The 57,671-nt window shown below is 70.0% G+C and carries 47 protein-coding genes (2 of these 47 running past the window's edge); 29 read left to right on the top strand and 18 right to left on the bottom strand.

Annotation, left to right across the window (positions count from 1 at the left end; translation table 11 throughout):
- Positions 1–783: the 3' portion of a hypothetical protein gene (locus tag OG390_RS13785; RefSeq protein WP_406167872.1), read on the top strand. Its footprint begins 189 nt before the window's first position; only the last 783 of its 972 coding nucleotides appear in the window; its start codon lies beyond the left edge, outside the window; it ends in the stop codon at positions 781–783.
- Between the two features lie 70 nt (positions 784–853).
- Here OG390_RS13785 and OG390_RS13780 read toward each other — a convergent pair whose 3' ends face one another.
- The 5 genes from OG390_RS13780 to OG390_RS13760 form a co-directional block, all read right to left on the bottom strand.
- Positions 854–2,374: a phytoene desaturase family protein gene (locus OG390_RS13780; protein WP_406167870.1), complete on the bottom strand. Its 1,521-nt coding sequence runs from the start codon at positions 2,372–2,374 to the stop codon at positions 854–856.
- 45 nt (positions 2,375–2,419) lie between these two features.
- Entirely contained in the window at positions 2,420–3,034 is a 615-nt protein-coding gene (locus OG390_RS13775; RefSeq protein ID WP_406167869.1) for a DUF4126 domain-containing protein, read from the bottom strand.
- 380 nt (positions 3,035–3,414) lie between these two features.
- Positions 3,415–4,044, bottom strand: coding sequence for a TetR/AcrR family transcriptional regulator (locus OG390_RS13770; RefSeq protein ID WP_399078195.1), 630 nt, complete (start codon positions 4,042–4,044; stop codon positions 3,415–3,417).
- Positions 4,045–4,079: 35 nt separating this feature from the next.
- On the bottom strand, positions 4,080–6,164 hold the full coding sequence (locus OG390_RS13765) for a YhgE/Pip family protein (protein ID WP_406167867.1): 2,085 nt from the start codon (positions 6,162–6,164) through the stop codon (positions 4,080–4,082).
- Positions 6,136–6,891, bottom strand: a complete 756-nt coding sequence (locus OG390_RS13760) for an ATP-binding cassette domain-containing protein (protein ID WP_406167865.1) — start codon at positions 6,889–6,891, stop codon at positions 6,136–6,138. The genes OG390_RS13765 and OG390_RS13760 overlap by 29 nt, the downstream gene beginning before the upstream one ends.
- A 194-nt stretch (positions 6,892–7,085) precedes the next feature.
- Here OG390_RS13760 and OG390_RS13755 point away from each other — a divergent pair, with 194 nt between their 5' ends.
- From OG390_RS13755 to OG390_RS13745, 3 genes are all read left to right on the top strand, one after another.
- Positions 7,086–7,625 carry an SAV_6107 family HEPN domain-containing protein gene (locus tag OG390_RS13755; protein WP_399078189.1) on the top strand — a complete coding sequence of 180 codons (540 nt, stop codon included), beginning with the start codon at positions 7,086–7,088 and terminating at the stop codon, positions 7,623–7,625.
- A 188-nt stretch (positions 7,626–7,813) separates the two neighbouring features.
- Positions 7,814–8,584 (top strand): methyltransferase, encoded by a 771-nt coding sequence (locus OG390_RS13750; RefSeq protein WP_406167863.1) that lies wholly within the window; start codon positions 7,814–7,816, stop codon positions 8,582–8,584.
- Positions 8,585–8,859: 275 nt separating this feature from the next.
- Positions 8,860–9,255, top strand: a complete 396-nt coding sequence (locus OG390_RS13745) for a DUF3040 domain-containing protein (RefSeq protein ID WP_406167861.1) — start codon at positions 8,860–8,862, stop codon at positions 9,253–9,255.
- A 480-nt stretch (positions 9,256–9,735) separates the two neighbouring features.
- Here OG390_RS13745 and OG390_RS13740 read toward each other — a convergent pair whose 3' ends face one another.
- From OG390_RS13740 to OG390_RS13725, 4 genes are all read right to left on the bottom strand, one after another.
- Positions 9,736–12,126 carry a DUF3488 and DUF4129 domain-containing transglutaminase family protein gene (locus OG390_RS13740; RefSeq protein WP_406167859.1) on the bottom strand — a complete coding sequence of 797 codons (2,391 nt, stop codon included), beginning with the start codon at positions 12,124–12,126 and terminating at the stop codon, positions 9,736–9,738.
- The gene (locus OG390_RS13735; protein WP_406167858.1) at positions 12,123–13,487 is read right to left on the bottom strand and encodes a DUF58 domain-containing protein; all 1,365 of its coding nucleotides are present in this window, start codon (positions 13,485–13,487) and stop codon (positions 12,123–12,125) included. The genes OG390_RS13740 and OG390_RS13735 overlap by 4 nt, the downstream gene beginning before the upstream one ends.
- The gene (locus tag OG390_RS13730; protein ID WP_406167856.1) at positions 13,487–14,524 is read right to left on the bottom strand and encodes an AAA family ATPase; all 1,038 of its coding nucleotides are present in this window, start codon (positions 14,522–14,524) and stop codon (positions 13,487–13,489) included. Before OG390_RS13730 ends, OG390_RS13735 begins: the two co-directional genes overlap by 1 nt.
- A gap of 263 nt (positions 14,525–14,787) precedes the next feature.
- Complete coding sequence (locus OG390_RS13725; protein WP_399078176.1) at positions 14,788–15,399, bottom strand: beta-class carbonic anhydrase; 612 nt, start codon at positions 15,397–15,399, stop codon at positions 14,788–14,790.
- A 359-nt stretch (positions 15,400–15,758) separates the two neighbouring features.
- Here OG390_RS13725 and rsmH point away from each other — a divergent pair, with 359 nt between their 5' ends.
- From rsmH to OG390_RS13645, 16 genes are all read left to right on the top strand, one after another.
- Positions 15,759–16,715, top strand: a complete 957-nt coding sequence (gene rsmH, locus OG390_RS13720) for a 16S rRNA (cytosine(1402)-N(4))-methyltransferase RsmH (RefSeq protein WP_406167854.1) — start codon at positions 15,759–15,761, stop codon at positions 16,713–16,715.
- Positions 16,716–17,030: 315 nt separating this feature from the next.
- Complete coding sequence (locus OG390_RS13715) at positions 17,031–17,552, top strand: septum formation initiator family protein (protein WP_406167852.1); 522 nt, start codon at positions 17,031–17,033, stop codon at positions 17,550–17,552.
- Between the two features lie 5 nt (positions 17,553–17,557).
- On the top strand, positions 17,558–19,510 hold the full coding sequence (locus OG390_RS13710) for a peptidoglycan D,D-transpeptidase FtsI family protein (protein ID WP_406167850.1): 1,953 nt from the start codon (positions 17,558–17,560) through the stop codon (positions 19,508–19,510).
- Positions 19,511–19,702: 192 nt separating this feature from the next.
- On the top strand, positions 19,703–21,223 hold the full coding sequence (locus OG390_RS13705) for a UDP-N-acetylmuramoyl-L-alanyl-D-glutamate--2,6-diaminopimelate ligase (protein WP_406177648.1): 1,521 nt from the start codon (positions 19,703–19,705) through the stop codon (positions 21,221–21,223).
- A gap of 4 nt (positions 21,224–21,227) precedes the next feature.
- Positions 21,228–22,634: a UDP-N-acetylmuramoyl-tripeptide--D-alanyl-D-alanine ligase gene (gene murF / locus OG390_RS13700; RefSeq protein ID WP_406167848.1), complete on the top strand. Its 1,407-nt coding sequence runs from the start codon at positions 21,228–21,230 to the stop codon at positions 22,632–22,634.
- Complete coding sequence (gene mraY, locus OG390_RS13695) at positions 22,631–23,704, top strand: phospho-N-acetylmuramoyl-pentapeptide-transferase (RefSeq protein ID WP_399078166.1); 1,074 nt, start codon at positions 22,631–22,633, stop codon at positions 23,702–23,704. Before murF ends, mraY begins: the two co-directional genes overlap by 4 nt.
- A complete protein-coding gene (gene murD, locus OG390_RS13690) occupies positions 23,686–25,113 on the top strand; it encodes a UDP-N-acetylmuramoyl-L-alanine--D-glutamate ligase (RefSeq protein WP_406167845.1) in 1,428 nt (475 codons plus the stop codon). Before mraY ends, murD begins: the two co-directional genes overlap by 19 nt.
- Before the next feature lie 190 nt (positions 25,114–25,303).
- Positions 25,304–26,668, top strand: a complete 1,365-nt coding sequence (ftsW, locus tag OG390_RS13685) for a putative lipid II flippase FtsW (protein ID WP_406167844.1) — start codon at positions 25,304–25,306, stop codon at positions 26,666–26,668.
- A 6-nt stretch (positions 26,669–26,674) separates the two neighbouring features.
- Entirely contained in the window at positions 26,675–27,766 is a 1,092-nt protein-coding gene (gene murG / locus OG390_RS13680; RefSeq protein WP_406167842.1) for an undecaprenyldiphospho-muramoylpentapeptide beta-N-acetylglucosaminyltransferase, read from the top strand.
- 25 nt (positions 27,767–27,791) lie between these two features.
- On the top strand, positions 27,792–28,577 hold the full coding sequence (locus tag OG390_RS13675; protein WP_406167840.1) for a cell division protein FtsQ/DivIB: 786 nt from the start codon (positions 27,792–27,794) through the stop codon (positions 28,575–28,577).
- Between the two features lie 275 nt (positions 28,578–28,852).
- Positions 28,853–30,043 carry a cell division protein FtsZ gene (gene ftsZ / locus OG390_RS13670; RefSeq protein ID WP_406167838.1) on the top strand — a complete coding sequence of 397 codons (1,191 nt, stop codon included), beginning with the start codon at positions 28,853–28,855 and terminating at the stop codon, positions 30,041–30,043.
- Complete coding sequence (pgeF, locus tag OG390_RS13665) at positions 30,040–30,777, top strand: peptidoglycan editing factor PgeF (RefSeq protein WP_406167836.1); 738 nt, start codon at positions 30,040–30,042, stop codon at positions 30,775–30,777. Before ftsZ ends, pgeF begins: the two co-directional genes overlap by 4 nt.
- Positions 30,778–30,783: 6 nt before the next feature.
- The gene (locus OG390_RS13660; protein WP_406167834.1) at positions 30,784–31,503 is read left to right on the top strand and encodes a YggS family pyridoxal phosphate-dependent enzyme; all 720 of its coding nucleotides are present in this window, start codon (positions 30,784–30,786) and stop codon (positions 31,501–31,503) included.
- Between the two features lie 129 nt (positions 31,504–31,632).
- Positions 31,633–32,274 carry a cell division protein SepF gene (locus OG390_RS13655; protein WP_406167832.1) on the top strand — a complete coding sequence of 214 codons (642 nt, stop codon included), beginning with the start codon at positions 31,633–31,635 and terminating at the stop codon, positions 32,272–32,274.
- A 51-nt stretch (positions 32,275–32,325) separates the two neighbouring features.
- Positions 32,326–32,610: a YggT family protein gene (locus OG390_RS13650; protein WP_261706878.1), complete on the top strand. Its 285-nt coding sequence runs from the start codon at positions 32,326–32,328 to the stop codon at positions 32,608–32,610.
- A gap of 46 nt (positions 32,611–32,656) precedes the next feature.
- Positions 32,657–33,811, top strand: a complete 1,155-nt coding sequence (locus tag OG390_RS13645) for a DivIVA domain-containing protein (protein ID WP_189187743.1) — start codon at positions 32,657–32,659, stop codon at positions 33,809–33,811.
- A gap of 352 nt (positions 33,812–34,163) precedes the next feature.
- Here the strand turns inward: OG390_RS13645 and ileS are convergent, their stop codons facing one another.
- Positions 34,164–37,301, bottom strand: coding sequence for an isoleucine--tRNA ligase (gene ileS, locus OG390_RS13640; protein WP_406167831.1), 3,138 nt, complete (start codon positions 37,299–37,301; stop codon positions 34,164–34,166).
- 594 nt (positions 37,302–37,895) lie between these two features.
- Between ileS and OG390_RS13635 the strand changes: the two genes are divergently transcribed.
- The 6 genes from OG390_RS13635 (at position 37,896) to OG390_RS13610 (ending at position 44,012) form a co-directional block, all read left to right on the top strand.
- Entirely contained in the window at positions 37,896–39,029 is a 1,134-nt protein-coding gene (locus OG390_RS13635; protein ID WP_406167829.1) for a TraR/DksA family transcriptional regulator, read from the top strand.
- Positions 39,030–39,158: 129 nt separating this feature from the next.
- Positions 39,159–39,842: a signal peptidase II gene (gene lspA, locus OG390_RS13630; protein ID WP_406167827.1), complete on the top strand. Its 684-nt coding sequence runs from the start codon at positions 39,159–39,161 to the stop codon at positions 39,840–39,842.
- A gap of 80 nt (positions 39,843–39,922) precedes the next feature.
- On the top strand, positions 39,923–40,867 hold the full coding sequence (locus tag OG390_RS13625; RefSeq protein ID WP_399078138.1) for an RluA family pseudouridine synthase: 945 nt from the start codon (positions 39,923–39,925) through the stop codon (positions 40,865–40,867).
- A complete protein-coding gene (locus OG390_RS13620) occupies positions 40,864–41,352 on the top strand; it encodes a GNAT family N-acetyltransferase (protein ID WP_406167825.1) in 489 nt (162 codons plus the stop codon). The genes OG390_RS13625 and OG390_RS13620 overlap by 4 nt, the downstream gene beginning before the upstream one ends.
- Positions 41,353–41,531: 179 nt before the next feature.
- Positions 41,532–43,118: a Na+/H+ antiporter gene (locus OG390_RS13615; RefSeq protein ID WP_406167823.1), complete on the top strand. Its 1,587-nt coding sequence runs from the start codon at positions 41,532–41,534 to the stop codon at positions 43,116–43,118.
- Positions 43,119–43,271: 153 nt separating this feature from the next.
- A complete protein-coding gene (locus OG390_RS13610; RefSeq protein WP_406167821.1) occupies positions 43,272–44,012 on the top strand; it encodes an SDR family NAD(P)-dependent oxidoreductase in 741 nt (246 codons plus the stop codon).
- Positions 44,013–44,241: 229 nt separating this feature from the next.
- On the opposite strand, the gene OG390_RS13605 is transcribed toward OG390_RS13610, so the two are convergent.
- Positions 44,242–45,396, bottom strand: a complete 1,155-nt coding sequence (locus OG390_RS13605; protein WP_406167819.1) for a mechanosensitive ion channel family protein — start codon at positions 45,394–45,396, stop codon at positions 44,242–44,244.
- 108 nt (positions 45,397–45,504) lie between these two features.
- On the opposite strand from OG390_RS13605, the gene OG390_RS13600 reads away from it, so the two are divergent.
- The gene (locus OG390_RS13600) at positions 45,505–46,074 is read left to right on the top strand and encodes a dienelactone hydrolase family protein (RefSeq protein WP_406167817.1); all 570 of its coding nucleotides are present in this window, start codon (positions 45,505–45,507) and stop codon (positions 46,072–46,074) included.
- A 39-nt stretch (positions 46,075–46,113) separates the two neighbouring features.
- On the opposite strand, the gene OG390_RS13595 is transcribed toward OG390_RS13600, so the two are convergent.
- From OG390_RS13595 to OG390_RS13570, 6 genes are all read right to left on the bottom strand, one after another.
- A complete protein-coding gene (locus OG390_RS13595) occupies positions 46,114–47,781 on the bottom strand; it encodes an alkaline phosphatase D family protein (RefSeq protein WP_406167815.1) in 1,668 nt (555 codons plus the stop codon).
- A 164-nt stretch (positions 47,782–47,945) separates the two neighbouring features.
- Positions 47,946–48,485: a group II intron reverse transcriptase/maturase gene (locus OG390_RS13590; RefSeq protein WP_406167813.1), complete on the bottom strand. Its 540-nt coding sequence runs from the start codon at positions 48,483–48,485 to the stop codon at positions 47,946–47,948.
- A gap of 219 nt (positions 48,486–48,704) precedes the next feature.
- Positions 48,705–49,055, bottom strand: a complete 351-nt coding sequence (locus OG390_RS13585; protein WP_406167811.1) for a hypothetical protein — start codon at positions 49,053–49,055, stop codon at positions 48,705–48,707.
- 522 nt (positions 49,056–49,577) lie between these two features.
- Positions 49,578–50,417, bottom strand: coding sequence for a thioredoxin domain-containing protein (locus OG390_RS13580; protein ID WP_406167809.1), 840 nt, complete (start codon positions 50,415–50,417; stop codon positions 49,578–49,580).
- A 61-nt stretch (positions 50,418–50,478) separates the two neighbouring features.
- Positions 50,479–51,225: a hypothetical protein gene (locus OG390_RS13575; RefSeq protein ID WP_406167807.1), complete on the bottom strand. Its 747-nt coding sequence runs from the start codon at positions 51,223–51,225 to the stop codon at positions 50,479–50,481.
- Positions 51,226–51,295: 70 nt separating this feature from the next.
- Positions 51,296–52,621: a DUF2252 domain-containing protein gene (locus tag OG390_RS13570; RefSeq protein ID WP_406167805.1), complete on the bottom strand. Its 1,326-nt coding sequence runs from the start codon at positions 52,619–52,621 to the stop codon at positions 51,296–51,298.
- A gap of 319 nt (positions 52,622–52,940) precedes the next feature.
- Between OG390_RS13570 and dnaE the strand changes: the two genes are divergently transcribed.
- Positions 52,941–56,480, top strand: coding sequence for a DNA polymerase III subunit alpha (gene dnaE / locus OG390_RS13565; RefSeq protein ID WP_406167803.1), 3,540 nt, complete (start codon positions 52,941–52,943; stop codon positions 56,478–56,480).
- Positions 56,481–56,593: 113 nt separating this feature from the next.
- Here the strand turns inward: dnaE and OG390_RS13560 are convergent, their stop codons facing one another.
- Entirely contained in the window at positions 56,594–56,773 is a 180-nt protein-coding gene (locus OG390_RS13560; protein WP_406167801.1) for a hypothetical protein, read from the bottom strand.
- Positions 56,774–57,004: 231 nt separating this feature from the next.
- Here OG390_RS13560 and OG390_RS13555 point away from each other — a divergent pair, with 231 nt between their 5' ends.
- On the top strand, positions 57,005–57,671 hold the 5' portion of the coding sequence (locus OG390_RS13555; RefSeq protein WP_406167799.1) for an NYN domain-containing protein. It continues 551 nt past the right edge of the window; the window shows 667 of its 1,218 coding nt (coding positions 1–667); the start codon lies at positions 57,005–57,007; its stop codon lies beyond the right edge, outside the window.

Here is a 57,671-nt window from a genome sequence, read left to right as displayed (position 1 = left end):
GGCCAGACGTACGTCACCCTGTCGTTCCGCCGTGGTTTTGCCCAGGGTTGGGCCCTCAACGGCCGCTCCGCGCCCGGCAAACCCAGCAAGCGCCGCCGCGGCGAACCGGAGTACCAGGACCCCACGCTGGAGGTCTCCGACCTCGAGGCGACCGACGGCGCCGCCCATCAGCAGGACGAGTACGCCGGAGAGGACGACGTCTTCTCGCCCGCGTCGTCCGACCGGTTCATGCCGCAGGGTTCCGGCCAGCCCGCGGCCGCCGAGACCACCGCCGTGTACGAGCCGCAGCCGCTGCCCGACGACACCGGCTCGTACGGCATCTACAGCGGCACCTCGTACGCGGGCGCCGCCGACCAGTCCTACGCCGGCGCCGCCCAGTCCCAGGACCAGCAGGCCTACGCGACGGCCGGGCACAACCAGGACCAGCAGGCCTACGCGTACGACAGCTACGCCGGCTACGACCAGCAGCAGTACGCCTACGACAACGGCCAGCAGCAGTACGCCGCCTACTCCGACCCGTACAACGGCGCCCAGACCTACACCGGTGCCTCGTACGACACCCTGTACGGCGGCGACCAGCAGCAGTACACGCAGCAGCAAGGCTACGGCCAGGACCAGTACGCCACCGGCACCTACGGCGGCGAGACCCCGGCCGGCGGTGTCTGGGTGCCGCAGCAGCGCACCACCGACGACCCGTACGGCGGCGAACTCCCGCCCGAGCAGCCCTATCCGTACCAGGGGAACGGCAACGGCACGGGGTACGACGAGCAGTACCGCTACTGAGGCCCGCCGCCTGGACCGCTGAGAGCCTCGGCGCCCGGGCGACCGCCGCTCCGTCAGCGCACCGGCATGCTCACTGCGAGCCCCGGAACTCCGGTCCCTCCACGATCAGCCCGGCCACCAGCGCGCCCGACATGCCCGCGTGCGGGAGCCCGCCGCCGGGATGCGCCCAGCCGCCCGCCGCGAACAGCCCCGGCATACGGGTGCCGTTCGACGGGTGCAGCAGACGACCCTCCGCCGCGGCGAGCGCCGGGGCGGGGACCGCGCCGCCGTCCGCGCCGGTGGTCTCCGCGATGTCGGCCGGGGTGCGGACCTCGTGCCACAGCAGGCGGTCGCGGAGCCCGGGTATGGCGCGCTCGGCGGCGTCCAGGACCCGCTCCACCTCCGACTCGGACACCGCAAGGCCCGAGGGCACGGTGACGGTCAGCGTGGCCGCTTCGTGCTCGGCGTCCGGTACCAGCGCGGGGTCGTCGGGGCGCGACACCATGACGGTGGGCACGGCCGGGAGTCCCGGGTGCTCACCGAAGAGCCGGCCCAACTCGTCCTCGCGGTCGGCCGTGTGGACCACCGTCCGATGCGCCACGCCCTCGGGCCGGCCACCGCGCAGCGCCAGCAGTACGGTCAGTCGGCTCGGCGCCCCGTGCTGCGGCGCGACCTCGCCGGCCCCGCGCAGCGCCGTCCCCGGGACGAGGCTGTCCAGCACGCCGGGCGCCACGCCCGCGACCACGAAGTCGGCGTCCTCGACCGTGCCACCCCCACTGACCGCCTGGGAGGTGCCCCCAGCGAGCTCCACGCCCGCCGCCCGGCCTTCCTTCTCGACGATCCGCTCGACCGAGGCATCGAAGCGGAACTCGACTCTGCGGGCGAGGCACCGCTCGTACACCGCGCGCGCCAACTCTCCTATGCCCCCGCGCACATACCAGGTGCCGAAGGCGTGCTCCATGTAGGGCAGCACGGCTGCGGCGGCCGGGGTGGTGCGCGGATCGAGCCCGTACGCGAGGGCGTGGCTCTCCAGGAGGGCCGTGAGGCGTGGATCGCGCAGCTCCCGGGCGGCGACCTCCGCGAGGGTGGTGGCCCTGCGGGTGCGCAGCAGCTTCTTGTGCGGGACCGAGGGGTAGGGCTCGCGGTCGGCGAGCACCGGCCAGTTGGGCCACAGCGGCTCCTCCAGGAGCGGCCGGCGCGTGCGGTCCCAGGCTTCGCGGGCCCGCACCAGGAAGTCGCCCCACCGCTTGCCCGCGCCCGTCCCGAGGGCTTCGTCCAGCGCGGTGACGACTCCGGCGCGCGAGGCGTTCGGCAGGGACACCTGCGTGCTGTCGGCGAAGAGATGCAGGGACGAGGGGTCCACCTGGACCAGCTCGACGCACTCCTCCAGCGGCTGCTTGCCCGTCTTGACGAACAGGTCGCGGTAGACCGCGGGCAGCGGCAGCAGCCCCGGGCCGGTGTCGAAGGCGAAGCCCTCGCGCTCGAAGCGGCGCACCGCACCGCCGTACGTCGCCGCGCGCTCGTACACCACCACCCGGTGGCCCGCGACGGCCAGCCGGGCGGCGGCCGCCATCGCGCCCATCCCGGCGCCGATCACCGCAATTCGTGCCATGCCCGGGACTTTATCGGCCGCCACCGACAGTCCCGTCCGCGGAGGTCAGTCAGGTGGTGCGCCCGCCCGCGCCGCCAGCCGTTTCTCCTCCCGGCGCTGCGCCCGGCGGCGCAGGAACCGTCTGATCCGCGAGACGAGGAAGAAGAGCACCACAAGGCCGGCGAGCAGCAGGACGCCCGCGATGATCGCCGCGGCCTCGGGGTGGAACATTCCGAAGGTGAGGATCCCGGCGACGCCGAGATCCTCGGCGGTGCTCATCACGAAGTTGCTGAACGGTTCCGGCGAGGTGTTGATCGCCATCCGTGTCCCGGCCTTGACGGTGTGGCTCGCGAGCGCCGTCGAACCGCCGATCGCGCCCGCCACCAGATCCGAGAGCGAACCACTCTGCCCGGCGAGCAGCGCCCCGACCCAGGCGCCCGCCACCGGCCGGATCACGGTGTGCACCGAGTCCCACACCGAGTCCACGTACGGGATCTTGTCGGCGACCGCCTCGCAGAGGAAGAGAACGCCCGCTGTGACCAGGATCTCAGGGCGCTGAAGGGACTCCGGGACGTCGTCGCTCAGACCGGTCGCGCCGAAGACGCCGAGGAGCAACACCACCGCGTACGCGTTGACGCCGCTGGCCCAGCCGCTGGTGAAGACCAGGGGGAGTACGGACACGGACGCGATCGTAACCAGTCGACAACGGTGCGCCCTGGGCATGAGTGCGCAGGACTGAGTATCCGTACCTAGTGAGTGAGATGAGTACCCGCGCGGATGGGCCCGACCTGCGCGAACGGGAGAGTGGAGGCACGGAAGAGGGCGCGGTTCCGGTACCGCCGACACGGGGCGGCGGAACGGAACTCGCGCCCTTGGCCGCTCCTTCCGCCGACACGGTCGGCGGGAGCGAGGCACGGGGGAACCCGGGGGACGACCGAACGGGGGCCCAACGGGGGGTACGGGGAGGCACGGGGGAGTACGGCGAAGCGCCGGTTCGAGGTGGCCCGCGGGGGACGCGGCCACATCGGACCGGCGCTTTCGTACGTGCTGCGCGTCCCGGCTCAGCGGTTGCCGCTGACGCGCCCCTGGAGCAGCCGGGACAGCGCCGCGTGGACGTCGTCCAAGGAGCGTTCCGGCTGGAAGGCCTGCCAGTCCAGGGCTGCCACCAGAACCATGCCGACCAGCGCGGACGCCGTCAGCGGGATGTCGATCTCGTCGCTGAGCTCGCCGTTCGCCACACCGTCGCGCAGCACGTCCTCGACGACCGCGACCGCCTCCTGCCGGACCACCATCAGCGTGGACTGCCAGGTCCGGTTGGTGCGCCACAGCTCGGCCACGTACAGCTGGGTGAAGGCCGGGTAGCGGTCGATGAAGACGAGCCCGGCCCGGATCATCGCGTCCAGCGCGTCGACCTTGCTGCCGCCGTTGCGCGCGGTCTTCTCGGCCGCCTCCCGGAGAGAGGCGGTGAGCAGTCCCACGCCGTGCCGCAGCAGCTCCTCGAAGAGGACCGATTTGCTCGCGAAGTTGTAGTAGACCGTGCCCTTCGCGACCCCGGCGCGCTCGGCGATCTCGTCCACCGTGGTGGCGGAGAAGCCCTGTTCGGCGATCAGGGTGACGGCTGCCTCGTAGAGCTTCTGCCGGGTCGCCTCGCGACGGCCGCCGCCGCTCGCCGTGGTGCTGCTGCTTTCCATGGCCCCGATTGTCACAGGAGCCGCTGCGCGGACCGTCACAGGCTCAGCTCCGGGTGCAGCCGGTCGAGGGTCCACACCTGCTTGCGGCGCGCGGACAGGGCGGTGAGCGCGAGGGCGCCCACCGTGAAGCCCGCCAGGACGGCGCACGCCTGCCACACCGGGCCCAGGCCGCCGCCCGTGATGAGCCTCCTGAGGGCCTCGACGACGTAACTCATCGGCAAGAAGGGGTGGATCGCGTTGAAGAAGCCCGGACTGGTCTGGACGGGGTACGTGCCACCCGCCGACGTCAGCTGGAGCATCAGGAGGGCGAGCACGAGGATCCGGCCCGCCGCTCCGAAGCGTGCGTTCAGCCACTGCACGATCGCCGCGAAGCACGCCGTCACCAGGAACAGGAAGCCAACTGCCCCGGCCGCCCGCGCCATCTCCAGGCCGATCGCCCAGTGGAGCACGGACATCAGGGCCGCCGTCTGCAGTACACCCACGGCGGCCACCGGCAGCCAGCCCGCCAGTGAAATGCGCCAGGCCGAGGCACCCGCCGCGAGCGCACGCCGGTTGAGCGGCTGGATCAGCATGTACGCCACCATCGCGCCCACCCACAGGGACAGCGGGATGAAGTACGGGGCGAATCCGGTGCCGTAGTTCGGCGCCTTGTGCAGGTCCCTGGAGGCGAGCTGTACGGGGTCGGCCATGACCTGGGTGCGCTGATCGCGGTCCTGCTTGTCGTAGTCGGGGATCTGATCGGCGCCGTCGTGCAGTCCGCCGGCGAGCTTCCCGGAGCCGCCGACGAGCTTGTACATGCCCCCGTCGAGGTCGCTCGCGCCCGTCTTCAGCCTGCCGACGCCCGTGTCCAGATCCGCCGCCCCGGTCTTGGCCGTGCCGAGCCCGGTGTGCAGCTTCTTGGTCCCCTTGGCGACCTTCTCGGCACCCTCGTTCAGCTTGTTGATCTTGGAGACGGCGTCGTCGAGGTCCTCGGAGAGGTGCGGCGAGCGGTCGGCGAGAGCCTGGGCCTGTTTCTGCAGCGTGGCCAGGTTCTTGTCGAGTTTGTCGAGAGAGCCGTCCTGGTCGTCGATCAGCGTGTTCACGTCGTCGGCGACCTGGGCCACGTCCGCGGCCGCCTCCTTGGCCTTCTTCAGGTCGGGGCACGCGGTGTCGGGGAGCGGCAGGGTCTCGCAGCGCGCCTTGTAGACGGCGTTCAGCGCGGTGGAGGCCGTGTGGGCGCTCTTGGCCGCGGCCGGGGCCGTCTCCACCAGGGTGTCGAGGTTGTGGCGGATCCCCGTGGCGGAGTCGGCAACGAGCTGGGCCGTGTCGCCGATCGACTGCTCGTTGTCCTTCAGGAAGGGGCCCACCTTGTCCGCGACCCCGTTGACCTTGTCGGCCAGCGACCGCGTGCCGTCCGCGACCTGCCGCGAACCGTCCTCCAGGTCCCCCGCGCCCTTGCTGAGCTTCTTCAGGCCCCCGGAAAGCTTTCCGCTGCCCTTCTTGGCCTCCTTCAGGCCGTCCGCGAGATCCTTGGAGCCCTTCTTCGCCTTGCCGATCCCGCCCTTGAGCGTGTCGGCGCCCTTGGCGGCCTTCTCGGTCGCCCCGTGGATGTCCGAGAACGAGATGAAGATCTTGTCGAGGAAGGACCGCGAGGTCTTGGTGGAAGCGGCCGTGCGCACCTCGCTGAACACCGTCCGGGAGATCTGCCCGACGATGTAGTTGTTCGCGTCGTTCGTACGCACCTGGAGCGCGCCCGTCTCCGGTGTGTCCCCGGAGCTGGAGGCGATCTGCTCGCTGAAGTCGCCCGGCATGGTCAGCGACAGGTAGTACGTGCCGTCCTCGACGCCCTTGCGGGCCTCGGCGGCGCTCACCTCGTGCCACTCGAAGGTGTCGCTGTCGCGCAGCCCCTTGGTGATGTCGTCGCCCGCCGCGATCTTCTTGCCCGCGACGCTCGCCCCCTTGTCGTCGTTCACGAGCGCCACGGGGATGCGGTCCAGGCGGCCGTACGGGTCCCAGAACGACCACAGGTAGAGGGCGCCGTACAGCAGCGGCAGCAACAGGAGCGCGGCCAGCGCAGCACGCGGGAGCTTGCCCCGGCCGAAGCGCCTGAGCTCAAGCGCGGCCAGTTTCGGCGAGCGCATCGGCCGTCTCCTTCTGTTCGTTCTGCTGCTGGTTCTTCTGAGGGTTGACGACGGTGGCGCCCTCGGGGGCCTCGCTGCACACCGCCACGACGGTGGTGCCGGACTCGGTGAGCGACTTCAACAGGGCCCAGGCATCGGCCCGTTCGGCGTCGGAGAGCTTGAGGTCGGTGTCGTCGATACCGAGCAGACCCGGCCGGCCGATGAGGGCCAGCGCGACGGACAGCCGCAGGGCTTCGAGTCGCTCCAGGTCGCGTACGGCGGTCCGGGAGCCCTTGGGCAGGGACTCCTGGTCGAGCCCCGCGGCGGCCAGAGCGGTGTCGATCCGCAGCTTCGCCTCGGTCACTCGCTCGGCGCGAGGTCGTAGCAGTCCCCGCAGCGAACCTCGGAACCGCCGCTGCAGCAGCGCCCGTTCGCTCAGGTGCTCCCCGACGGTCAGGGCCGGGTCGAGGTCCGTGACACCAGGCACGTGTGCGAGCGCGCTCGCCCGGCGCACCGCGGCCATCTGCTTCGGCAGCCTCCCCCCGCCCACGGTGGCCGTCCCCTCGGTCGGCTTCATCCGGCCCGTGAGCGCGAGCAGCAGGCACGTACGGCCGGATCCCGAGGGACCCTCGATCGCGATCAGCGAGCCGGGCTCCGCGTCGACGAAGACTCCGCGGAACGCCCAGCCGCGGGGCCCCTCGAGTCCGAAGTCCTCGGCCGTGACGCCCAGTCCGTGTGGACTGTCCACAGCTTCCCCATTCCCCTGGAACTACTTTTGAACTGACTGGTCAGTGCAAAAACTAACCCGAACCTAGGATCGAAGCAAAAAGCCCGAACCTACGATCGAAGCAAAAGGCCAGGTCAGAACGGATTGTCAGTGGCATACCTCACGATGGGCACATACGGCCACAGTGCCGTCACACAGACGACAGGAGGTTCGTCATGGCCAGCTCTTCCGCAGCCGCCGCCCACCGGCGCCGCGCCACCGGCCCTGCCCCCTCACTGACCGGCCCGGCGAGCGACGTGCACCCAGTGCTGCGCCGGGCCACGGCCCCGCCCGCCGCCCTCGAACTGCTGGCCCAGGCACGCGCCGGACTCGACGAGGCGACGGCCCTCGAAACACCCAACGAGCGGTATGCGACGGCCCACTTGGCCGCCCTGCGCACCGCCGCCGCCGTCCTTGCCGCGCGGGGCCGCCCGGAGCCCACGGCGCGACGCCGGGCCCGGATCCGGAGCGCCTGGGAAGTGCTCCCCGAAATCGCGCCCGAACTCACCGAGTGGAGCGCCCTGTTCGCCTCCGGAGCCACCCGCCGCGCCCGCGCCGAGGCGGGCATCCAGGGCGCGGCCGGCAGCCGCGACGCCGACGACCTGATACGGGACGTGGCGATGTTCCTGCGCCTCGTCGAGCGGATGCTCGTGCTGCAGCCCGTGCTGCCCCAGCCCCGACAGGGTGCGGACCGGGAGGTGCCGGACGCGGGCTGACCGGTGCGGGAGCCGCGCAGCGACGTATCGGCGACCGTGCGCCCACCACGCGATCCGCCGCGTGAGACAGAGGATCGGCCACTGCGGCAGAGGCAATAGGGTGGAGGCGCCCGCGGCCTCCCCACCGGGAGGCCCCGAAGAATGCTCCGCCGTGCAAGAGGCGGTGCCGCGCCGAGGAGTCAACTGCCGTGTCGGACCCGATGCGCCCCCGCGCTTCTCTCCGTACCGCCGTGGTCTGGGAGGTCCTCAAGGACGCCCTGGACCGCCGGGTCAAGGCCACGGGGCGGGAGTCCCTCGACGTACTCGACACCGGGGGCGGCAGCGGCAACTTCGCGGTGCCGGTGGCCCGCCTCGGCCACCGAGTCACGGTCGTCGACCCCAGCCCGAACGCGCTGTTCGCGCTGGAGCGCCGGGCCGCCGAGGCCGGCGTCGCCGACCGGGTGCAGGGCGTCCAGGGCGATGCGCACGGGCTCTTCGACGTGGTCGGCCGCGGTGGCTACGACGCGGTGCTGTGCCACGGCGTCCTGGAATACGTGGACGACCCGGCCGAGGGCGTGCGCAACGTGGTGGACGCGCTGCGCCCCGAGGGCGTGCTCAGCCTCCTCGCCGCGGGCCTGGGCGGAGCCGTGCTGGCCCGCGCGCTGGCCGGGCACTTCAACGAGGCCAGGCAGGCGCTCGATGACCCGGACGGACGCTGGGGCGAGGGTGATCCCGTACCCCACCGCTTCACGGCCGAACAGCTCACCACCCTGGTCGAGGGCGCCGGCCTTCGCGTCGCTGCCGTACACGGTGTCCGGGTCTTCGCCGACCTGGTTCCGGGGGTGCTCGTGGACACCGAACCGGGGGCCCTGGAAGCACTGCTGAAGCTGGAAGCGGCGGCCGCCGAGCTCGCCGCGTTCCACTCCGTGGCAACGCAGCTCCATGTGCTTGGTGAGGCCCAGGGGGCTGCCGAGGGCTGAGCCGCCTCCTGTGGTGCGCCGCTGATCAGGGGCTTGGCGGCAGATGGAGTACGCCACAGACCCCCCGATCGGGTGCTCGGCGCCGTATGATCGAGGGAGACCGTCCGGCATGACGGACCGTTCGCTGGGGAATGCACGCCCCAGTGGATCGGGGTGCCATGGCGGGTTCCGGTTGGCGAATTGGCGTAGAGGGGCGGGTTTCACGGGGGCGATTCCCTGCCTATCCTGAAGGGGACCCCCGGTCGCCCCGGCGACTGCACGATGAGGAGGACTCCGTGCCGCTCTCGGAGCACGAGCAGCGAATGCTCGAGCAGATGGAGCGAGCGCTGTACGCCGAAGATCCCAAGTTCGCGACAGCGCTTGAGGGAAGCGGGCTGCGTACGTACACCCGACGACGGGTATACCAGGCGGTCGCGGGCTTCCTGGTGGGTATCGCGCTCCTCATGGCCGGAATGGTCGCAGTTCAGATCTGGCTGAGCGTGGTGGGATTCCTCGTCATGCTGGGCTGTGCGGTACTTGCCGTCACCGGTTGGCGCAAGGCTCCCAAGCCGGGTGAACAGCCGGCAGGGCCCGGCACACCCGCCGCTCGCCGCCAGGGCCGACAGCGCCGCTCCCTGATGGACCGCATCGAACAACGCTGGCAGCGTCGCCGCGACGAACAGGGCCACTAGCCCTCCGAGCGCCGCAACCGAAGACATCCATACGAGGGGGTGTCCGCCCGACCCGGGCGGACACCCCCTCGCGCATGCCCCGAAGCCCCCGGCGCCGTAGCCGTCTTGTGGTCGCCGGTGCCGTCTCAGCCGTCGTAGCTGTGGGCATGCGTGCTGCTGGGGGCGGCACGGGTGTTCACACCGGCACCCCGTAAGCGCCGGGCTGCGCGACCCGCCCCTACCCCAGCCCCGGTGCCGGGGGATCTATCTCCGCTGCAACGGCACCCGGCGTTGGTGGCTGTGCCCACCCGTGCCGCCCTGCGGGACGACTGCCCACCGCGGTAGCGGTAGCGGTGACGAAAGCGCAGGCGCACGGCGCCAGCGGTCGGCGGCTGCCCCGGTGCAGCCGTCGGCGCGCGGGCGGCGAGTGCCGTGGTGGTAAGCCCACGGCCCCCGCCCCGGGGCGGGACAGGGGCCGGGCCGCTGGACGCTACTCGGCGGTCAGCCGTTCTGGCCCGAAGGGCGGCGTAGCAGCGTCTCCCTGCGGGCCGCCAGGCGGGCCCTGAGCGTCGTCCAGCGGGCCGAGGCGGCCCAGACCACGCGGATGGCTGAGCGGGGCGCGAGGAGGGCGCGGAGGCGGCCGGCGCGGCTCGCGGAGGTGCGCAGGGCGTCCGCAATGCGCCGCGCGTCGTCCGCGAGGCCCGCCACCGGTCGCGGATGCGGTGCGTAGAGCACTTGCTCCACAGCCGCGGCCAGCCGGTGCACCGCGTCCGACGCCGTCGGATCGAGACCCCCGAGACGGGCGATCCGCGCGGCGGCCTTGCGCGGCGTCTGCGACTCGTCCGGCGCAATCCCGTAGTCCCACGCCGTATCGGTCACCTCCTGCCAGGCCCCCAGCGTGTACTCCGCCGCGTCCGCATCGGTGCGGCCGTGCCCGCCGAGCCGAACGGAGCGCATCCGCATCCGCCACAGCATCGGCAGCTGCGGCACTCCCAGGATCAGGAGGCCTGCCAAGGCAATCCCGAGGATCTTGAACCACGGCCAGCTGTCGTCGTGGGAACCCACCGCCGCCAGTGAGGACTCGCTCGGGCACGCCTCCAGCTTCCGCTGCTGCGCCGTGCAGCTCTCGCTGGCCGACGGCGCGGCGGAGGGCGCCGTGGAGGACGAAGGCGTCGGCTTCGGCACGTTCGGTACATCGGTGCCGGGTGTGTCCGTCTGGGTGTACTGCGGCACCGTGCCACGGTTCGGGGTGGGCTCGAAGCGGGTCCAGCCCACTCCCTCGAAGTACAGCTCGGGCCAGGCGTGCGCGTCCCGCAGCCCCACCGACATCGAACCGTTGGCCTGCGGGGTGCCCGGTGTGAAGCCCACCGCCACGCGGGCCGGTATCCCCAGCGTCCGGGCCATCGCGGCCATCGCGAAGGAGAAGTGGACGCAGAAGCCCTCCTTCTCCTTCAGGAAGCGCGCGATCGCGGCGGAGCCGCTGCCGACCTGCACCTGGGTGTCGTACCGGAAGTTGCCGCTGACGGCGAAGTAGTCCTGGAGCTTGACTGCCTGCTCGTAGCGGTTGGTCGAGCCCTCGGTGACCTTGCGCGCAGTCGCCGCGACCACCGGGGGCAACGACCCCGGCACCTTGGTGAACTCGCGCTTCAGCGCCGCCGACGGCTCCGGCGCGCTCGCGAGCTGTGCTGCCGTCGGCTGCACGATCAGGCTCGTGACCTCGTACTGCGCGCCGCGCGTGTTCTGGCCGTGGTCTCCGACGAGCGTGCGCCCCACGGGCTCGTACCGCCAGCTGCCCTTGATCTTCACCTTGCTCGCCGGGTACGGCATCGGGAGCCAGTCCTGCGCGTACCAGTCGGCCGCCGAGATACGGGTCAGGATCGAGGCCCGCTGGACGTCGCTGCCGAGACCGATCGGCGTCGGGAGCGTGTCCGGCACGTCCTGGATGTGCCGCTGGGCGGGCTTCCAGGCCGTGCCGTCGAAGTCGTCCAGGGAGACGATCCGCAGATACAGGTCCTGGGTGTCGTCGGTGTTGGTGCGGTAGGACATGACCTGGCGGTCCTCGTCCACGTTCAAGCTGTCGCGGAGCGAGACCAGCGGGTTCACCGCGGAGATCGTGCCGCCGCCCCCGGAGCCCGTGCCCACGCCCGTGCCAGTGCCGCCCAGCAGACCGCCGTCGAGGGTGGGCAGGCCGAGCGGCACCACCAGGGCGATGCCCAGGGCGACCGCGCCGATCCGCCGCCCGGTGCGAACCGGCGCGACGGCGCCGGTTGCGGGGTCGGGGCCCGGTGTGCGGGGCGCCCCGCCGAAGACACGGCCCCACTGAGAGAGCCGGTCGCGGCCCTCGGCCAGCAGCAGCATCAGATAGCCGGCGGCCGCGAGCAGGAACCACAGCCATGCGGCGCCGCCTCCGGAGAGCCCCGCGGCGACCGAGTACAGCGCGAGCAGCGGCAGTCCGGCGGGGGCCGCGCTGCGGTACGTGACCGCGAGCGCGTCGACCGCGAGCCCGATCACCAGGACGCCGCCGACCAGCATCAGCCGGATGCCGTCGGACAGCGGCGCCGGAATCGAGTACCGCCCGACGTCGTCGGTGCCCGCCTGCAGCAGGACTCCGAATCGGTGGAAGGCCTCGGGACCCGGGACGATCCCGACGACGGCCTGCTGGCGGGCGAACGACAGCGTGAGCAGCATCAGCGTCACCAGCGCCTGCACCGCCACGGTCAGCGGCCGGGCCAGCGGAACCCGCCGGGTCAGCGCGCCCACTGCGGTCTGCATCGCCAGCAGGAACGCGGCCTGGAAGATCCAGGTCGCCGGGTCGACCAGCGGCAGCAGGGCGCAGGCAGCCATCAGCGTGGCCGCCGCCGCGCACAGTGCCAGTCGCGCGCGCCCGCTCATGAGCCGTCACCCCCCGCCGTACTCCCCGTCGACGCCATGTGCGTGCGCTGTCGGTCCGCCTCCCGCCACAGGTCGGCGAGCCCAGCCCCCCGCGGCACCATCACGGCGGTCCAGCCCGCCTCGCGCAGCATGCGCAATCGGTTCTCGCTCTGGTCCAACGGGCCGGGGATGTCCGTCGGTTCCCGTACCCAGGTCTCGCTGTCCAGCAGGAAGGCGACGGCCCCGCCGCTGCGCTGGCGCATCTTGCCGAGCACCGTCGCCTGCTCCTCGTCCAGATCGCCGAGGAAGGCGATCAGCAGCCCCTCGTTCCCACCGCGCAGTACGTCGTACGCCCGGGACAGGCCCGTGCCGTCGGAGTGGTCGATGACGGCGAGCGTGTCCATCATCAGCCCGGCCGCGTCCGCCGATTCCTGGCTGGCGCCCGCGAACCCGTCGGCGCCCTCGCCGGGCACCGAGCTGCCGGTGTCGGTCAAAAGCCGTACCGAGAAGCCCCGTTCCAGCATGTGCACCAGCGTCGACGCCGTGCCCGAGACGGCCCACTCGAAGGCCGAGTCCGGGCCCGCGCCCTGGAAGGCGATGCCCCTGGTGTCGAGCAGCACCGTGCAACGGGAGCGCTGGGGCTGCTCCTCGCGGCGGACCATCAACTCGCCGTAGCGCGCGGTGAGGCGCCAGTGCACCCGGCGAAGGTCGTCGCCGTAGCGGTACCCGCGCGGGATGATGTCGTCCTCGCCGGCCAGCGCCAGTGAGCGCTGCCGTCCGTCGCCGTACCCCTTCGCCTCGCCGGCCAGCCGCACCGGCGGCAGCGCCTCCACGCGCGGGATGACCGTCAGGGTGTCGTACGTCGAGAAGGAACGGGTCAGCTCGCACATCCCGAAGGGGTCGGTGAGCCGCAGCTGCAGCGGTCCCAGCGGATAGCGGCCGCGCAGGTCCGAGCGCACGCGGTAGGACACCTCGCGGCGGCCGCCCGCCTCGACCCTGTCCAGGACGAACCGGGGCCGCGGACCGAGCACGTACGGCACCCGGTCCTGGAGCATCAGCAGTCCGGTGGGCAGCCGCGAGACGTTGTCCATCCGCAGATGGACGCGGGCCTCGGAACCGGCGGGCACGCGCGCGGGGGAGAGCCTGCGGCTGCCCGCGACCCGGTAGCGGGTGCGGTACAGCACGGTCGCGCAGACCAGCGGCAGGACCGAGAGGAGCAGCCCGACCCGGAGCAGATCGCTCTGCCCCAGGACGTACGCGCAGATCGCGGCGGCGACTCCGGCGGCCAGGAAGGAGCGCCCGCGCGTGGTGAGTCCGGCGAGCGCGGTGCGCAGCCCGCCCTTGTCCTCCTCGGCGGTGTGCCCCGTGCCCCCTTGCGTCATCACAGCCTCCGGGGCGGCTGCTGGCCGTAGGCGGTGGCGCCGCGGCCCATCGTGAAGCCTGCCTGCTGCTGGGGAGCCGCGGGCACCGGGGTGCGCTGCAGGATCTCCTGGATGACCTGCTCGGCCGTACGACGGTTCAACTGCGCCTGGGCCGTGGGCAGCAGACGGTGGGCCAGGACCGCCACGGCGAGCGCCTGGACGTCGTCCGGCAACGCGAACTCCCGGCCGCTGAGGGCGGCGGACGCCTTCGCCGCGCGCAGCAGATGCAGCGTGGCACGCGGCGAGGCGCCGAGTCTGAGGTCGGGGTGCGTGCGCGTGGCCGCGACCAGGTCCACCGCGTAGCGCCGCACCGGGTCGGCGACATGGACGGTGCGGACCGCGTCGATCAGCTTCACGATCTCGTGCGCGTGCGCCACCGGCTGGAGGTCGTCCAGCGGGTTCACCCCGCCGTGGATGTCCAGCATCTGCAACTCGGCGTCCGCGCTGGGGTAGCCGATGGAGACGCGGGCCATAAAACGGTCGCGCTGAGCCTCCGGCAGCGGGTAGGTGCCTTCCATCTCGACCGGGTTCTGCGTGGCCACCACCATGAAGGGGCTGGGCAGTTCGTAGGTCTGCCCGTCGATGGTGACCTGGCGCTCCTCCATCGACTCCAGGAGCGCGGACTGCGTCTTGGGCGAGGCGCGGTTGATCTCGTCGCCGATCACGATCTGGGCGAAGATCGCGCCCGGCTTGAACTCGAAGTCCCGGCGCTGCTGGTCCCAGATGGACACACCCGTGATGTCCGAGGGCAGCAGGTCGGGCGTGAACTGGATACGCCGCACCGAGCAGTCGATGGACCGCGCCAATGCCTTGGCGAGCATGGTCTTGCCGACGCCGGGGACATCTTCGATCAGAAGATGCCCCTCGGCGAGCAGCACGGTCAGCGAAAGCCGTACGACCTCAGGCTTGCCTTCGATCACTCCTTCCACCGAACTGCGGACACGCTCCACAGTGGCGGTCAGATCCGTAAGGCTCGCTCGATCGTCATAGGTCGTCACCCGGCCCTCCTCGGCCCGTTCTCGGGCCGACGCCCTGTGCGGACCGGCCCACCCCGAAACACGGACACCACGCGCGAATAGTTCCGCGTGACGCCACACCCGCATTCTTGTTGCCGTTACCGGTTCGTGTCACTCGCCTGTGGATAACTGGCCGCGATATGTCAGGTCTTACGGCCCTTTGGGCGCCGGAAGGCCGGGGTTTTTCGTGAAGAGAGAGTCCCACGAGGTATCGACGGCGGGCGATCGGGGTTCGGCGGAGCCGGTCAGGTGGGGTCGATCTCGCGCAGCAGACCGGTCTTGACGTCGAAGACGAAGCCGCGTACGTCGTCGGTGTGCGGGAGGAACGGCGAGGTGCGCACGCGCTGCATCGACTGCCGTACGTCCTGTTCGACGTCCCGGAAGGCCTCGACCGCCCAGGCGGGGCGCTGGCCGACCTCCATCTCCAGCTCATGCCGGAAGTCCTCGGTGAGGGACTCCAGGCCGCAGCCGGTGTGGTGGATGAGGACCACGCTGCGGGTGCCGAGCGCCCGCTGACTGATCGTGAGCGAGCGGATCACGTCGTCGGTGACGACGCCGCCCGCGTTGCGGATGGTGTGGCAGTCGCCCAGCTCCAGGCCGAGCGCGGCGTGCAGGTCGAGGCGGGCGTCCATGCAGGCCACCACCGCGACGTGGAGGACGGGACGGGCGTCCATCCCGGGGTCGGTGAAGGCAGCGGCGTACTGCTCGTTCGCCTCGACGAGGCGGTCTGTGACGGCGCCGCCATCGGCTATGGCGCCTTCGGGCTCAGTGGGAACGGATGCAGAAGTCGTCATAGCTATGACGGTACTGGTCACGTGGGGTCCGGTCCTGCTGTGAGATCGGGAAAACAACGTCATCGCGTCCTCTTGTGAGGTAACCCACACGGGTGGCGGAAGTGCACCCTTCCAGGTGATTCTTTCCGATTTACCGCTTCGCGCGCGTCCGGCCTCGCGACGCGCATGCCGGTTGATTGACCGCGAGACACCGTGGACTAAAGTGACGCGAAGCGGGAGGCGAGGCTCTCCCTGCTGGCGTTATCCCCCGGAGACCCGGCGATTTTCCGGCGTCTCCCCGCGTGCGCGGCGCGTACGTACGGCTCGGCCTCCTCCCGCTCCCGGTCGGCTGACGCCACTCACCCGGCGCCAGCAGGCCTCCCCTTCTCGAGCGGGCGGGGACCCGGCGGTGCGTACGGGCGCGCCGGACCTGAGAGGGCCCCTTGAGCCAGAGTCGACACGTCCCGGTGATGCTCCAGCGGTGCCTGGACATGTTGGCCCCGGCCCTCACCGAGCCGGGAGCCGTCGTCGTCGACTGCACCCTGGGACTCGGCGGGCACAGTGAGGCGCTGCTCGCCCGGTTCCCCGAGGCCCGGCTCGTGGCCCTCGACCGCGACAAGGAGGCGCTGCGGCTCTCCGGGGAGCGGCTCACCCCCTTCGGCGAACGCGCCACTCTCGTGCACGCGGTCTATGACGAACTCCCCGACGTGCTCGACCGCCTGGGCATCCCGCGCGTCCAGGGCGTGCTCTTCGATCTCGGTGTCTCCTCGATGCAACTCGACGAGGCGGACCGAGGGTTCGCGTACGCGCAGGACGCCCCGCTCGACATGCGCATGGACCAGACGACCGGCATCAGCGCGGCCGAGGTGCTCAACACCTATCCGGCCGGCGAGCTGGTGCGGATCCTGCGCGCGTACGGCGAGGAGAAGCAGGCCAAGCGGATCGTGTCCGCGATCGTGCGTGAACGCGAGAAGGAGCCGTTCACCAACAGTGCACGGCTGGTCGAGCTGATCCGTGACTCGTTGCCCCAGGCGGCCAAGCGCACCGGCGGCAACCCCGCCAAGCGCACCTTCCAGGCGCTGCGCATCGAGGTGAACGGCGAACTCAGCGTCCTGGAGAGGGCGATTCCGGCGGCCGTGAAGGCGCTCGCCGTCGGTGGCCGCATCGCCGTGCTGTCGTACCACTCGCTGGAGGACCGGCTGGTCAAGCAGGTGTTCGCGGCCGGCGCCGCCACCACCGCGCCGCCCGGTCTGCCGGTCGTCCCCGAGCGCTACCAGCCCCGCCTCAAGCTGCTCACCCGCGGTGCCGAACTTCCCACGGAGGAAGAGGTCGCCGAGAACCGGCGAGCGGCTCCCGCCCGGCTGCGGGGGGCGCAACGCATCCGGGAGGACGCCGAGTGAGGCGCGGGGAGAGGGAGGGCGCGTGAGCAGGAAACCCGAACTCCCGGGGTGCCGTGGGTTGGATATCCAAACCCCCGGGATGGTGTTGGTTGGGGAGCCGAACCCGCAAGGACTCAGTGAGTCCGGAGCCCGAACTCACGCGGCAAGCGTGCGGTCGGGAGGCCGCGGGCGCGAGTCAAGTATGCGGTTCGGAGGTCGGATCCGCGAGGCAAGTGTGCGGCCCGGAGGCCGGACTCGCGAGGCGGGCGGGCGGTCCGGAGGCCGGGCCCGCCGAGCGACCGCGCAGTTGGGACACCAAACTCGCAGGGAGGGCGCGTGAGCAGGAAACCGGAGCTCAGGGGGCGGGCCGCCCGGCTCGCGCGGCTGCTGCCGGCCGGTGCCGGACAGGCGGCCCGTACCCCCTTCGTCCTGTTGGTCGTGCTCCTGCTCGGCGGCGGTCTCATCGGGCTCCTTGCGCTGAACTCCGCGCTCAGCGAGGGAGCGTTCCGCCTGGACGACCTCCAGAAGGACACCAAGAGCCTCACCGACGAGGAGCAGGCCCTGCAGCGGGACGTGGACGCCTACTCCGCCCCCGACGCCCTCCAGCGCCGCGCCCGCGAACTGGGCATGGTCCCCGGCGGCGACCCGGCCTTCCTCAACCCCGACGGCACCGTCAAGGGTGTCCCGGGAGCCCCCGCCCAGCGGTCCTCCGTATCCACCCCGATGATCCTCGCGCCCGAGGTCCTCGCCTCCGCCCTGAGCCGGCCCCCGAATCCCGCCCCGCAGCCGTCCGCGGCCGCGCCCGCCCTCCAGGCTCCCGCCCCGTCCGCACAGCCCTCCACCAACCCCGGCAGGTGACGGAAGTGTCCGACAGGGAACCGCCGCGCCGCCGCGTGCCCGGCCCCGCCAGGCCCGTACGCCCCGGGGGCCAGCGGCGCCCGGGCCCCGGTGCCCGCCCCGCCCGCCGCCCGAGCGCATCCGGGCCGAGCGGCCCCCGCGTCATCCGGCTCGGCAGTCCCCGCCCTCGCCTGCGCATGGTCAGCCTCGGGCTCACCCTGGTGATGGTCGCCTTCGTCGTACGGCTGCTCCAGGTGCAGGCCGTGGACGCGAGCACGTATGCCGCGAAGGCCGAGCAGAACCGGTACGTCGGGCGCACGCTGGCCGCCGAGCGCGGCGAGATCACCGACCGTAACGGCGTCGAGCTGGCGACGAGCGTGGACGCGTACGACATCACGGCCGATCCGACGATGTTCACGAAAGAGGCGACGACGGTGAGCGACGCGCCCGAGCAGGCCGCGGCGCTGCTCGGCCCGATCCTCGGCCAGAGCATGGACGCCGTCGCCGCGAAGCTGAAGGCGAAGAACACCCGCTACGCCCTGCTCGCGCACCGCCAGACCCCCCAGGTCTGGAAGCAGATCAAGGACCTGAAGACCACGCTCGGGGCCAAGGCGGAGACGGACAAGAGCACGGTCAACGTCCTCGCGGGAGTCCTCGCGGTCCCGGCCAGCAAGCGCGTGTACCCGAACGGTGATCTCGCCGCCGGGATACTGGGCTGGGTCAACGCCGACGGCAAGGGCGGCGGCGGCATCGAGCAGCAGCTGAACAAGGAGCTCGCGGGCAAGGACGGCAAGATCCGCTACGCCCAGTCCGGTGGGCGCCAGGTGCCCACCGTGGGCTCCACCGAGACACCCGCCGTGGCCGGCTCCGACGTCGAGCTGACCATCGACCGGGACATCCAGTGGGCCGCGCAGAACGCGATCACCGAGCAGGTGAAGAAGTCCAAGGCGGACCGCGGGTACGTGATAGTGCAGGACACCCGGACCGGCGAGATCCTCGCCATGGCCAACTCGCCCGGCTTCGATCCGAACGACCTCTCCCAGGCCAACTCCGCGGCCATGGGCAACGCGGCCCTCCAGGACGCCTACGAGCCCGGCTCCACCGCCAAGCTCATGTCGATGGCCGCCGTCCTCCAGGAGAACGTGGCCACGCCCGACACACATGTGGTCGTGCCCAACCGGCTGCACCGCGGCGACCGGCTCTTCCAGGACGACATCGACCACTCGACCTGGTACCTGACGCTGAACGGCGTACTCGCCAAGTCCAGCAACATCGGCACCATCCTGGCGACCGGCCAGCTCGGCAAGACACAGAAGGAGGCCAACCGGGTCCTCTACTCGTATCTGCGCAGGTTCGGCATCGGCAGTCACACCGGGCTCGGCTTCCCCGGTGAGACCGCGGGCATTCTCGCGCGCCCCGACACATGGTCGACGTCGCAGCAGTACACGATCCCTTTCGGCCAGGGCGTGTCGATCAACGCGGTGCAGGGGGCCTCCGTCTACTCGACGATCGCCAACGGCGGCGTACGCATCGAGCCGACGCTGGTGCGCGGCACGAGGGGGCCCGACGGCCGCTTCACCCCCGCCGCCCAGCCCAAGAAGACAAGGGTCGTGAGCGAGAAGACCGCGAAGACCCTCGCCCAGATGCTGGAGTCCGTCGTGGACGACGAGCAGGGCACCGGCATCAAGGCGCGTATCCCCGGCTACCGAGTCGCAGGCAAGACGGGTACGGCCAACCGCGTGGATCCGGCCACCGGCAAGTACCACGGCTACACCTCGTCATTCGCCGGATTCGCACCCGCGGACAACCCGCGCGTCACCGTCTACTGCGCCCTCCAGAACGCCACCAGGGGCAGCTACTTCGGAGGCACGACCTGCGGACCCATCTACAAGCAGGTCATGGAGTTCGCCCTGAAGACCCTCCAGGTCCCGCCCACCGGGGCGAAGGCCGCAAACCTTCCCGTCAGCTTCAAGCCGTGATCCACTGCGACCGCACGCCCTGATCAGCCCCCACGCACAACGGACCAGGAACAGCTCGTGACAACGATCACCCCGGCCTCCGGGAACCAGCCCCCGCCCAACCCCTCGCTTCGCTCCGGCGGGGGTGCGCCCGGTACGCTCACCGCCGTGCCACACGCTGATCAGTCCCAAACCACCCAGAAGGGCGTTCCTGTGACATATCCGGGGCCGCCGCGACCGGTTCACGTCTCCGCCACACCCCTCGCGGAACTGACCGATCAGCTGGGTGCCACCGCCCCGGCGTCGACCCCGGAGGTCACGGGCATCACCCATGACTCGCGGGCCGTGCGCCCCGGCGACCTGTACGCCGCACTGCCCGGCGCCCGCATGCACGGCGCCGACTTCGTGACCCAGGCGGCCGGTCTCGGTGCGGTCGCCGTGCTGACCGATCCGACGGGCGCGGAGCGCGCCGCCGCCACGGGCCTTCCCGTCCTGGTCGTCGACGATCCGCGCGGGCGGATGGGTGAGCTCGCGGCCACGATCTACGGCCACCCCGGGCGCGACCTGCTCCAGATCGGCATCACCGGCACCTCCGGCAAGACCACGACGGCGTACCTCGTCGAGGGCGGCCTGAAGAGGGTCCGCTCCACCGGGCTGATCGGCACGGTCGAGATGCGCATCGGCGACGAGCGGATCAAGTCGGAGCGCACCACTCCCGAAGCCACCGACCTCCAGGCCCTGTTCGCGGTCATGCGCGAGCGCGGGGTCGAGGCGGTCGCGATGGAGGTCTCCAGCCACGCGCTGGTCCTCGGACGGGTCGACGGCTGCGTCTTCGACATCGCCGTCTTCAACAACCTCAGCCCGGAACACATGGAGTTCCACTCCGACATGGAGGACTACTTCCGGGCCAAGGCGCAGCTGTTCACACCGAAACGCAGCAAACTCGGCGTCATCAACCTCGACGACGAGTACGGCCGCAGGCTCGCCAAGGAGGCCACCGTCCCCGTGGTCACCTTCTCCGCCGAGGGGCACCCCGACGCCGACTGGCGCGCTCAGGACGTCGAAGTCGGCCCCATGGACTCGACGTTCACCGCGGTCGGCCCCAAGGGCGAGCGGATCTCCGCCAGGTCGCCGCTCGCGGGCCCCTTCAACGTGGCCAACACGCTCGCCGCGATCGTCGCTCTCGCGGTCGCCGGGCTCGACCCGCAGACCGCCGCCGACGGCATTGCGGCCGTGCCGGGCGTCCCGGGCCGCCTGGAGCGCGTGGACGTGGGCCAGCCCTACCTTGCCGTCGTCGACTACGCCCACAAGACGGACGCCGTCGAATCGGTCCTGCGCGCCCTGCGCAAGGTGACGAGCGGTCGTCTGCACGTGGTGCTCGGCTGCGGCGGCGACCGGGACCGGACCAAGCGGATGCCGATGGGCGCGGCCGTGGCGCGGCTCGCCGACACCGCCGTACTGACCTCCGACAACCCCCGCTCCGAGGACCCCCTCGCGATCCTCGCGACGATGCTCGCCGGCGCCGCAGAGGTGCCGGCGCACGAGCGCGGTGAGGTCCAGGTCTTCGAGGACCGGGCCGCAGCCATCGCGGCCGCCGTCGCCCGCGCAGAGCCGGGCGACACCGTGCTGGTCGCGGGCAAGGGCCACGAGCAGGGCCAGGACATCGCCGGGGTGGTGCGTCCCTTCGACGACCGCCAGGTGCTTCGCGAAGCTATCCAGAAGACCCAGGGATGAACTTGTGATCGCCCTCTCTCTCGCCGAGATCGCAGCAGTCGTCGGCGGGCAGACGTACGACATACCGGATCCGGCGGTACAGGTCACCGGACCGGTCGTCAAGGACTCCCGTGAGGTGGAGTCCGGCAGCCTCTTCGTCGCCTTCGTCGGCGAGCGCGTGGACGGCCACGACTTCGCCGAGGCGGTGATCGAGGCCGGCGCGGTCGCGGTGCTGGCGTCCCGCCCCCTCGGCGTGCCCGCGATCGTCGTCGCGGACGTACAGGCGGCGCTCGGCGCTCTCGCGCGCCATGTCGTCGAACGGCTCGGCGCGACCCTCGTGGCCCTCACCGGTTCCGCGGGCAAGACCAGCACCAAGGACCTGATCGCCCAGGTGCTGCGGAGCAAGGCGCCGACTGTCTTCACGCCCGGCTCGCTGAACAACGAGATCGGGCTGCCGCTCACCGCGCTCAGCGCCACCGAGGAGACCAGGTTCCTGGTGCTGGAGATGGGGGCGCGCGGCATCGGCCATATCCGCTATCTGGCGGACCTCACCCCGCCGAAGATCGGCCTGGTCCTCAACGTCGGCAGCGCCCACATCGGCGAGTTCGGCGGCCGCGAGCAAATCGCGCAAGCAAAGGGCGAGTTGGTCGAAGGGCTCCCGGAGGACGGCACCGCGGTCCTCAACGCCGACGATCCCCTCGTACGCGCCATGGCGTCCCGCACGAAGGCCCGCGTGATCCTCTTCGGAGAGTCCGACGAAGCGGACGTACGCGCCGAGAACGTCCGTCTCACGGAGACTGGACAGCCTTCCTTCAGCCTTCGCACACCCTCCGGGTGCAGTGACGTGACCATGCGCCTGTACGGTGAGCACCACGTGTCGAACGCGCTCGCCGCGGCCGCCGTCGCCCATGAGCTGGGCATGTCCGCAGACGAGATCGCCCGAGCGCTCTCCGAGGCGGGCTCCCTCTCCCGCTGGCGGATGGAGGTCACCGAGCGCCCGGACGGCGTGACGGTCGTCAACGACGCCTACAACGCGAACCCCGAGTCCATGCGAGCCGCCCTGCGCGCGCTCGCGGCCATGGGCAGAGGACGTCGTACGTGGGCGGTGCTCGGTCAGATGGCCGAGCTCGGGGACGAGGCGCTCGCCGAGCACGACGCGGTCGGACGGCTCGCCGTCCGACTCAACGTCAGCAAGCTCGTCGCGGTCGGGGGCAGGGAAGCGTCCTGGCTCCAACTGGGCGCATATAACGAGGGTTCGTGGGGTGAGGAGTCGGTGCACGTGTCCGACGCACAGGCGGCTGTCGACCTGTTGCGCAGTGAACTGCGCCCAGGGGACGTCGTACTCGTGAAGGCGTCCAGGTCGGTCGGGCTCGAACGGGTGGCGCAGGCGCTGCTCGACAGCGGTGCCGAGAGTGAGGTTGCCGCCCGATGATGAAGCAGATCCTGTTCGCAGGAGTCATTGGCCTCTTCCTGACCTTGGTCGGCACCCCGCTGCTGATCAAGCTCCTGGCCCGCAAGGGCTACGGCCAGTACATCCGTGACGACGGGCCGAAAGAGCACCACAGCAAGCGCGGTACGCCGACCATGGGTGGTATCGCCTTCATCCTCGCGACGCTCATCGCGTACTTCATGAGCAAGGTGATCACCGGCAAGCCGCCGACCTTCTCCGGACTGCTGGTGCTCGGCCTGATGGCGGGCATGGGCCTGGTGGGCTTCCTGGACGACTACATCAAGATCGTCAAGCGTCGGTCGCTCGGTCTGCGGGCCAAGGCGAAGATGGCCGGCCAGCTGACCGTCGGTATCGCCTTCGCGGTGCTCTCGCTGCAGTTCGCGGACAACCGCGGCAACACCCCGGCCTCCACGAAGCTCTCCTTCGTCCAGGACTTCGGCTGGTCCATCGGCCCGGTGCTGTTCGTGGTCTGGGCGCTGTTCATGATCCTCGCCATGTCGAACGGCGTGAACCTCACGGACGGCCTGGACGGTCTCGCCACCGGCGCCTCCGTGATGGTCTTCGGCGCGTACACGTTCATCGGCGTCTGGCAGTTCCAGGAGTCCTGCGCCAACGCGACGACCCTGACCAACCCGGCCGCCTGCTACGAAGTACGCGATCCACTCGACCTCGCGGTCGTCGCCTCTGCGCTGATGGGCGCCTGCTTCGGCTTCCTGTGGTGGAACACCTCGCCCGCCAAGATCTTCATGGGCGACACCGGTTCGCTGGCTCTCGGCGGAGCGCTCGCGGGTCTGGCGATCTGCTCCCGCACCGAGTTCCTGATCGCGCTGCTCGGCGGTCTCTTCGTCCTGATCACCATGTCGGTCGTCATCCAGGTCGGCTCCTTCCGCCTGACCGGCAAGCGCGTCTTCCGCATGGCGCCACTCCAGCACCACTTCGAACTCAAGGGGTGGTCCGAAGTCCTTGTGGTGGTCCGCTTCTGGATCATTCAGGGCATGTGCGTCATTGTGGGTCTGGGCCTCTTCTACGCAGGATGGGCAGCCAAGAAGTGACCGACTGGCAGGGCAAGAACGTCACCGTCGCCGGGCTCGGCGTCTCCGGCATCCCGGCGGCCAAGGTGCTGCACGGCCTCGGTGCGGTCGTCACGGTCGTCAACGACGGCGACGACGAGCGCGCCCGGGCCCAGGCCGCGGAGCTGGAGGCGCTCGGCATCACCGTGCGCCTCGGTGACGGCGCGACCCTGCCCGAGGGCACCGAGCTCATCGTGACCGCGCCCGGCTGGAAGCCGGACAAGCCGCTGTTCGCCGCGGCCGCCGAGGCGGGCGTCCCGGTCTGGGGCGACGTCGAACTCGCCTGGCGGCTGCGCGGCCCCGACGCCGCGCCCTGGCTCGCGGTCACCGGCACCAACGGCAAGACCACGACCGTCCAGATGCTCGCCTCGATCCTGAAGGCGGCCGGACTGCGCACGGCGGCGGTCGGCAACATCGGCGTCTCGCTCCTTGACGCGGTGCTCGGCGAGGAGAAGTACGACGTGCTCGCCGTCGAACTCTCCAGCTATCAGCTGCACTGGGCACCCTCGCTGCGAGCCCACTCCGCAGCCGTACTGAATCTGGCGCCCGATCACCTCGACTGGCACGGCTCGATGGAGGCGTACGCCGCCGACAAGGGCCGTATCTACGAGGGCAATCGGGTCGCCTGCGTCTACAACGTGGCCGACAAGGCCACGGAGGACCTGGTGCGCGAGGCGGACGTCGAGGAGGGCTGCCGGGCGATCGGCTTCACACTCGGCACCCCTGGGCCGTCCCAACTCGGCGTCGTGGAAGGCATCCTGGTCGACCGCGCCTTCGTCGAGAACCGGCAGAAGAACGCCCAGGAGCTGGCGGAGGTGTCGGACGTCAATCCGCCGGCCCCGCACAACATCGCCAACGCCCTTGCGGCGGCGGCCCTGGCGCGTGCCTTCGGGGTGCCCGCCCAGGCGGTACGCGACGGGCTGCGGGCCTTCGAGCCGGACGCCCACCGCATCGCGCACGTCACCGACGTGGACGGGGTCGCGTACGTCGACGACTCCAAGGCGACCAACACACATGCCGCGGAAGCCTCTTTGGCGGCGTACGAGTCGATCGTGTGGATCGCGGGCGGGCTGGCCAAGGGCGCGACCTTCGACGAGCTGGTCGCCAAGTCGGCACAGCGGCTTCGGGGCGTTGTCCTGATCGGTGCCGACCGTGCCCTCATCCGGGAAGCGCTCGCGCGACACGCGCCGGAAGTACCCGTCGTCGACCTTGAGCGGACCGACACTGGGGCGATGCTCGCGGCGGTTCGGGAGGCGCGGGGGCTCGCTCGCACCGGCGACACGGTGCTGCTGGCCCCGGCTTGCGCCTCCATGGACATGTTCGCCAACTACAACAAGCGCGGTGACGCTTTCGCGGAGGCGGTTCGCGAACTCGACGCCGTCGACGGCTGACCCGGGTCCGCCTCGCCTGACGGCGCCGGGCACACCTGGGAGGGACGCGTGACACGGATCCGGCTGGGGCTTCGGCGGCGGCTATCCGCCGGTGGCACGGCGCTGTGTCGGCACGTCCCTCCCTCAGTTCCCGAACGGCCCGGAGGGACGCCCGACGGGAAGCCCTCCCACAGCGTGGCAGGTGCCGCCGATGCCCAGTAGCCGCACCGGCCGACCTCCCGTGCGGCGGACCACCGGGCGGCCCCCCGTCGCCCGGGCGTCGCGCGAGAATCCCGTACGGCGCCTCTACATCCGCGCCCGCAAGGCCTGGGACCGGCCGCTGACCGCGTACTACCTGATCCTCGGTGGCAGTCTGCTGATCACCGTGCTCGGGCTGGTGATGGTGTACTCGGCGTCGCAGATCACGGCGCTGCAGCTGTCGCTGCCGGGGTCGTACTTCTTCCGCAAGCAGTTCCTGGCGGCCGTGATCGGCGGGGTGCTGCTGCTCGTCGCCTCGCGGATGCCGGTGAAGCTGCACCGGGCGCTGGCGTATCCGATGCTGGCCGGGTCGGTCTTCCTGATGATCCTGGTGCAGGTGCCCGGGATAGGAGTCGCGATCAACGGCAACCAGAACTGGATCTCCCTCGGCGGCTCCTTCCAGATCCAGCCCAGCGAGTTCGGCAAGCTCGCCCTCGTGCTGTGGGGCGCCGACCTGATCGCCCGCAAGGAGGACAAGCGCCTGCTCATGCAGTGGAAGCACATGCTGGTACCGCTCGTCCCGGTGGCGTTCATGCTGCTCGGGCTGATCATGCTCGGCGGCGACATGGGCACGGCGATCATCCTCACCGCGATCCTGTTCGGACTGCTGTGGCTGGCGGGCGCGCCGACCCGGTTGTTCGCCGGCGTGCTGTCCATCGCCGGCACGCTCGGTGTGATCCTCATCAAGACCAGCCCGAACCGCATGGCCCGGTTCTCCTGCATCGGCGCCACCGAACCCGGCACCGGCGTCACCTCGTGCTGGCAGGCCGTGCACGGGATCTATGCGCTCGCCTCCGGCGGACTATTCGGTTCCGGACTCGGTGCGAGCGTGGAGAAATGGGGCCAACTGCCCGAAGCCCACACCGACTTCATCTTCGCCGTCACCGGTGAGGAACTGGGCCTCGCGGGGACGCTGTCGGTGCTCGCCCTCTTCGCGGCTCTAGGCTATGCGGGTATCCGCGTGGCCGGACGCACGGAGGACCCCTTCGTGAGGTATGCCGCGGGAGGCGTGACCACCTGGATCACGACCCAGGCCGTGATCAACATCGGTGCGGTGCTCGGTCTGCTGCCGATCGCCGGAGTCCCGCTCCCGCTGTTCTCCTACGGGGGTTCCGCCCTGTTGCCGACCATGTTCGCCATCGGGCTGCTGATCGCCTTCGCACGGGACGACCCCGCTGCGCGGGCGGCGCTTGCGATGCGGCAACCTCGCTTTGGTAGAAAGCGGGCTGCGGTGAGAGGCTCCGTGGGGGCCGCGGGGCCTCGGAGATGGAACACGATGCGACGGCGCGCCGCGGCGCGTTCGTCCGGAGAGCGGTGAATTTCGGTGCATGTCGTACTCGCCGGCGGGGGGACCGCCGGCCACATCGAGCCCGCGCTCGCCCTCGCGGACGCCCTGCGCAGGCAGGACCCGACCGTGGGGATCACGGCCCTGGGCACGGAACGCGGACTTGAGACCCGACTCGTACCCGAGCGCGGATACGATCTCGCGCTGATCCCCGCCGTCCCGCTGCCGCGCAAGCCCACGCCCGAGCTGATCACCGTCCCCGGGCGGCTGCGCGGCACGATCAAGGCGGCCGAGCAGATCCTGGAGCGCACCAAGGCGGACGCGGTCGTCGGCTTCGGCGGCTACGTCGCCCTGCCCGGCTACCTCGCGGCCAAGCGCCTCGGCGTGCCGATCGTCATCCACGAGGCCAACGCCCGACCGGGTCTCGCCAACAAGATCGGCTCCCGATATGCCGCCCGGGTCGCCGTCTCCACGCCGGACAGCAAGCTGCGCGACGCCCGCTACATCGGCATCCCGCTGCGCCGCTCCATCGCCACCCTCGACCGGGCCGCCGTGCGCCCCGAGGCGCGCGCCGCGTTCGGCCTCGACCCCGCGCTGCCGACCCTGCTGGTGTCCGGCGGCTCGCAGGGCGCCCGCCGCCTCAACGAGGTGGTCGAGCAGGCGGCTCCGTACCTCCAGCAGGCGGGCATCCAGATCCTGCACGCGGTGGGCCCGAAGAACGAACTGCCGCAGGTGCATCAGATGCCGGGGATGCCCCCGTACATCCCGGTACCGTACGTGGACCGGATGGACCTCGCGTACGCCGCGGCCGACATGATGCTGTGCCGCGCGGGCGCGATGACCGTCGCCGAACTCTCCGCCGTCGGGCTGCCCGCCGCCTATGTCCCGCTGCCCATCGGCAACGGCGAACAGCGGCTGAACGCTCAGCCGGTGGTCAAGGCCGGCGGTGGCCTCCTTGTCGACGACGCGGAGCTGACGCCCCAGTGGGTGCAGCAGAACGTGCTGCCCGTGCTCGCCGACCCGCACCGGCTGTACGAGATGTCCCGTGCCGCCGGCGAGTTCGGCCGCCGGGACGCCGACGACCTGCTCGTCGGCATGGTGTACGAGGCGATTGCCTCTCGCCGTCACTAGCACCGCATGAGGGAAGGCAGGGAGCGTGGCCGGACCGAACACCGCCGAGCGCGGCGAACGGCAGAAGCCGGAGTCCGGCCCGCCCCGGCCGCCCCGACTCGGGCGGCTGCGTCGCCTTCGTGTGCTCATCATCCTTTTGATCGCCGTGGTGTTGGGCGGAGCCGCTTCGGTCTGGGTCCTGTACGGCTCGCAGTGGCTGCGCGTGGAGCACGTATCGGCTACCGGGACGCGAGTGCTGACGGCCGAGCAGGTGCGAGAAGCGGCCGAAGTTCCGGTCGGATCCCCGCTGATTTCCGTCGACACGGGCGCCATTGCGGAGCGACTGCGCCGGAAATTGCCCCGAATTGACTCGGTTGATGTCGTCCGTTCCTGGCCGCATGGAATCGGTCTGAAAGTGACCGAACGCACTCCGGTCCTGACTGTCGAAAAAGGTGCAAAGTTCATCGAAGTGGACGCCAAGGGCGTGCGATTTGCCACGGTTTCCAACGCTCCGAAGGGTGTGCCCGCACTGGAATTGACGGTGTCCCGGTCGGTGGGGCTGCGCCGCTTCGGCACCGACCGGCTGGTGCGCGAGGCGGTGCGGGTCGCCGGTGACATTCCGGCCGCCGTCGCGCGTGACACTCGTACCCTCAAGGTCCGTTCCTACGACTCCATCTCGCTGGAGTTGAAGGGCGGCCGCACCGTCGAGTGGGGCAGCGGCGAGAAGGGTCGCGCGAAGGCCAGGACACTCTCCGCTCTCATGAAAGCCGCTCCCGGCGCCCGGCACTTCGACGTAAGCGCTCCCACCGCCCCCGCGTCATCGGGGAGTTGACGCACATCCGCGCAGGCCAGCACCCTGGTTGGGCAGCGCTACGCCTGATCACATAGGGTGAAAAGAAAAACGGGAGGTTCGGCGTGTTCGTTGAACGTGCGCCACTTGTCGACTTAGTGTCCTGTTCGGAAGAGTCCAAGGAACAGACACACTGGTAACCCTAAACTTCAGCGTTAGGGTTCGGGTCGGCGTTCGGACCGTCCCATTCGGCATCAGTCGTCGGATCGCGAGCGTGCGAGGCGACGACACGTAACTCGAGGCGAGAGGCCTTCGACGTGGCAGCACCGCAGAACTACCTCGCAGTCATCAAAGTCATCGGTGTCGGCGGCGGTGGTGTCAATGCCATCAACCGGATGATCGAGGTCGGTCTCAAGGGCGTCGAGTTCATCGCCATCAACACCGACGCGCAGGCGCTGTTGATGAGCGACGCCGACGTCAAGCTCGACGTCGGCCGCGAACTGACCCGCGGACTCGGCGCCGGAGCCAACCCGGCCGTCGGCCGCAAGGCCGCCGAGGACCACCGCGAGGAGATCGAGGAGGTCCTCAAGGGGGCCGACATGGTCTTCGTGACAGCCGGTGAAGGTGGCGGCACCGGCACCGGCGGCGCACCCGTCGTGGCCAACATCGCCCGCTCGCTCGGCGCCCTCACCATCGGCGTGGTCACCCGCCCGTTCACCTTCGAGGGACGGCGCCGGGCCAACCAGGCCGAGGACGGCATCGCCGAACTCCGCGAAGAGGTCGACACCCTCATCGTCATCCCGAACGACCGGCTGCTGTCCATTTCGGACCGCCAGGTCTCGGTCCTCGACGCCTTCAAGTCGGCGGACCAGGTCCTGCTCTCCGGTGTTCAGGGCATCACCGACCTCATCACCACGCCGGGTCTGATCAACCTCGACTTCGCCGACGTCAAGTCCGTGATGTCCGAGGCGGGTTCGGCGCTCATGGGCATCGGCTCGGCCCGCGGCGACGATCGCGCGGTGGCCGCGGCCGAGATGGCGATCTCCTCGCCGCTCCTCGAAGCCTCCATCGACGGCGCCCGCGGCGTCCTGCTCTCCATCTCCGGCGGCTCCGACCTCGGCCTGTTCGAGATCAACGAAGCCGCCCAGCTGGTCAGCGAGGCCGCGCACCCCGAAGCCAACATCATCTTCGGCGCGGTCATCGACGACGCCCTCGGTGACGAGGTGCGGGTCACCGTCATCGCCGCCGGCTTCGACGGCGGTCAGCCTCCGGCGAAGCGGGACAACGTGCTCGGCGCCTCGTCCGCGAAGCGCGACGAGCCCGCGCCGGTACGGGCTTCCGAGAGCCGCCCGTCCTTCGGCTCGCTCGGCAGCGTCACGCCGAAGGAGGCCCCGGAGCCCGCCCCGGAGCCGGTCGGCGAGATCCAGGTCTCCCCGCCGGTCCCGCCGTCCCGCGCCTACTCGGACAGCGCGGCCGAAGAGCTGGACGTGCCGGACTTCCTGAAGTGATAGGGCAGCGCTCCGAAACGAGCACAGTGAGCGGCGCGCACTTCGCCTTCACCGACCGGTGGGGCGGGGTGAGCGCCGTTCCGTACGAGGAGCTCAACCTCGGCGGAGCGGTCGGCGACGACCCCGACGCCGTACGGACCAATCGCGAACTGGCCGCCAAGGCGCTCGGTCTCGACCCGGCCCAGGTGGTCTGGATGAACCAGGTGCACGGGCCGGACGTGGCGGTGGTGGACGGGCCGTGGGTCTCTTCGGTGATTCCGTCCGTCGACGCGATCGTCACCGTGCGACGGGGGCTCGCCCTCGCCGTTCTCACCGCCGATTGCACACCGGTCCTGCTGGCCGATCCGGTCGCCGGAGTCGTGGCCGCCGCCCACGCGGGACGCCCCGGCATGGTCGCCGGAGTCGTCCCCGCCGCCGTACGGGCCATGGTCGAACTCGGCGCCGAGCCCGACCGGATCGTCGCCCGCACCGGCCCCGCCGTCTGCGGGCGGTGCTACGAAGTGCCGGAGCAGATGCGCGCCGACGTCGCCGCCGTCGAGCCGGGGGCGTACGCCGAGACCAGCTGGGGCACTCCCGCGGTCGATGTGACCGCCGGAGTGCACGCGCAGTTGAAACGGCTCGGGGTGCGCGACCGGGAGCAGTCGCCGGTGTGCACGCTCGAATCGGGGGACCACTTCTCGTACCGGCGCGACCGCACCACCGGGCGGCTCGCCGGCTATGTCTGGCTGGACTGATGGGGCATGACGGACCGTAAGGCTCAACTCGCCGAAAATCTGGCGAAAGTGGAACAGCGCATCACGGCGGCGTGCATCGCCGCCGGGCGCAAGCGCGAAGAGGTGACCCTGATCGTGGTCACCAAGACCTACCCCGCGAGCGATGTGCGGATCCTGGCGGAACTCGGTGTGCGTCACGTCGCCGAGAACCGGGACCAGGACGCGGCGCCCAAGGCTGCGGAATCCTCGGATCTGCCCCTCTCGTGGCATTTTGTCGGTCAATTGCAGACCAACAAGGTGCGTTCCGTGGTCGGTTATGCGGATGTCGTGCAGTCCGTCGATCGTTCCAAGCTCGTCACAGCTCTGTCGAAGGAAGCGGTGCGAGCGGAGCGCGAGGTGGGCTGTCTCCTCCAGGTCGCGTTGGACGCGCAGGAGAGCGGGAGAGGGGAGCGGGGCGGCGTAGGGCCCGGCGGAATCGAAGAGTTGGGCGACCTCGTCGCTCGGGCTCCGGGGCTCCGGCTCGACGGGCTGATGACCGTAGCGCCGCTCACCGGACCGTACGCGGGGCGCCAACATGCGGCGTTCGAGCGGCTGATGGATTTGTCGACTGTCCTGCGCCGCACCCATCCGGCTGCGAACATGGTCTCGGCAGGGATGAGTACGGACCTCGAACAGGCCGTGGCAGCCGGAGCGACACATGTACGCGTCGGTACTGCGGTACTCGGAGTCCGACCCAGGCTCGGGTAACGTCGCCAAGAAGTCGGACCACAGCAGAAAATATGGTCATTACCGCCACAGGCGGGCATAACGACCTCGTGGATCGCGGGCACTTGGCAATTCGTCAGCCGATCCACCACAGAGCGGAGGACTCAGAGCATGGCCGGCGCGATGCGCAAGATGGCGGTCTACCTCGGCCTCGTGGAGGACGATGGGTACGACGGCAGGGGATTCGACCCCGACGACGACTTCGAGCCCGAGCTTGACCCGGAGCCCGAGCGGGACCGTCGGCGGCACGAGTCGCCACACCAGTCACATCAGACACATCAGTCTCAACGGGACGAATCGGTGCGAGTGGTGCAGCCTCCGGCGCCGCGCGATCCGGTGCCGCATTCCGCTTCGCTCGCCGCGGAATCCGGGCGTCCGGCGCGAATCGCCCCCGTGGCGTCCATCACACAAGAACGTCAGAGCCTGGAGAAGAACGCCCCGGTGATCATGCCCAAGGTCGTGTCCGAGCGAGAGCCCTACCGGATCACCACACTGCACCCCCGGACCTACAACGAGGCCCGTACCATCGGGGAACACTTCCGTGAGGGCACCCCGGTGATCATGAATCTGACTGAGATGGATGACACAGATGCGAAGCGACTTGTCGACTTTGCGGCCGGTTTGGTGTTTGGTCTCCACGGCAGCATCGAGCGGGTGACGCAGAAGGTGTTCCTGTTGTCGCCTGCTAACGTCGATGTCACGGCGGAGGACAAGGCCCGCATCGCAGAGGGCGGGTTCTTCAACCAGAGCTGAGACGCAGGACCGGAATGACGCACAGAAACAGGGGAGAGGGAAGCACGGATCATGAGCGTGGTCGGGCAGGTTTTCTACATCGCGCTGATGTGCTTCCTCATCGTGCTGATCTTCCGGTTGGTCATGGACTACGTCTTCCAGTTCGCCCGCTCATGGCAACCCGGCAAGGCGATGGTGGTCGTTCTCGAGGCCACCTACACTGTCACCGATCCACCGCTCAAGCTTCTGCGGCGGTTCATTCCGCCGCTGCGTCTCGGGGGCGTGGCGCTCGACCTGTCCTTCTTCGTACTGATGATCATCGTCTACATCCTGATCTCCGTCGTGAGCCGGCTGTGAACGATACGGTCTTGCCGAATGCCGACGACTACGTTGAGGTGAAGAGATGCCGTTGACCCCCGAGGACGTGCGGAACAAGCAGTTCACGACCGTCCGCCTCCGAGAAGGCTATGACGAGGACGAGGTCGATGCCTTCCTCGACGAGGTCGAAGCCGAACTGACGCGATTGCTCCGCGAGAACGAGGATCTGCGCGCCAAGCTGGCCGCTGCCACGCGCGCGGCCGCGCAGAACCAGCAGCAGGGCATGCGCAAGCCGCCCGAGCAGCAGGACCAGCAGCAGGGCCCCCCGCAGGGCATGCGCGGTCCGGGTGCTCCCGTGCCCGCCGGCATATCGGGCCCGCCGCAGCAGCAGATGGGTGGCCCCATGGGTGGCCCGCCCCAGCTGCCGAGCGGTGCCCCGCAGCTGCCCGCCGGCCCCAGCGGTCAGGGCGGTCCGCAGGGTCCGGGCCCCATGGGCCAGGGTCCGATGGGTCAGGGTCCGATGGGTCAGGGTCCCGGCCAGATGCAGCCGCAGATGCAGCAGCAGATGGGTGGCCCGATGGGCGGTCCCATGGGTGGCCCCATGGGCGGTCACGGCCCGCAGATGCCGCAGCAGGGCCCCGGTGGCGACAGCGCCGCGCGTGTCCTCTCGCTGGCTCAGCAGACCGCCGACCAGGCGATCGCCGAGGCCCGTTCCGAGGCCAACAAGATCGTCGGCGAGGCTCGCAGCCGCGCCGAGGGTCTGGAGCGCGACGCGCGTGCCAAGGCTGACGCCCTGGAGCGGGACGCGCAGGAGAAGCACCGCGTCGCGATGGGCTCCCTGGAGTCCGCTCGCGCCACGCTGGAGCGCAAGGTCGAGGACCTGCGCGGCTTCGAGCGCGAGTACCGCACGCGGCTGAAGTCCTACCTGGAGTCGCAGCTGCGCCAGCTGGAGACGCAGGCGGACGACTCGCTCGCTCCGCCGCGCACCCCGGCCACGGCGTCCCTGCCGTCGCCCTCCGCGCCCTCGATGGCTCCGGCAGGCGCCAGCGCGCCGTCGTACGGCGGCAACCAGGGCATGGGCGGCGGTCCGGCACCGGCCGCGCCCTCCTACGGTGGGCAGCAGCAGATGTCTCCGGCCATGACCCAGCCGATGGCTCCGGTGCGGCCCCAGGGGCCGTCGCCGATGCAGCAGGCGCCCTCGCCGATGCGCGGGTTCCTCATCGACGAGGACGACAACTGACGGCCTTTATTACGCCTTAGGCGTCGGCAGCGTTCAGGGCGGGGCCCCCGGATTCCGGGGGCCCCGCCCTTTTGTGCGGTCGTTGGGGCATCTGTACGTGGGTACGCAACGCCGAAGGCCCGAGGCCGCCGGATTTCTGGCGGGCTCGGGCCTTCTTGGTGTGCGTGGGGGGCTGGGGGGTGGGTGGGGTTTGTTTCGCCCCCTCCGCTCCTGCCCGTCCCGTACCTGGGGGTTGCGCTCCCAACCCCCCGGCTTGTGTTTCGGCTGCGGGTGGTGGGGGCTTGTCGCGCAGTTCCCCGCGCCCCTTCGGGGGCGGCGTGGGCGAGAAGCCCTGGCGCCGCCCCCCCAGGTGCTACGCCTTGCGGAGGCGGAACGTCAGGGACAGGGCGTCGTCCGTGAACGGGGTGCCGTAGGTGTCGTCGGCCTCGCCCTGGGCGAAGTCCGTGGCGAGGACTTCGTCGGAGATCAGGTCGGAGTGTTCGGACAGGGCGGCGATGACGGCCGGGTCCGTGGCGGTCCAGCGGAGCGCGATGCGGTCCGCCACGTCGAGGCCGCTGTTCTTGCGGGCCTCCTGGATCAGCCGGATCGCGTCACGGGCGAGGCCCGCCTGACGCAGCTCCTCCGTGATCTCCAGGTCCAGCGCAACCGTCGCGCCCGAGTCGGAAGCCACCGACCAGCCCTCGCGCGGGGTCTCCGTGATGATCACCTCGTCCGGAGCCAGCGTCACCGTCTCACCGTCGACCTCCACCGACGCCGTGCCCTCGCGCAGAGCCAGCGACAGCGCCGCCGCGTCCGTCTCGGCGATGGCCTTCGCGACCGCCTGGACGCCCTTGCCGAAGCGCTTGCCGAGCGCGCGGAAGTTCGCCTTGGCGGTGGTGTCGACCAGTGAGCCGCCGACCTCGGAGAGCGAGGCGAGGGAGCTCACGTTCAGCTCTTCCGTGATCTGCGCGTGCAGCTCGCGGTCGAGCGTCTCGAAGCCCACCGCCGCGACCAGCGCGCGGGACAGCGGCTGGCGCGTCTTCACGCCCGACTCGGCACGCGTGGCACGGCCGAGCTCCACAAGACGGCGCACCAGCACCATCTGCTTCGACAGCTCGGGGTCGATGGCGGACAGGTCGGCCTCCGGCCAGGAGGAGAGGTGCACGGACTCCGGGGCGCCCGGCGTGACCGGGGCGACCAGGTCCTGCCAGACCCGCTCGGTGATGAACGGGGTCAGCGGGGCCATCAGGCGCGTGACCGTCTCCACGACCTCGTGCAGCGTGCGCAGCGCGGCCTTGTCGCCCTGCCAGAAGCGACGACGCGAGCGGCGCACGTACCAGTTGGACAGGTCGTCGACGAACGCCGAGAGAAGCTTGCCGGCACGCTGGGTGTCGTATGCCTCCAGGGCCTGCGTCACCTGGTCGGTGAGCGCGTGGAGCTCGGAGAGCAGCCAGCGGTCGAGGACCGGGCGGTCCGCCGGGGCCGGATCGGCCTCGCTGGGCGCCCAGTTGGAGGTGCGGGCGTAGAGGGCCTGGAAGGCGACCGTGTTCCAGTAGGTGAGGAGGGTCTTGCGCACCACCTCCTGGATCGTGCCGTGGCCCACGCGGCGCGCTGCCCACGGAGAGCCACCCGCCGCCATGAACCAGCGGACCGCGTCCGCGCCGTGCCGGTCCATCAGCGGGATCGGCTGCAGGATGTTGCCCAGGTGCTTGGACATCTTGCGGCCGTCCTCGGCGAGGATGTGGCCCAGGCACACGACGTTCTCGTACGAGGACTTGTCGAAGACCAGCGTGCCGACGGCCATGAGCGTGTAGAACCACCCACGCGTCTGGTCGATGGCCTCGCTGATGAACTGCGCCGGGTAGCGGCTCTCGAAGAGTTCCTTGTTCTTGTACGGGTAGCCCCACTGCGCGAACGGCATCGAACCCGAGTCGTACCAGGCGTCGATGACCTCCGGGACGCGGGTCGCCGTCTGCTGACACTGGGGGCAGGCGAACGTGACCTCGTCGATGTACGGGCGGTGCGGGTCCAGGTTCGACTGGTCGGTGCCGGTCAGCTCCGTGAGCTCCGCGCGGGAGCCGACGCAGGTGAGGTGGTCGTTCTCGCAGCGCCACAGCGGGAGCGGGGTGCCCCAGTAGCGGCTGCGGGAGAGCGCCCAGTCGATGTTGTTGTTCAGCCAGTCGCCGAAGCGGCCGTGCTTGACCGACTCCGGGAACCAATTGGTCTTCTCGTTCTCCTGGAGCAGGCGGTCCTTGATGGCCGTGGTGCGGATGTACCAGGACGGCTGCGCGTAGTAGAGGAGCGCGGTGTGGCAGCGCCAGCAGTGCGGATAGCTGTGCTCGTACGGGATGTGCTTGAAGAGCAGACCGCGGTTCTGGAGGTCCTCGGTGAGCTTTTCGTCCGCCTTCTTGAAGAAGATGCCGCCTACGAGGGGGACGTCCTCCTCGAAGGTGCCGTCGGGGCGGACGGGGTTCACGACGGGCAGGCCGTAGGCGCGGCAGACCTTGAGGTCGTCCTCACCGAAGGCGGGGGACTGGTGGACCAGACCCGTACCGTCCTCGGTCGTCACGTACTCCGCGTTCACCACGTAGTGGGCTTCCGTCTCCGCCGGGAACTCCACCAGCTCGAACGGGCGTTGGTACGTCCAGCGCTCCATTTCGGCGCCGGTGAAGGTCTCGCCGGTGGTCTCCCAGCCCTCGCCGAGCGACTTCTCGACGAGGGGCTCGGCGACGACGAGCTTCTCCTCGCCGTTCGTCGCGACCACGTAGGTGACCTCGGGGTGCGCGGCGACCGCGGTGTTGGAGACCAGCGTCCAGGGGGTCGTCGTCCACACCAGGAGCGCGGCCTGGCCGGCCAGCGGACCGGAGGTGAGCGGGAAACGGACGTACACGGACGGGTCGACGACCGTCTCGTAGCCCTGTGCCAGCTCGTGGTCGGAGAGGCCGGTGCCGCAGCGCGGACACCAGGGGGCGACGCGGTGGTCCTGGACCAGCAGGCCCTTGTTGAAGATCTCCTTGAGCGACCACCACACGGACTCCACGTACTCGGAGTCCATGGTGCGGTACGCGTCGTCCAGGTCGACCCAGTAGCCCATGCGGGTCGTGAGGTCCGTGAAGGCGTCGGTGTGGCGGGTCACGGACTCGCGGCACTTGGCGTTGAACTCGGCGATGCCGTACGCCTCGATGTCCTGCTTGCCGCTGAAGCCGAGCTCTTTCTCGACCGCCAGCTCCACAGGGAGGCCGTGGCAGTCCCAGCCGGCCTTGCGCGCCACGTGGTAGCCGCGCATGGTGCGGAAGCGCGGGAAGACGTCCTTGAAGACGCGGGCCTCGATGTGGTGGGCGCCCGGCATGCCGTTGGCGGTGGGCGGGCCCTCATAGAACACCCACTCGGGGCGGCCCTCGGACTGCTCAAGGCTCTTGGCAAAGATCTTCTGCTCGCGCCAGAAGTCGAGCACGGCGTGCTCGAGGGCGGGCAGGTCGACCTGGGCGGGCACCTGGCGGTACTGCGTCATCGATCTTCCTCCGGCGGACTTTCTGCCTTCCGTCCGGAGGGACGAGAGCCTGTGCTGCTACCTCGTAGCTGCTGCGGACGCCGTCTGCGGCGCGCTCCCGCGGTACCACCCTCCTTGGCTCCCCGGTGCCCGTGTGCGCCGGTGAGCCCCCTCATTGGGGTCGCGATGCCGGGTCTACTGGCCCCTGCGGGGCGTTCTGCCGGCGGCTCCGGGGTGATCTTCGCGTCGCGCTCGCCCCCGGGCTTCCACCGTCCCCGGGTCGCTCTTGGCCGCGTACGCCGCTACTCGTCCCCATCCACGCTTCTCGCTCCGCCCAGTGTACGGCGCCGCAGGGACAGCGGCCGACCGGTTTTCCGGGGTGCCGCGGCGGCCCGCGCGGTGACCCGAATGGCGAGGCGCGAGTGTCCGGATCCTGGGACGCCGGGCCCGGCGGATTACCGGGCGGGGAGCTGGGCACAACGCATGCAGGCTTGTCGCGCGGGGCCCGCGGGGCGGTCGAATGGATGGCGTGCCCCGTTGCCGCGGGACAGAAGTCGATTTATCGTCCCAGCACGATTCGCGAGCGAGATCACAATATGTGAAGGGGCCGCGGCCATGGTGGCGAAGAAGACCGCCGTACAGCAGTCGGCGTCCGTCAGATCCCCGGGTCCGGCGGCCAAGGACGTGGACGGGAAGAAGAGCGCGCAGGTGGCGTCCGCGACGGGCGCGGCCAAGCCGGTGAAGACGGCTTCCAAGACGGCTTCCAAGACGGCTTCCGAGGCGGCGACGAAGACCGTGAGCAGGAAGACAGCCGTGACGAAGACGGTGAACAAGAAGGCGACCGTTACGAAGACGGTGAACAAGAAGGTGGCCGCTACGAAGACGGTCACCAGGAAAGCGGCCGCTACCAAGGCCGCGACGGCCGACGCGGCCCCTTCGAAGACGGCAGCCACCAAAGCGGCCGCCACCGAAACGGCGCCCACGAAGGCGGCGCTTACGAAGACGGTCGTCAAGAAGTCCGACGCGAAGAAGACAGCGGCGGCGAAGCAGGCGGTGGCCAAGAAGGCCGCCGGGACCGGGACCACCGGGACCAAGGCCGCCGAGACGGGCACCGTCTCGGAGGAGACGGCACCGGCGAAGGGCGGCACCACGAAGAGGGCCGGTGCGAGGAGCGCGGCCGGGAAGAGCACCAGTACGGCCAAAAAGGCGGTCGCTTCCGCGGCCGAGGGCGCGGCCCAGGCCGCGAAGACGACGGGAGCCACGACGGTGGTTGCGAAGAAGACTCCTGGCACGGCCACGGCGGCGAAGAAGCCCACCCCGGTCCCCAAGGCGCGGATCGCGGCGGCGGAGCCCGGCGAGCTCGCGGTGCGCCCCGGCGAGGACCCCTGGACCCCGGAAGAGGTCGCGGAGGCGCGCGCGGAGCTGCAGTCGGAGGCGCTGCGGTTGCGCACCGAGATCTCGTCGTCCGAGCAGGCGCTCGCGGGCCTGATGCGCGACTCCGGCGACGGCGCGGGCGACGACCAGGCGGACACCGGCACCAAGAACATCACGCGCGAGCACGAGATGGCCCTCGCGGCCAACGCCCAAGAGATGGTCATCCAGACCGAGCGTGCCCTGGAGAAGCTCGACGCGGGCACGTACGGACTGTGCGAGAACTGCGGCAATCCCATCGGCAAGGCACGGATGCAGGCCTTCCCGCGCGCCACGCTGTGCGTCGAGTGCAAGCAGAAGCAAGAACGGCGTTACTGACTCCACGGTCGAGCGGAAGCGGGAACGCCGTCACCGAAGGGCGCGGGAGGGCTCCTGAGCGCATGGGGCTCGGGGGGTGTGCCGTACCCTCGTCCTCAGTCAGGAACCTAGGTCGAGGGATTCACTCACGTGGCAGAGGCGGAGCGCATCATCGGTACGCCGGACGTCCCAGGAACGGCGGGGGCCGGTCCGGAGCCGTCCGACGGGAACGCGGCGTCGGGCGACAGGTCCGGATCCCACGAGTCGGCCACGGGCGAGCGGTCCGGTACGGACTCGGGCGCGGACTCCGGAGCGGACGGCACTTCGGCCACGGACGAGCGGCCGAAGGGCAAGCGAAGGATCGCTGTCCTGTTCACGGTCGCCGTGCTGGCGTACGCCCTCGACCTCGTGAGCAAGATGATCGTGGTCGCGAAGCTGGAGCACCACGACTCGATCGAGATCGTCGGGGACTGGCTGAAGTTCGAGGCGATCCGCAACGCGGGCGCGGCCTTCGGCTTCGGCGAGGCCTTCACGGTCATCTTCACGGTGATCGCCGCGGCCGTGATCGTGGTCATCGCCCGGCTGGCGCGCAAGCTCTACAGCCTGCCCTGGGCGATCGCGCTGGGCCTGCTCCTCGGCGGTGCGCTGGGCAACCTGACCGACCGGATCTTCCGCTCGCCCGGCGTCTTCGAGGGCGCGGTCGTCGACTTCATCGCGCCCAAGCACTTCGCGGTCTTCAACCTGGCCGACTCGGCGATCGTCTGCGGCGGCATCCTGATCGTGCTGCTGTCCTTCCGCGGGCTCGACCCGGACGGGACCGTCCACCGGGACTGACCCCGTGGGTGTGCCCTCCGCGGGCACTGATGTTCGGGCGGTGGTCAAGTGGTGTCGGACCCGTCCGGCATACTCGACGGGTGAGCACGATTCCCGAGATCCGTACCCTGCCCGTGCCCGACGGCTTGGAGGGCGAGCGCGTCGACGCCGCCATCTCCCGCATGTTCGGCTTCTCCCGCACGAAGGCCGCCGAGCTCGCCGCGGCGGGGAAGGTCACGGTCGACGGCTCGGTGGTCGGCAAGTCCGAGCGGGTGCAGGGCGGCGCCTGGCTCGAGGTCGAGATGCCGCAGGCGCCCGCGCCCGTGCAGATCGTCGCCGAGCCCGTCGAGGGCATGGAGATCGTGCACGACGACGATGACGTGGTCGTGATCGTCAAGCCGGTCGGTGTGGCCGCGCACCCCAGCCCCGGATGGTCGGGCCCGACCGTGATCGGCGGTCTCGCGGCCGCCGGATACCGGATCTCGACCTCCGGAGCCTCCGAGCGTCAGGGCATCGTGCACCGCCTCGACGTGGGTACCTCGGGCCTGATGGTGGTCGCCAAGTCGGAGTACGCGTACACATCGCTCAAGCGCCAGTTCAAGGAGCGCACGGTCGACAAGCGTTACCACACGCTCGTGCAGGGCCACCCGGACCCGACCAGCGGCACCATCGACGCGCCCATCGGACGCCACCCGAACCTCGACTACAAGTGGGCGGTCACGGCCGAGGGCAAGCCGTCGATCACGCACTACGACATGGTCGAGGCGTTCCGCGCGGCGTCGCTGCTCGACGTCAAGCTGGAGACGGGGCGCACCCACCAGATCCGCGTCCACATGGCGGCCCACCGCCACCCCTGCGTCGGCGACCTGACGTACGGCGCGGACCCGACGCTCGCCAAGCGGCTCGGCCTCACCCGGCAGTGGCTGCACGCGGTGCGGCTCGGCTTCGAGCACCCCGGCGACGGGCAGTGGGTGGAGTTCGCGAGCGACTACCCCGAGGACCTGCAGAAGGCGCTCGACAAGGTGCGCGAGGAGAGCTACGCGTGAGCGCGTCCCACGGGGCGCAGAGCGGCTCGTACGTGCTGCGGGTGGCCGAGGACGCCGCCGACCGCGAGGCGTGCTTCGCGGTGCGCAAGGACGTCTTCGTCGGGGAGCAGGGCGTCCCCGAGGACATCGAGTACGACGCGTACGATGCCGGCGCCCTGCATGTGCTCGCCGTCCGGGAGGACGGGGTGCCGCTCGGCACCGGGCGGCTACTGTACGGCGAGGCGGCGGCCCTGAAGACCGACGGCGACCCGACGGCCGGCTCGCTCGGTCGGCTCGCCGTGACGCGCGAGGCGCGCGGGCTCGGCGTCGGCGCCGCCCTCGTACGCGCCATCGAGGACGCGGCACGCACGCGTGGACTGGCGGCGGTGGACCTGCACGCGCAGACGCATGCGCTGGGGTTCTACGAGCGGCTGGGGTACGTGGCGTACGGCGAGGAGTTCCCGGACGCGGGCATTCCGCACCGGGCGATGCGGCGCTCTCTGTAAACCGGACGATGCGGCGCTCTCTGTACAGGGGACGCCTGTAGCGGGCGTTCTCCTTTCCCTCGGCCGGCCCGGCGTCAGGGGCTGCCGCGCTGGTCGCCGTCGCGGCGGAAGGAATCGGCGCGTGGCACGCTGGAGGTCTGGCCGCCCTTGATCGCCTAGACCTCGCCGGAGCGTTGACCGTGGATCAGTTGGCCCTGCTGTTCATGCTGCTGCTCGGGGCCGTGGTGAGCGTCCCGGTCGGGGACCGGCTCCGGCTGCCGGCGCCGGTGCTGATGACGCTCCTCGGGATCGTCCTGGCCGTGCTGGACTTCGTACCCAACGTGGACATCCCGCCGGAACTGATCCTGCCCCTGCTGCTGCCGCCGCTGTTGTACGCCTCGGTGCGGCGGACGTCGTGGAGACAGTTCGCCGCCAACAAACGGCCGATCTTCCTGCTGGCCGTGGCTCTGGTGTTCGTCACCACCGCGGCCGTGGCGGTCGTCGCCAACGCGATCGTGCCGGGGCTGCCGATCGCCGCCGCCGTGGCGCTCGGCGCGCTCGTGGCACCGCCCGATCCGGTCGCGGCCACCGCGGTCGCGGGACAGCTCGGGCTGCCGCGCCGGCTGGTGTCCATCCTGGAGGGGGAGGGGCTCTTCAACGACGTGACGGCCATCGTGCTCTACCACGTCGCGATCGCCGCCGCCGTCAGCGGGACCTTCTCGCCCTGGCGCGCAGGGCTCGACCTCGTCCTGTCCGCCGTCGTCGCGCTCGTCATCGGTCTGGCGCTCGGCTGGGTCGCGAACAGGCTGATGGACCTGCTCGGCGACGCCACACTGCAGATCGGGCTGACGCTGCTCGTGCCCTACGCCGCGTACGTCCTCGCCGAGGAACTGCACGGCTCCGGGGTGCTCGCCGTGCTCACCACCGCGCTGTTCCTGGCGGAGTACGCGACCGACGCCGACGACGTCATGACGCGGCTCGCCGGGTACACGTTCTGGGACGTGGTGGACACGCTCGTCACCGGGGTCGCGTTCGGGTTGATCGGTCTTGAGCTGCACAACGCGATCAGGACGGCGGCCGGGCGGTGGGGCGAGATGCTGGGATGGGCCGCCGTGATCGTGGCCGTGGTGGTGCTCGTACGGCTGGTGTGGCTGTTGCCGGCCACCTGGCTGACCAAGCGACTGCATGCGAAACGGGATTACGACGAGGAGATTCCGACGTCGTGGCGGGAGACCGTCGTGATGTGGTGGTCGGGGATGCGGGGGGTCGCGTCGGTCGCCCTGGCGCTGGCGATTCCGCTGAAGATGGAGGACGGGTCGCCGTTCCCGGACCGGGACGAGATCGTGTTCATCGCGTTCGGGGTGATCATGGGGACGCTCGTGCTGCAGGGGCTCACGCTGCCCTGGCTGGTCAGGAAGCTCGGGGTGCGGGCCGACACGGATGTCGAGAAGGCCTTCGAGAAGGAGCTGGCGATTCGGGCCGCGAAGGCCGCCAGGCGCAGGCTGAAGGAGATCGAGGAGGTCGAGGAGCTGTCGGAGGAGGTGACCGAGCAGTTGCTGCGGCGGGCCTTCGACATCGGAGTGCGGATCAGTCCCGACATGGGGGACGAGGAGCGCAGGGAGGCCTACGAGCAGCGGGCTCGGCGGGCCAAGAGGATACGACGGATTCAGAGCGAGATGATGAGCGCGGCCCGGCACGAGGTGCTGTCGGCGCGGAGTGAGGCGGGGGCGGATCCGGAGATCGTGGACCGGGTGCTGCGACACCTGGACGTGCGCAGCTTGCGGTGACGCCGCGCCGGGCTTCGACAGGTGCTCTCCACCCGCGCACCGCCTGTTTCCAGTGGGGTTGACCCGCGGACCGCCTGTTTCCAGTGGGTTGAGACGGGCGGGTCTCCCGTGGGGGTTCTCGCCGTCGGCGGCTGTCGCTCCTAGGATCGGATCATGGCACGCAACGTGGTGATCAGCGGTGGTGGATCGGGGATCGGCCTCGCGGCGGCGCAGGCCTTCGCGGCCGACGGGGATCGGGTGTTGCTGCTCGGGCGGCGGGCCGAGGTGTTGAAGAAGACCGGGGTGCCCGGGGCGCTCACGTACGCCGCCGATCTGAGTGATCCGCACAGCGTGCGCGGGGTCGCCGAGTTCGTGGGGGACGAGTTCGGCACGGTGGACGTGCTGGTGCACAGCGCCGGCGGCGCGGGGAATCTGGAGCCCGAGGTCGAGACCGAGGACCCGCTCGAAGCCGTCGCGCACAACTGGGCCGTCAATTTCCGGCTCAACACGCTGACCGCGGTCCTGCTCACGGAGGCCCTGCGGGAGCGGCTGGCCTCGCCCGGCGGACGGGTGCTGTTCCTGAGCTCCATCGCCGCCTACCGGGGATCCGGCAGTGCTGCGTACGCGGCGGCCAAGGCCGCGCTGCACCCGTACGCCTACGTTCTGGCCCGGGAGTTGGGTCCGCGGGGCATCACCGTGAACGTGGTGGCGCCCGGCTATGTCGAGGACACCGGGTTCTTCGGCGGCGAGATCGAACAGGCCCGACGTGAGCGGCTCGTCGCGGAGACCTCGACCGGGCGGGCCGGTACGCCCGGGGACGTGGCCGGGACTCTTCACTGGCTGGCGTCTCCCAGCGCCGGACACATCACCGCGCAGGTGATCCAGGTCAACGGGGGCGCGGAACGCGGGCATTGAGCCCCGTCCCGCTCCGGAAACCGGGGGAACCGCGGCCCGGCCCCGGTCTGGTCGGCGGGTCTACCGCGGCCCGGCCCCGGTCTGGTCGGCGGGTCTACCGCGGCCCGGCCCCGGTCTGGTCGGCGGGTCTACCGCGGCCCGGCCCCGGTCCGGCCGACGGGTCAACCGCGGCCCGGCCCCGGTCTGGTCGGCGGGTCTACCGCGGCCCGGCCCCGGTCCGGCCGACGGGTCAACCGCGGCCCGGCCCCGTCCGTGGTGGCTCGTGCACGCTCCGACCGTGATCCGTAAGGGCCGCGGCCCCGTCCGCTCCGTCCGATTCGCCGCGCCTCGCACGCGGTACCCGGCCCGGCGGCAGTGCCGCGTCCGCCGTGTTGACGCGGGGGAGCGCATAGGGGTGCTCCTCGGTCAGCCAGCGGATCATCTGCTCGCGGACCGTGACCCGTACCGTCCAGATGTCGTCCGCGTCCTTCGCGGTGACCAGGGCGCGTACCTGCATGGTGTTGGGCGTCGAGTCCGTGACGGCCAGTCCGTAGTCCCGGCCGTCCCAGGCCGGGCAGGCGCGCAGGATGTCGCGCAGCTTCTCGCGCATCGCCTCCACGGGCGCGCAGTGGTCGACGTGGAAGAAGACGATGCCGGTCATCTGGGGGGTGCCACGCGACCAGTTCTCGAAGGGCTTGGACGTGAAGTACGAGACCGGCATGGTGATCCGGCGTTCGTCCCACGTCCGAACGGTCAGGAACGTCAGTGTGATCTCTTCGACCGTGCCCCACTCGCCGTCCACCACGACGGTGTCGCCGAGGCGCACCATGTCGCCGAAGGCGATCTGCAGTCCGGCGAAGAGGTTGGCGAGTGTGGACTGCGCGGCGACACCGGCGACGATGCCGAGGATGCCGGCCGAGGCGAGCAGCGAGGCACCGGCGGCGCGCATCGCCGGGAACGTGAGCAGCATCGACGCGACAGCCACCACGGCGACGATCGCGGACACCACGCGCTGGATCAGCGTCACCTGTGTGCGCACCCGGCGGACCCGCGCCGGGTCGCGGTGGGCGCTGGCATAGCGGGTGTAGGAGGTCTCGACGATCGCCGTCGCGATACGGACCACCAGCCACGCGGCGGACCCGATGAGGATCAGCGTCAGGGCCCGGCCGACGCCGACCCGGTGTTCCATCAGCAGTTTCGCCTGGTCGTACGAGCCTCTGAGCAGGGCCGCGAACAGGACGAGCTGGAAGGGGACGCGGCCGCGGCGGAGCAGGCCCCACAACGGGGTGGTCTCGTGGTGCCGGTCGTCGGCCCGTCGCAGCAGGTGGTCCACGGCCCACCCGATGAGCAGCGTGAGCACGACCGAGCCACCGACGACGATCAGCGGTCGCAGTACGTTCTCCATGCCTGAGACCGTAACCGCCCGCGGGTGATGATGAACATGTGATGCTGGGGCGGAAGTGGGTACAGTCGCCGCCCGGCGTTGTCGGTGCCGGCTGGCACCATGGGGCTCATGAACGTCATGCTCTTTCACTCGACCTACGGGCTGCGGCCCGCGGTGCGCGCCGCGGCGGACCGGCTGCGCGACGCGGGACACGAGGTGTGGACGCCCGATCTCTTCGACGGGCGCACCTTCGAGACCGTGGAGGAGGGCATGGCCTTCAAGGAAGAGATCGGCAAGGACGAGCTGCTCAAGCGTGCGGTCCTGGCCGCCGCGCCCTACTCCGAGCGCGGCCTGGTGTACGCGGGATTCTCGCTCGGCGCCTCCATCGCGCAGACCCTGGCGCTCGGCGACGAGAAGGCCCGCGGGCTGCTGCTCCTGCACGGTACGTCGGACATCGCTCAGAGCGCGTCGGTGGACGACCTGCCGGTCCAGCTGCATGTCGCCGAGCCCGACCAGTTCGAGACCGACGACTGGCTGAGCGCCTGGTATCTGCAGATGCAGAGAGCGGGGGCCGACGTGGAGATCTACCGGTACGCCGGTGCCGGTCACCTCTACACCGACCCCGACCTGCCCGACTACGACGAGGAGGCGGCCGAGGCCACCTGGAAGGTGGCGCTCGGCTTCCTCGAGAGCCTGTAGAGCCCTACACCGCTGACAGTCTGTAGAGCGCTACGGCCCTTACACAGGGTCGTACGTCCGCTCCACCTTCTGCGTGCCGCTGCGCGTGCGGTACGAACGCACCCAGGACGAGGTCGCGTTCCGGTCCGTGCGGTCGGAGAGCACGTAGTAGTCCATCTGCGCGCGGTCGGCGGTGATGTCCAGGACGCCGTAGCCGTGACGGTCGGTGTCGACCCAGTGGACATGCCGGTTGGCCGCGCGGATGATCGGCGCGGCCACGGCGGAGACGGTGCCCTCCGGGAACTTGATGATGTCGTCGAGGTTGTCGGAGGTCACCGAGGTGACCACGAACTCCGTGGCGGCCGAGGCGGACAGCGGGTACGTACCGGCGTGGACCGGCACGTCGTTGGCCCAGGCCATGTGGATGTCGCCGGTCAGGAAGACCGTGTTGCGGATCGCGTTCGAGCGCAGATGCGCGAGCAGTTCGCGGCGGTCGTCCGTGTAGCCGTCCCACTGGTCGGTGTTGAGGGCGATGCCCTCCTGCGGCAGTCCGAGCAGCTTGGCGAGCGGCTTGAGCAGGTCGGCGGGGAGCGAGCCCACCGAGAACGGTGAGATCATCACCGAGTTGCCGACCAGACGCCAACGGGTGTCGGAGGCCTTGAGCCCGGCCTTCAGCCAGTCGAGCTGGGCCCGGCCGGTGATCGTACGGTCCGGGTCGTCGACCGAGCCGCTGCCCGTGGAAGCCTGCTGCGAGCGGAAGGACCGCAGGTCGAGCAGGGAGAGGTCGGCGAGCTTGCCGAAGCGCAGCCGGCGGTAGGTGGTGCCCGCGATCGCCGGGCGGACCGGCATCCACTCGAAGTAGGCCTGCTTCGCGGCGGCCTGACGGGCCGACCAGGTGCCCTCGGCGCCCTCGGTGTGGTTCACCGCGCCGCCCGACCATGCGTTGTCGGCGAACTCGTGGTCGTCCCAGATCGCGACGACGGGCGCCTTGTGGTGCAGCGCCTGCAGATCCGGGTCGGTCTTGTAACGGCCGTGCCGGGTGCGGTAGTCGGCGAGGGTGAGGATCTCGTTGGCGGGGGCGTGCGGCCGTACGACCGCGCCGCGCGCCGCGTACTCCCCGGACTTGTACTCGTAGATGTAGTCGCCCAGGTGCAGCCAGGCGTCCAGGTCGCCGCGCGCGGCCAGGTGGCGATAGGGCGAGAAGTAGCCCGCCTCCCAGTTGGCGCAGGAGACCACGCCGAAGCGCAGACCGCCCACGGCGGCGTCGGCGGCCGGGGCGGTGCGGGTGCGGGCGGCGGGCGAGTCGGTGCCGCCCGCGGAGAAGCGGAACCAGTAGTCCGTGGCGGGTTCCAGGCCGCGGATGTCCGCCTTGACAGTGTGGTCGGAGGCGGCCGTCGCGGTGGTGGAGCCCTTGGCGACGATCGTGTTGAACGCCTTGTCCTTGGCGACGGTCCAGCTGACCTCGGTGTCCGGGCCGAGCCCGGAGCCGGGTATCGACGCGGAGGTGGGCGTCACCCGGGTCCACAGCAGGATGCCGTCGGGCAGCGGATCGCCGGAGGCGACACCGTGCAGGAAGGCGGGGGCCTCGGCCGCTCGGGCCGGCAGAGCGGCCGCGAGGGGGGCGGCGAGGACGGCGGTGGCGGCTGCGGCCTTGACGACCGTACGGCGGCGCGGGGAGAGGGAGTTGACGCCCTCGGACGATGTGGAGGCTCTGTATCGACTGGTCACGGTGCATCAGGTTACTGATCGGTACATCATGCGCGCGAGTGAACTCCCAAATATGCCCTTTGTTTGGTTTGGGTTCCCGAGAATTCCAGGTCGACATCGAGCTTGCGTAAGGTACTCAGGTTGAACTCGTAGACATCGGCTGGTCGATCATGGGGGTTCGACGATCAGGCCGGTCTCCGCGAGGGGGCCCAGGCGGGCTTGGCGGCCCGCCCCCTGACGTTCAGGTCTTTCAGGTGCCGGATGTGGTGCACTTCGACACCGTCATGCGACCCGCACATCTCGCAGGTGTCGGCGAGCAGGCGCTTGACGACTTCGTTGCGCGCGCTGTTCCACACCTGCGTCGGGTGGTCGTCGAGGTTGCCGATCCTGGTCTTGTGCTTCAGCGGGACTCCGCCCCACTGCGCCACCAACGGCTTTCGTCCTTCTCCGCGTTCGACGGTGACCTGAAGTCCCCGGCGGGCACCTTGGTCGGTCTTCAGCACGGTCCGGTAGCGCTGGTAGATCCTGGAGACGCGGACGCGGTACTTCCGTGCCAGCGTCTTGACCAGGGAGCGCTGCATTACGTACTTCAGCCGCCCTAAGCGGGGGAGGTTGAAGGCGAGTTGGTAGTAACCGGCGATCCCGCGGAACTCTGCCTGATACTGGGCGACGATGGAGAAGTCGCTGTTGAACCGTGCGTTCGGTCCGCCGGACCGGTCGGCCATGGTGCATGTAGAGGCGGCACTTGGCGCGGATAGCGTCAGCAGGCACCTTCAGCCCCGGTCCGAGGGGCTCGGACCTGTGAGTCCCCCCCTTGTTCGCATTCGCCGTTCGGCGCCGTCCCCATCACGACAAAGCGCCCCCTCGAACCCATTGAAGGAATTCCGAGGGGGCGTTTCAAGTAATCGCGGAACCGGCCGGATGTCAGCCGATTCGGACGCCGGTCAGCAGTGCTTCACCGTGCCCGACTTGAGAGCCAGGTGTCCGCTGTAGATCCATCCCTCGTTCACGCGGACCCACTGGTTGCCGTAGCTGTTGACGGTGAAGCACCAGGCGTTCAGGTCGTGGCCCGGCGCCATGCTCATCACCGCCGTGCACTTCGACGCGGGCTCCTTGTACGCCTTCGCGCCGCCCACGACCACGACAACCCCGTTGGATATGTTGCTCGCCAACACGTGATCGCAGGCTGCGGCAGCCGCCGTGCCCGCGGTCGCCACGTTCACCGCGACGCCGCTCATGGCCAGCGCGGTCGCCCCCAGTGCCCCCGCCAGCTTCTTGTGGAATCCCATGTTCATCCTCGTTTTCTTACCAAGGTCATCTTGCGAACCTTGATTCAACCGGCTGCCGATGGAGCCCACCACAGGGTTTCCGGAAAACGTTTGGCCGAAATGGACGGCGGTAGCGAGGAGCTCCCCCGGCACCGACGACCGGCGGGAGGGCCTCTAAATGACGGGTGGGTCACCACGACGGACCAGGCCGAGGGAGGTTACGCGCGCTTTGTCGCCAACGGTGACAAGCTCGCCGTCCGTGATCACAACGCGGATGGAATGCGTGCAGTGGCGCGAATCGGCTCGCACCCTGGATAGCGGACACATCGGGTGGCGACGGGGTGTGTTTCATCAAGGACTACGACCTCATGGAGAACCTCAACCTCAAGGTGGAGGCGTGTCTGCAGGACGGGGCCCACGGGAGTCATAAGTTCTGCAACTACACCTGGGTCAGGCGTAATCGCCTGACCTTTGAGTCGTAAGTCGAATGGGAAGTGTCCCGGGCCTGAAGCCGGCCCGTGACACTTCCCATTTCCGTGGGCTGCGGAACTAAGAGTTGAGAGCCTTCTGTATTGCGGTATTGAAGTCGGTGACCGACATGGGGGGGTTCTTGCCGTCGCTGCCGGTGACAATCTTGCCGTCCATAAGCAGCGTCGGGGTCCCCTGGAAACCGTACTTCTTTCCATCCGTGTTGAACTTGCTGCCCATCACGAGGGCCCACTTGCCATAGGTCCCCTTCTTCACGGCATTCTGGAACGCCGCGTTATTCTTGAGGGCGCTCACTGTGTTCGCCACCTTGATCAGGTAGTCGTCGCTCTTGAACTTGTCGTCCTGCTCATCCGGGTGGTATTTCGTCGAGTAGAGAGCGGTCTTGTACTCGAGGAAGGCCTCGGGGCTGACGTTCAGGGCCGCACCCAGTGCACTCAGCGCGTTCTTGGAGCCCTCGCCCGGGATGTTGTTGTCGATGAACGTGGCGCCGACGTACTGAATTTTGAACTTGCCGGCATCGAGATCCTTCTTGACCGTCGAGCCGACCGTCTGCTCGAACTGGGCGCAGACCGGGCAGCGCGGGTCCTCGTACATCACGAGGGTCTTCTTGGCGGTGCTCTTTCCGATGACGACGGTCGTACCGTCCGTCCCCGTGCTGTTGGCCGGCTTGACCAGCTTCTCCTTTTTCACCGCATCCCAGCCGCTGGGCTTGTTGGCCTGGACGACGGCATAGCCTATGCCGCCGGCCGCCGCCAGCACGGCCACGGCCGAGCCGGCCACGATGGCCTGCCGCTTGGTCTTGTCACGCTTGGCCTGGCGCTCGCGCTCCTGGCGCAGCCGCTCCCGGGCCTGCGTCTTCGCCGCCTGGGTGTTCCGCTTGCTCATCTTGGTGATCTCCATGTGGGACGCGCACAGGTCGTACGCGGTATACGTGTGGGGGCTGCTGGTACTCGGCTGGGGTTCAGGCGAACGCGAGCGAGTACGGCGGTCCGCGCCGTCCCAGGGAGTGCACGAGAACCCGGTTCCGGGCGATGGCCGTACGGGGGTGCGGGAGCCGCACGCACCGCACCGTCGGACCCGGCCGGACGGCCACCGCGGCCACCGCCAGCAGCAGCGGCCGGAACGTCGTCGCGGCCGCGGCGCGCACCAGCCGGTCCAGTGCCCGCTCGCCCCGGCGCAGCCAGGCGGCGGCCAGCAGACCTACGCCGACGTGCGCGGCGAGCAGCAGCCAGGCGGTCGCCGGATCGGCGTGGGCGAGCAGCGCGGCGAGCCGGTCGGTGTCCGTGCCAGCCCACCCGCCACCCGACCACCACCCCTCGTGGAGGCGCTCCGCGCCGCCCCTGCCCCATTGGGCAAGCGGCGTGCCGACCTGCGTGCCGTTGCCGCACAGCACGTCCCAGCCGACCGAACGCAGCGGGCCCGCGACCGGGCCGCCCGCGCGGCCGTAGCAGAGGTGCTGCCCGGTGGTGAACACGGTGTCGGCGGCCAGCTCGAGCGGTATCAGCAGGGCGGCGATCCTGCCGAAGCCGCGCTCGCGGCCCGCGAGGGCGTACGCGAGGAGGAACACGGCGACCGCGACCGCGGCCACCGTGTTCGCCGACAGCGGGACCCGGGACAGCAGCACGTGCGACGCGGTGCTGAGCGTCACGACCAGTGCCGTGAACAGCGCCGCGCGTACGGCTCTGAGCTGGATCCCGGACATGTCCATAGCGTGGAGAGTGTGACACGTCCCGCTGTAAGAGAGCCCTAAGGGGGCGGGTCTGTGAGCGGCCGGCCGGTCACAGACCCGGGATCCGGCCGTTGCGGAACAGGTCGACGAAGATCTGGTGGTCGGCACGCGCGCGTGCGCCGTAGCCGTGCGCGAAGTCGGTCAGCAGGTCGGCGAAGCCGTCCTCGTCGGCGGCGATCGCCGCGTCGATGGCCCGCTCGGTGGAGAAGGGGACCAGGGACTCGCCGGAGGTGTCGTCCGCGGCCGCGTGCATCGTGGCCGTGGCCCGGCCGAGGTCCGCGACGACCGAGGCGATCTCCTCGGGGTCGTCGATGTCGCCCCAGTCCAGGTCCACCGCGTACGGCGACACCTCGGCGACCAGCTGGCCCGCCCCGTCCAGCTCGGTCCAGCCCAGCCACGGGTCGGCGTGGGCCTGGAGCGCGCGCTGGGAGATCACCGTGCGGTGGCCCTCGTGCTGGAAGTACTCGTGGATCGCGGTATCCGTGATGTGCCGGGAGACGGCCGGGGTCTGGGCCTGCTTGATGTAGATCACCACATCGTTCTCCAGGGCGTCGGTGGCGCCCTCCAGAAGGATGTTGTACGACGGCAGACCGGCTGAGCCGATGCCGATGCCGCGGCGGCCGACGACGTCCTTGACGCGGTACGAATCCGGGCGGGCCAGCGACGACTCGGGCAGCGTCTCCAGGTAGCCGTCGAAGGCTGCCAGTACCTTGTAGCGGGTGGCCGCGTCCAGCTCGATGGAGCCGCCGCCCGGCGCAAAGCGGCGCTCGAAGTCACGAATCTCGGTCATCGAGTCGAGCAGCCCGAAGCGGGTCAGCGAGCGGGCGTCGCGCAGCGCGTCCAGCAGTGGGCCCTCGGCGGTGTCCAGCGTGAAGGGCGGCACCTCGTCGCTCTTGGCGCCGGTGGCCAGGGCGTGGATGCGCTCGCGGTAGGCGGCCGCGTACACCTTGACGAGCTCGGTGATCTGCTCGTCGCTCAGCGCCTTCGCGTAGCCGATGAGCGCCACGGAGGCCGCGAATCGCTTGAGGTCCCAGGTGAAGGGACCGACGTACGCCTCGTCGAAGTCGTTCACATTGAAGATCAGGCGGCCCTGGGCGTCCATGTACGTGCCGAAGTTCTCGGCGTGCAGGTCGCCGTGGATCCAGACCCGGGAGGTCCGCTCGTCCAGGTACGGTCCGCCCCGCTTCTCCTGCTCGAGATCGTGGTAGAAGAGGCCCGCCGTGCCCCGGTAGAAGGCGAAGGCGGAGGACGCCATCTTGCGGAACTTCACGCGGAACGCGGCCGGGTCGGCGGCCAGGAGCTCGCCGAAGGCGGTGTCGAAGACGGCGAGGATCTGCTCGCCGCGTTGCTCGGCGCTGAGCTGCGGGACCGACATCGCTGGGTGCCTCCTGGTGCAGGTGGTGCGTGACGTGGGGGCGGGCGCGCCGCCCCCCGGGGACAAGGTGGTCCGTCCACGTCCAACGGACGACGAACCGCCGGAGTGCCCGGACTCCGTCGACGAAGGTACGCCCTGGGATCCGAGTACCCCGGATGAAGGTACGTGTGATCCCCCGCGGAGTGTCAGTGGCCCGGCATAGACTTCGACGCTGTCCCCCAGACTGTCCGCAGCCTGTCGCCGATCGCCCACCCGTCACCCGACCACCACCCCTCATCGAGGCGCTTCGCGCCGCAGTAACCATTTGGAGGCCGAAACCGTGTCGAAGCCGCCGTTCACGCACCTGCACGTCCACACCCAGTACTCGCTGCTGGACGGTGCCGCGCGGCTCAAGGACATGTTCAATGCCTGCAACGAGATGGGCATGACCCACATCGCCATGAGCGACCACGGCAACCTCCACGGGGCGTACGACTTCTTCCACTCGGCCAAGAAGGCGGGCGTCACGCCGATCATCGGCATCGAGGCGTACGTGGCCCCGGAGTCCCGGCGCAACAAGCGCAAGATCCAGTGGGGTCAGCCGCACCAGAAGCGCGACGACGTGTCCGGTTCGGGTGGTTATACGCACAAGACGATCTGGGCGGCGAACAAGACGGGCCTGCACAACCTCTTCCGGCTCTCCTCGGACGCGTACGCCGAGGGCTGGCTGCAGAAGTGGCCCCGCATGGACAAGGAGACCATCTCCCAGTGGTCCGAGGGGCTCATCGCCTCCACCGGCTGCCCCTCGGGTGAGCTGCAGACCCGGCTGCGCCTCGGCCAGTACGACGAGGCTCTGAAGGCGGCCGCCGAGTACCAGGACATCTTCGGCAAGGACCGGTACTTCCTGGAGCTGATGGACCACGGTATCGAGATCGAGCGCCGGGTCCGCGACGGGCTGCTGGAGATCGGCAAGAAGCTCGGCATCCCGCCCCTGGTGACGAACGACTCGCACTACACGTACGCGCACGAGGCGACCGCGCACGACGCCCTGCTCTGCATCCAGACCGGCAAGAACCTCTCCGACCCGGACCGCTTCCGCTTCGACGGCACCGGCTACTACCTGAAGTCCACGGACGAGATGTACGCCGTCGACTCCTCGGACGCCTGGCAGGAGGGCTGCGCCAACACCCTCCTGGTCGCCGAGCAGATCGACACGACCGGCATGTTCGAGGCGAAGAACCTCATGCCGAAGTTCGACATCCCCGAGGGCTTCACCGAGGTCACCTGGTTCCAGGAGGAGGTGCGCCGGGGCATGGAGCGCCGCTTCCCCGGCGGCGTCCCCGACGACCGCCAGAAGCAGGCCGAGTACGAGATGGACGTCATCATCCAGATGGGGTTCCCGGGATACTTCCTCGTCGTCGCCGACTTCATCATGTGGGCCAAGAGCCAGGGCATCGCGGTGGGCCCGGGCCGTGGTTCCGCGGCCGGTTCGATCGTCGCGTACGCCATGGGCATCACCGACCTCGACCCGATCCCGCACGGTCTGATCTTCGAGCGGTTCCTCAACCCCGAGCGCGTCTCCATGCCCGATGTCGACATCGACTTCGACGAGCGTCGGCGCGTCGAGGTGATCAGGTACGTGACCGAGAAGTACGGCGCCGACAAGGTCGCCATGATCGGCACGTACGGCAAGATCAAGGCGAAGAACGCCATCAAGGACTCCGCACGCGTGCTGGGCTACCCGTACGCGATGGGCGACCGCCTCACCAAGGCGATGCCCGCCGACGTCCTCGGCAAGGGCATCGACCTCAGCGGCATCACCGATTCCTCGCACCCGCGCTACAGCGAGGCCGGCGAGATCCGAGGGATGTACGAGAACGAGCCGGACGTGAAGAAGGTCATCGACACCGCCAAGGGCGTCGAGGGCCTGGTCCGGCAGATGGGCGTGCACGCCGCCGGCGTCATCATGTCCAGCGAGCCCATCGTCGACCACGCCCCGGTCTGGGTGCGGCACACGGACGGCGTGACCATCACGCAGTGGGACTACCCGCAGTGCGAGTCGCTCGGCCTGCTGAAGATGGACTTCCTCGGCCTGCGCAACCTGACGATCATGGACGACGCCGTCAAGATGGTGAAGTCCAACAAGGGCATCGACCTCGACCTGCTGGCCCTCCCGCTCGACGATCCGAAGACCTTCGAACTGCTCCAGCGCGGCGAAACCCTGGGCGTCTTCCAGTTCGACGGCGGCCCCATGCGCTCGCTGCTGCGTCTGATGAAGCCCGACAACTTCGAAGACATCTCCGCCGTCTCGGCGCTCTACCGTCCCGGCCCGATGGGCATGGACTCGCACACCAACTACGCGCTCCGCAAGAACGGCCTCCAGGAGATCACCCCGATCCACAAGGAGCTGGAGGAGCCCCTCCAGGAGGTCCTGGCGGTCACCTACGGCCTGATCGTCTACCAGGAGCAGGTGCAGAAGGCCGCCCAGATCATCGCCGGGTACTCGCTCGGCGAGGCCGACATCCTCCGCCGTGTGATGGGCAAGAAGAAGCCCGACGAGCTGGCGAAGAACTTCACCATCTTCCAGGCCGGCGCTCAGAAGAACGGCTACAGCGACGAGGCGATCCAGGCCCTGTGGGACGTGCTGGTGCCCTTCGCCGGCTACGCCTTCAACAAGGCCCACTCGGCCGCGTACGGCCTCGTCTCGTACTGGACCGCCTACCTGAAGGCGAACTACCCCGCCGAGTACATGGCGGGCCTGCTCACCTCGGTCAAGGACGACAAGGACAAGTCCGCGATCTATCTGAACGAGTGCCGGCGCATGGGCATCAAGGTGCTGCCGCCGAACGTCAACGAGTCGGTGCACAACTTCGCCGCCCAGGGCGACGACGTCATCCTCTTCGGGCTCGAGGCCGTCCGCAACGTCGGTACGAACGTGGTCGAGTCGATCATCAGGAGCCGCAAGGCCAAGGGGAAGTACGCCTCCTTCCCCGACTACCTCGACAAGGTCGAGGCCGTCGCCTGCAACAAGCGCACCACCGAATCGCTGATCAAGGCGGGCGCGTTCGACACGATGGGGCACACCCGCAAGGGCCTCACCGCACAGTTCGAGCCGATGATCGACAACGTGGTGGCGGTCAAGCGCAAGGAGGCCGAGGGCCAGTTCGACCTCTTCGGCGGGATGGGCGAGGAGGAGACGAACGAGCCCGGCTTCGGACTCGACGTCGAGTTCACGACCGACGAGTGGGACAAGGCCTATCTGCTCGCCCAGGAGCGGGAGATGCTCGGTCTGTACGTCTCCGACCACCCGCTCTTCGGCCTGGAGCACGTGCTGTCCGACAAGGCGGACGCGGGCATCTCCCAGCTCACCGGAGGTGAGCACGCGGACGGCGCGGTCGTGACGATCGGTGGCATCATCTCGGGCCTCCAGCGCAAGATGACCAAGCAGGGCAACGCCTGGGCGATCGCCACGGTCGAGGACCTCGCGGGCTCCATCGAGTGCATGTTCTTCCCGGCGACCTACCAGCTGGTGTCGACCCAACTCGTCGAGGACGCGGTCGTGTTCGTCAAGGGACGCCTCGACAAGCGCGAAGACGTGCCGCGCCTGGTCGCGATGGAGCTCCAGGTCCCGGACCTGTCGAACGCGGGCACCAACGCGCCCGTGATCCTCACCATCCCGGCGGTCAAGGTCACCCCGCCCATGGTCAGTCGCCTCGGCGAGATCCTCAGCCATCACAAGGGCGAGAGCGAGGTCCGCATCAAGCTCCAGGGGCCGCGCAAGACGACGGTGCTGCGGCTCGACCGGCACCGGGTGAAGCCGGATCCGGCACTCTTCGGCGACCTGAAGGTGCTGCTGGGCCCGTCCTGCCTGGCGGGCTGATCCGAGGAGGAGCGGGCTTACACAGTCGCGGACCGACGTACGCGAGGGGCGCATCCGCCAACGGATGCGCCCCTCGGTGTGTCCCTGGGCTTCAACAGCCCGCGCTCCGGGCCTCAGTTGTGGCCGAAGCGCTTCTGCTGCTTACGGGCAACATCCGCGGGGCTGCCCTGAGCGTGCGTGATCGGCGACTGCTGAGGCTCCGCCGAGGAACGCTGCGCCTGCTCGTGGACCTGCTCGGCCTGCGAGGCGCGGTTCTGCTGGCTGCCCTGCTTGCGGTTCTTGTTCTTGGCCATGGTGATCTGCCTCCTGGGGGGGATCTAGGGGCCAGGGCCGCGACCAGATTCACATAGGCTGACAACCAACGCATTTCGGAGAATTACCGTGCGTAATAAGGCCTGTCGGGGAGTGTTCTCCCGATACGCCACGCCGAAGATCGAGTTCCGGCCGTTAACCTCCGCACGGTCGGGCAGACTCGAAGGAAGCCCGAAGCAAACCTCCCGGAAACCAGAAAGAGGGTGGACCGCGTGGACCGCTGCATCGTCCTGGTGGACGCCGGGTACCTGCTCGGGGCTGCCGCCAGCCTTCTCGCCGGGGAACCCTCTCGCTCCCGGATCACCGTCGACCACGCCGCCCTCATCCAGGGTCTGCGCGAGCGCGCCGAGTCCGACACGGAGCGGCCCCTGCTGCGGATCTACTGGTTCGACGGCGCCCCCGACCGCGTACCGCAGCCGGAGCACCGCAGGCTGCGCGTGATGTCCCGGGTGACGGTGCGCCTCGGCGCGCTGACCCGCAGTGACGGGCGGTGGGCGCAGAAGGGCGTCGACGCCGCCATGCATGCCGAGCTGACCGAGTTGGCGCGCAACCGCGCCTGCTCCGACGTGGTCCTGGTGACCGGCGACGGGGATCTGCTGCCGGGCATGATGGCCGCCAAGGAGCACGGGGTCGCCGTCCACCTGTGGGCGGTACAGGCCGCGGACGGCGACTACAACCAGTCCGAGGACCTGGTCGCCGAGGCCGACGAGCGCCGCGTGCTCGACCGGGCCTGGATCACCAAGGCCGTACGCGCCAAGGAACTCGGCGGGATCTGCGCGCCGCCGCCCGCGCCGCGCCCCGAGATCGCCGCCATCCTCTCCGCGCCGCTGCCCGAGTCGGCACTCACCACGGCGACCGAGCGTCCCGCGCAGGAGGTCG

This window comes from Streptomyces sp. NBC_00996, assembly GCF_045162675.1.
GTDB lineage: Bacteria > Actinomycetota > Actinomycetes > Streptomycetales > Streptomycetaceae > Streptomyces.
This window is presented reverse-complemented; position numbering and strand designations above follow the sequence as displayed.

Excerpts from the sequence above, each read along its gene's own strand:
- OG390_RS13740 (WP_406167859.1), bottom strand. The coding sequence starts at position 12,126 with ATGAGCGGGCGCGCGCGACTGGCACTGTGCGCGGCGGCGGCCACGCTG.
- OG390_RS13605 (WP_406167819.1), bottom strand. The coding sequence starts at position 45,396 with ATGGAGAACGTACTGCGACCGCTGATCGTCGTCGGTGGCTCGGTCGTG.
- OG390_RS13610 (WP_406167821.1), top strand. The coding sequence starts at position 43,272 with ATGGCACGCAACGTGGTGATCAGCGGTGGTGGATCGGGGATCGGCCTC.
- OG390_RS13600 (WP_406167817.1), top strand. The coding sequence starts at position 45,505 with ATGAACGTCATGCTCTTTCACTCGACCTACGGGCTGCGGCCCGCGGTG.
- OG390_RS13765 (WP_406167867.1), bottom strand. The coding sequence starts at position 6,164 with ATGCGCTCGCCGAAACTGGCCGCGCTTGAGCTCAGGCGCTTCGGCCGG.
- OG390_RS13725 (WP_399078176.1), bottom strand. The coding sequence starts at position 15,399 with ATGACGTTGTTTTCCCGATCTCACAGCAGGACCGGACCCCACGTGACC.
- murD (WP_406167845.1), top strand. The coding sequence starts at position 23,686 with ATGGGCAGCCAAGAAGTGACCGACTGGCAGGGCAAGAACGTCACCGTC.
- OG390_RS13585 (WP_406167811.1), bottom strand. The coding sequence starts at position 49,055 with ATGAACATGGGATTCCACAAGAAGCTGGCGGGGGCACTGGGGGCGACC.
- OG390_RS13660 (WP_406167834.1), top strand. The coding sequence starts at position 30,784 with ATGACGGACCGTAAGGCTCAACTCGCCGAAAATCTGGCGAAAGTGGAA.
- OG390_RS13770 (WP_399078195.1), bottom strand. The coding sequence starts at position 4,044 with ATGGAAAGCAGCAGCACCACGGCGAGCGGCGGCGGCCGTCGCGAGGCG.
- OG390_RS13580 (WP_406167809.1), bottom strand. The coding sequence starts at position 50,417 with ATGGAGATCACCAAGATGAGCAAGCGGAACACCCAGGCGGCGAAGACG.
- OG390_RS13560 (WP_406167801.1), bottom strand. The coding sequence starts at position 56,773 with ATGGCCAAGAACAAGAACCGCAAGCAGGGCAGCCAGCAGAACCGCGCC.
- ileS (WP_406167831.1), bottom strand. The coding sequence starts at position 37,301 with ATGACGCAGTACCGCCAGGTGCCCGCCCAGGTCGACCTGCCCGCCCTC.
- OG390_RS13570 (WP_406167805.1), bottom strand. The coding sequence starts at position 52,621 with ATGTCGGTCCCGCAGCTCAGCGCCGAGCAACGCGGCGAGCAGATCCTC.
- mraY (WP_399078166.1), top strand. The coding sequence starts at position 22,631 with ATGATGAAGCAGATCCTGTTCGCAGGAGTCATTGGCCTCTTCCTGACC.
- ftsW (WP_406167844.1), top strand. The coding sequence starts at position 25,304 with ATGCCCAGTAGCCGCACCGGCCGACCTCCCGTGCGGCGGACCACCGGG.
- OG390_RS13575 (WP_406167807.1), bottom strand. The coding sequence starts at position 51,225 with ATGGACATGTCCGGGATCCAGCTCAGAGCCGTACGCGCGGCGCTGTTC.
- OG390_RS13650 (WP_261706878.1), top strand. The coding sequence starts at position 32,326 with ATGAGCGTGGTCGGGCAGGTTTTCTACATCGCGCTGATGTGCTTCCTC.
- OG390_RS13635 (WP_406167829.1), top strand. The coding sequence starts at position 37,896 with ATGGTGGCGAAGAAGACCGCCGTACAGCAGTCGGCGTCCGTCAGATCC.
- OG390_RS13735 (WP_406167858.1), bottom strand. The coding sequence starts at position 13,487 with ATGACGCAAGGGGGCACGGGGCACACCGCCGAGGAGGACAAGGGCGGG.
- OG390_RS13655 (WP_406167832.1), top strand. The coding sequence starts at position 31,633 with ATGGCCGGCGCGATGCGCAAGATGGCGGTCTACCTCGGCCTCGTGGAG.
- OG390_RS13780 (WP_406167870.1), bottom strand. The coding sequence starts at position 2,374 with ATGGCACGAATTGCGGTGATCGGCGCCGGGATGGGCGCGATGGCGGCC.
- OG390_RS13590 (WP_406167813.1), bottom strand. The coding sequence starts at position 48,485 with ATGGCCGACCGGTCCGGCGGACCGAACGCACGGTTCAACAGCGACTTC.
- OG390_RS13755 (WP_399078189.1), top strand. The coding sequence starts at position 7,086 with ATGGCCAGCTCTTCCGCAGCCGCCGCCCACCGGCGCCGCGCCACCGGC.
- OG390_RS13645 (WP_189187743.1), top strand. The coding sequence starts at position 32,657 with ATGCCGTTGACCCCCGAGGACGTGCGGAACAAGCAGTTCACGACCGTC.